General features: G+C 71.1%; 49 protein-coding genes, 1 tRNA gene and 1 pseudogene (1 of these 51 running past the window's edge). 10 read left to right on the top strand and 41 right to left on the bottom strand.

Going from position 1 to position 57,671, the window contains the following annotated elements:
* From AB0N90_RS36225 to AB0N90_RS36270, 10 genes are all read right to left on the bottom strand, one after another.
* On the bottom strand, positions 1-1,508 hold a 1,508-nt coding region (locus AB0N90_RS36225; RefSeq protein ID WP_365203571.1), incomplete at its 3' end, for a 2-oxoacid:acceptor oxidoreductase subunit alpha.
* The gene (locus AB0N90_RS36230) at positions 1,505-2,356 is read right to left on the bottom strand and encodes a lactoylglutathione lyase (RefSeq protein WP_365203573.1); all 852 of its coding nucleotides are present in this window, start codon (positions 2,354-2,356) and stop codon (positions 1,505-1,507) included. The genes AB0N90_RS36225 and AB0N90_RS36230, both read right to left, overlap by 4 nt.
* Before the next feature lie 4 nt (positions 2,357-2,360).
* Positions 2,361-3,701, bottom strand: coding sequence for a hypothetical protein (locus AB0N90_RS36235; RefSeq protein WP_365203575.1), 1,341 nt, complete (start codon positions 3,699-3,701; stop codon positions 2,361-2,363).
* Positions 3,698-4,783 (bottom strand): FAD-binding oxidoreductase, encoded by a 1,086-nt coding sequence (locus AB0N90_RS36240; RefSeq protein ID WP_365203577.1) that lies wholly within the window; start codon positions 4,781-4,783, stop codon positions 3,698-3,700. Before AB0N90_RS36240 ends, AB0N90_RS36235 begins: the two co-directional genes overlap by 4 nt.
* Positions 4,780-6,111 (bottom strand): SidA/IucD/PvdA family monooxygenase, encoded by a 1,332-nt coding sequence (locus AB0N90_RS36245; protein ID WP_365203579.1) that lies wholly within the window; start codon positions 6,109-6,111, stop codon positions 4,780-4,782. Before AB0N90_RS36245 ends, AB0N90_RS36240 begins: the two co-directional genes overlap by 4 nt.
* A 65-nt stretch (positions 6,112-6,176) precedes the next feature.
* Complete coding sequence (gene panD, locus AB0N90_RS36250; protein ID WP_037663093.1) at positions 6,177-6,545, bottom strand: aspartate 1-decarboxylase; 369 nt, start codon at positions 6,543-6,545, stop codon at positions 6,177-6,179.
* Positions 6,546-6,614: 69 nt separating this feature from the next.
* A complete protein-coding gene (locus AB0N90_RS36255) occupies positions 6,615-8,216 on the bottom strand; it encodes a class I tRNA ligase family protein (RefSeq protein ID WP_365203581.1) in 1,602 nt (533 codons plus the stop codon).
* Positions 8,216-8,569, bottom strand: a complete 354-nt coding sequence (locus AB0N90_RS36260) for a cupin domain-containing protein (protein ID WP_037663089.1) — start codon at positions 8,567-8,569, stop codon at positions 8,216-8,218. Before AB0N90_RS36260 ends, AB0N90_RS36255 begins: the two co-directional genes overlap by 1 nt.
* A 41-nt stretch (positions 8,570-8,610) precedes the next feature.
* Positions 8,611-9,825, bottom strand: coding sequence for an FAD-dependent monooxygenase (locus AB0N90_RS36265; RefSeq protein WP_365203582.1), 1,215 nt, complete (start codon positions 9,823-9,825; stop codon positions 8,611-8,613).
* A gap of 740 nt (positions 9,826-10,565) precedes the next feature.
* Entirely contained in the window at positions 10,566-11,183 is a 618-nt protein-coding gene (locus tag AB0N90_RS36270) for a TetR family transcriptional regulator (protein WP_361683763.1), read from the bottom strand.
* A 414-nt stretch (positions 11,184-11,597) separates the two neighbouring features.
* On the opposite strand from AB0N90_RS36270, the gene AB0N90_RS36275 reads away from it, so the two are divergent.
* Complete coding sequence (locus AB0N90_RS36275; protein ID WP_365203584.1) at positions 11,598-12,842, top strand: transposase; 1,245 nt, start codon at positions 11,598-11,600, stop codon at positions 12,840-12,842.
* 233 nt (positions 12,843-13,075) lie between these two features.
* Here the strand turns inward: AB0N90_RS36275 and AB0N90_RS36280 are convergent, their stop codons facing one another.
* Complete coding sequence (locus AB0N90_RS36280; RefSeq protein ID WP_361683759.1) at positions 13,076-13,849, bottom strand: glucose 1-dehydrogenase; 774 nt, start codon at positions 13,847-13,849, stop codon at positions 13,076-13,078.
* A 66-nt stretch (positions 13,850-13,915) separates the two neighbouring features.
* Positions 13,916-14,551, bottom strand: a complete 636-nt coding sequence (locus AB0N90_RS36285; protein ID WP_361683757.1) for a ScbR family autoregulator-binding transcription factor — start codon at positions 14,549-14,551, stop codon at positions 13,916-13,918.
* Between the two features lie 124 nt (positions 14,552-14,675).
* On the opposite strand from AB0N90_RS36285, the gene AB0N90_RS36290 reads away from it, so the two are divergent.
* Positions 14,676-15,608: a ScbA/BarX family gamma-butyrolactone biosynthesis protein gene (locus AB0N90_RS36290; RefSeq protein WP_365203587.1), complete on the top strand. Its 933-nt coding sequence runs from the start codon at positions 14,676-14,678 to the stop codon at positions 15,606-15,608.
* 83 nt (positions 15,609-15,691) lie between these two features.
* Here the strand turns inward: AB0N90_RS36290 and AB0N90_RS36295 are convergent.
* From AB0N90_RS36295 to bldG, 11 genes are all read right to left on the bottom strand, one after another.
* A tRNA-Thr gene (locus AB0N90_RS36295) sits at positions 15,692-15,765 on the bottom strand.
* A gap of 301 nt (positions 15,766-16,066) precedes the next feature.
* Complete coding sequence (locus tag AB0N90_RS36300; RefSeq protein ID WP_365203588.1) at positions 16,067-17,692, bottom strand: alpha/beta hydrolase; 1,626 nt, start codon at positions 17,690-17,692, stop codon at positions 16,067-16,069.
* 100 nt (positions 17,693-17,792) lie between these two features.
* A complete protein-coding gene (locus AB0N90_RS36305) occupies positions 17,793-18,998 on the bottom strand; it encodes a DNA polymerase III subunit delta' (RefSeq protein ID WP_361683745.1) in 1,206 nt (401 codons plus the stop codon).
* Between the two features lie 146 nt (positions 18,999-19,144).
* Entirely contained in the window at positions 19,145-22,408 is a 3,264-nt protein-coding gene (gene tmk / locus AB0N90_RS36310; protein WP_365203590.1) for a dTMP kinase, read from the bottom strand.
* Between the two features lie 138 nt (positions 22,409-22,546).
* Positions 22,547-25,381 carry a type I DNA topoisomerase gene (gene topA / locus AB0N90_RS36315; protein WP_365203591.1) on the bottom strand — a complete coding sequence of 945 codons (2,835 nt, stop codon included), beginning with the start codon at positions 25,379-25,381 and terminating at the stop codon, positions 22,547-22,549.
* A gap of 268 nt (positions 25,382-25,649) precedes the next feature.
* Complete coding sequence (locus AB0N90_RS36320) at positions 25,650-25,847, bottom strand: hypothetical protein (RefSeq protein WP_361683740.1); 198 nt, start codon at positions 25,845-25,847, stop codon at positions 25,650-25,652.
* A gap of 761 nt (positions 25,848-26,608) precedes the next feature.
* Complete coding sequence (locus AB0N90_RS36325) at positions 26,609-28,129, bottom strand: class I SAM-dependent methyltransferase (RefSeq protein ID WP_365203593.1); 1,521 nt, start codon at positions 28,127-28,129, stop codon at positions 26,609-26,611.
* Positions 28,130-28,197: 68 nt separating this feature from the next.
* Positions 28,198-28,833: a small secreted protein gene (locus AB0N90_RS36330; protein ID WP_365203596.1), complete on the bottom strand. Its 636-nt coding sequence runs from the start codon at positions 28,831-28,833 to the stop codon at positions 28,198-28,200.
* 192 nt (positions 28,834-29,025) lie between these two features.
* Positions 29,026-31,434 (bottom strand): sodium-translocating pyrophosphatase, encoded by a 2,409-nt coding sequence (locus AB0N90_RS36335; protein ID WP_365203598.1) that lies wholly within the window; start codon positions 31,432-31,434, stop codon positions 29,026-29,028.
* A gap of 321 nt (positions 31,435-31,755) precedes the next feature.
* The gene (locus AB0N90_RS36340; RefSeq protein ID WP_182776316.1) at positions 31,756-32,193 is read right to left on the bottom strand and encodes an ATP-binding protein; all 438 of its coding nucleotides are present in this window, start codon (positions 32,191-32,193) and stop codon (positions 31,756-31,758) included.
* Between the two features lie 207 nt (positions 32,194-32,400).
* Positions 32,401-32,742: an anti-sigma factor antagonist BldG gene (bldG, locus tag AB0N90_RS36345; protein WP_010986038.1), complete on the bottom strand. Its 342-nt coding sequence runs from the start codon at positions 32,740-32,742 to the stop codon at positions 32,401-32,403.
* 81 nt (positions 32,743-32,823) lie between these two features.
* Here bldG and AB0N90_RS36350 point away from each other — a divergent pair, with 81 nt between their 5' ends.
* A complete protein-coding gene (locus AB0N90_RS36350) occupies positions 32,824-35,361 on the top strand; it encodes a DEAD/DEAH box helicase (protein ID WP_365203600.1) in 2,538 nt (845 codons plus the stop codon).
* 273 nt (positions 35,362-35,634) lie between these two features.
* On the opposite strand, the gene AB0N90_RS36355 is transcribed toward AB0N90_RS36350, so the two are convergent.
* Genes AB0N90_RS36355 through AB0N90_RS36365 form a run of 3 tightly spaced genes read right to left on the bottom strand, consistent with a single transcriptional unit; the run spans position 35,635 to position 36,603 of the window.
* A complete protein-coding gene (locus AB0N90_RS36355) occupies positions 35,635-36,159 on the bottom strand; it encodes an Rv3654c family TadE-like protein (RefSeq protein WP_365203602.1) in 525 nt (174 codons plus the stop codon).
* Complete coding sequence (locus AB0N90_RS36360) at positions 36,156-36,530, bottom strand: TadE family type IV pilus minor pilin (protein WP_365203605.1); 375 nt, start codon at positions 36,528-36,530, stop codon at positions 36,156-36,158. Before AB0N90_RS36360 ends, AB0N90_RS36355 begins: the two co-directional genes overlap by 4 nt.
* On the bottom strand, positions 36,517-36,603 hold the full coding sequence (locus AB0N90_RS36365; protein ID WP_365203638.1) for a DUF4244 domain-containing protein: 87 nt from the start codon (positions 36,601-36,603) through the stop codon (positions 36,517-36,519). The genes AB0N90_RS36360 and AB0N90_RS36365 overlap by 14 nt, the downstream gene beginning before the upstream one ends.
* Positions 36,604-36,982: 379 nt before the next feature.
* Here AB0N90_RS36365 and AB0N90_RS36370 point away from each other — a divergent pair, with 379 nt between their 5' ends.
* The gene (locus tag AB0N90_RS36370; RefSeq protein WP_365203607.1) at positions 36,983-37,234 is read left to right on the top strand and encodes a hypothetical protein; all 252 of its coding nucleotides are present in this window, start codon (positions 36,983-36,985) and stop codon (positions 37,232-37,234) included.
* Positions 37,235-37,309: 75 nt separating this feature from the next.
* Here the strand turns inward: AB0N90_RS36370 and AB0N90_RS36375 are convergent, their stop codons facing one another.
* The 5 genes from AB0N90_RS36375 to AB0N90_RS36395 all read right to left on the bottom strand — a co-directional run bounded on the left by AB0N90_RS36375 (position 37,310) and on the right by AB0N90_RS36395 (position 42,269).
* Positions 37,310-38,572 (bottom strand): MFS transporter, encoded by a 1,263-nt coding sequence (locus AB0N90_RS36375; RefSeq protein ID WP_365203609.1) that lies wholly within the window; start codon positions 38,570-38,572, stop codon positions 37,310-37,312.
* 20 nt (positions 38,573-38,592) lie between these two features.
* Positions 38,593-38,985, bottom strand: coding sequence for a GNAT family N-acetyltransferase (locus tag AB0N90_RS36380; protein ID WP_365203611.1), 393 nt, complete (start codon positions 38,983-38,985; stop codon positions 38,593-38,595).
* Between the two features lie 3 nt (positions 38,986-38,988).
* The gene (locus tag AB0N90_RS36385; protein ID WP_365203612.1) at positions 38,989-40,389 is read right to left on the bottom strand and encodes a PqqD family peptide modification chaperone; all 1,401 of its coding nucleotides are present in this window, start codon (positions 40,387-40,389) and stop codon (positions 38,989-38,991) included.
* A 57-nt stretch (positions 40,390-40,446) separates the two neighbouring features.
* Positions 40,447-41,478 carry a glutathione S-transferase family protein gene (locus AB0N90_RS36390; RefSeq protein WP_365203614.1) on the bottom strand — a complete coding sequence of 344 codons (1,032 nt, stop codon included), beginning with the start codon at positions 41,476-41,478 and terminating at the stop codon, positions 40,447-40,449.
* 659 nt (positions 41,479-42,137) lie between these two features.
* Complete coding sequence (locus AB0N90_RS36395) at positions 42,138-42,269, bottom strand: hypothetical protein (RefSeq protein ID WP_365203642.1); 132 nt, start codon at positions 42,267-42,269, stop codon at positions 42,138-42,140.
* On the opposite strand from AB0N90_RS36395, the pseudogene AB0N90_RS36400 reads away from it, so the two are divergent.
* The 4 genes and pseudogenes from AB0N90_RS36400 to AB0N90_RS36415 all read left to right on the top strand — a co-directional run.
* Positions 42,268-42,450 (top strand): annotated as a pseudogene (locus AB0N90_RS36400) (hypothetical protein); the annotation flags it as partial. The gene AB0N90_RS36395 and the pseudogene AB0N90_RS36400 overlap by 2 nt on opposite strands.
* Positions 42,451-42,703: 253 nt before the next feature.
* Positions 42,704-43,543: a hypothetical protein gene (locus AB0N90_RS36405; protein ID WP_365203616.1), complete on the top strand. Its 840-nt coding sequence runs from the start codon at positions 42,704-42,706 to the stop codon at positions 43,541-43,543.
* The gene (locus tag AB0N90_RS36410) at positions 43,543-44,520 is read left to right on the top strand and encodes a hypothetical protein (RefSeq protein ID WP_365203618.1); all 978 of its coding nucleotides are present in this window, start codon (positions 43,543-43,545) and stop codon (positions 44,518-44,520) included. Before AB0N90_RS36405 ends, AB0N90_RS36410 begins: the two co-directional genes overlap by 1 nt.
* On the top strand, positions 44,517-45,086 hold the full coding sequence (locus tag AB0N90_RS36415; protein WP_365203619.1) for a hypothetical protein: 570 nt from the start codon (positions 44,517-44,519) through the stop codon (positions 45,084-45,086). Before AB0N90_RS36410 ends, AB0N90_RS36415 begins: the two co-directional genes overlap by 4 nt.
* 56 nt (positions 45,087-45,142) lie before the next feature.
* Here the strand turns inward: AB0N90_RS36415 and AB0N90_RS36420 are convergent, their stop codons facing one another.
* The 8 genes from AB0N90_RS36420 to ssd all read right to left on the bottom strand — a co-directional run bounded on the left by AB0N90_RS36420 (position 45,143) and on the right by ssd (position 53,837).
* Positions 45,143-45,712, bottom strand: coding sequence for a DUF6262 family protein (locus AB0N90_RS36420; protein WP_365203622.1), 570 nt, complete (start codon positions 45,710-45,712; stop codon positions 45,143-45,145).
* Entirely contained in the window at positions 45,709-48,240 is a 2,532-nt protein-coding gene (locus AB0N90_RS36425) for a tyrosine-type recombinase/integrase (protein WP_365203624.1), read from the bottom strand. The genes AB0N90_RS36420 and AB0N90_RS36425 overlap by 4 nt, the downstream gene beginning before the upstream one ends.
* A complete protein-coding gene (locus tag AB0N90_RS36430; RefSeq protein ID WP_365203640.1) occupies positions 48,237-49,283 on the bottom strand; it encodes a tyrosine-type recombinase/integrase in 1,047 nt (348 codons plus the stop codon). The genes AB0N90_RS36425 and AB0N90_RS36430 overlap by 4 nt, the downstream gene beginning before the upstream one ends.
* A 196-nt stretch (positions 49,284-49,479) precedes the next feature.
* Complete coding sequence (locus AB0N90_RS36435; RefSeq protein ID WP_365203626.1) at positions 49,480-49,680, bottom strand: DUF4244 domain-containing protein; 201 nt, start codon at positions 49,678-49,680, stop codon at positions 49,480-49,482.
* A gap of 13 nt (positions 49,681-49,693) precedes the next feature.
* On the bottom strand, positions 49,694-50,470 hold the full coding sequence (locus tag AB0N90_RS36440) for a type II secretion system F family protein (protein ID WP_365203628.1): 777 nt from the start codon (positions 50,468-50,470) through the stop codon (positions 49,694-49,696).
* A gap of 16 nt (positions 50,471-50,486) precedes the next feature.
* Entirely contained in the window at positions 50,487-51,350 is an 864-nt protein-coding gene (locus AB0N90_RS36445; RefSeq protein ID WP_365203630.1) for a type II secretion system F family protein, read from the bottom strand.
* Positions 51,343-52,743: a TadA family conjugal transfer-associated ATPase gene (locus AB0N90_RS36450; RefSeq protein WP_365203632.1), complete on the bottom strand. Its 1,401-nt coding sequence runs from the start codon at positions 52,741-52,743 to the stop codon at positions 51,343-51,345. The genes AB0N90_RS36445 and AB0N90_RS36450 overlap by 8 nt, the downstream gene beginning before the upstream one ends.
* Positions 52,740-53,837, bottom strand: coding sequence for a septum site-determining protein Ssd (ssd, locus tag AB0N90_RS36455; protein WP_365203634.1), 1,098 nt, complete (start codon positions 53,835-53,837; stop codon positions 52,740-52,742). Before ssd ends, AB0N90_RS36450 begins: the two co-directional genes overlap by 4 nt.
* A 616-nt stretch (positions 53,838-54,453) precedes the next feature.
* On the opposite strand from ssd, the gene AB0N90_RS36460 reads away from it, so the two are divergent.
* Positions 54,454-55,284 (top strand): HAD family hydrolase, encoded by an 831-nt coding sequence (locus AB0N90_RS36460; protein WP_128791060.1) that lies wholly within the window; start codon positions 54,454-54,456, stop codon positions 55,282-55,284.
* A gap of 426 nt (positions 55,285-55,710) precedes the next feature.
* Here the strand turns inward: AB0N90_RS36460 and AB0N90_RS36465 are convergent, their stop codons facing one another.
* Complete coding sequence (locus tag AB0N90_RS36465; RefSeq protein ID WP_361683720.1) at positions 55,711-56,526, bottom strand: oxidoreductase; 816 nt, start codon at positions 56,524-56,526, stop codon at positions 55,711-55,713.
* 101 nt (positions 56,527-56,627) lie between these two features.
* Here AB0N90_RS36465 and AB0N90_RS36470 point away from each other — a divergent pair, with 101 nt between their 5' ends.
* A complete protein-coding gene (locus AB0N90_RS36470; RefSeq protein ID WP_361683718.1) occupies positions 56,628-57,638 on the top strand; it encodes an ATP-binding protein in 1,011 nt (336 codons plus the stop codon).
* A 31-nt stretch (positions 57,639-57,669) separates the two neighbouring features.
* Here AB0N90_RS36470 and AB0N90_RS36475 read toward each other — a convergent pair whose 3' ends face one another.
* Positions 57,670-57,671: a 2-nt sliver of a hypothetical protein gene (locus AB0N90_RS36475; RefSeq protein ID WP_361683716.1), read on the bottom strand. 1,270 nt of this gene lie beyond the right edge of the window; only 2 of the gene's 1,272 nt are visible here; its start codon lies off the right edge, out of view; its stop codon straddles the right edge of the window (only 2 of its three bases are visible, at positions 57,670-57,671).

Raw genomic sequence — 57,671 nt, forward strand, 5'->3', positions numbered from 1 at the left:
ATCTTGGCCTGCCGGGTACGGACCATGAAGTCGTGGTTGGCCGGGTCGTAGGAGATGTTGCCCGTGCCGTCCTGCTTCTCGATGCCACCGATCCGATGCTCCAGACCGGGAGTACCCGGCACCGCCCACGGCCGGGCCAGGGTCTCCGGATCGCGTTTGTACGGCCAGAACACCTCGGTACCGTCCGGTGTGACGTGATTGGGGCCCATCGCGAACACCACATGCAGTTCGGGCAGTTCCTCGGAGTCCGGGATGCGCCAAGGCTCCGACCCGTTCGCCAGGGAGCCGTCCGACAGGAGGAACACCGGGGTGCGGTATGCCAGGGCGATGCGGGCCGCTTCCAGGGCCGCGTCGAAGCAGTCGGCCGGGGTCTTCGGCGCGACGATCGGCACCGGCGCCTCCCCGTTGCGCCCGTACATCGCCTGGAGCAGGTCCGCCTGCTCGGTCTTGGTCGGCAGACCGGTGGACGGGCCACCCCGCTGGATGTCCACCACCAGCAGCGGCAGCTCCAGGGAGACCGCCAGGCCGATCGTCTCCGACTTCAGTGCCACGCCGGGCCCGGAGGTGGTCGTCACGGCGAGCGAACCGCCGAAGGCCGCGCCCAGCGCCGCGCCGATGCCCGCGATCTCGTCCTCCGCCTGGAAGGTCCGCACCCCGAAGTTCTTGTGCCTGCTCAGCTCGTGCAGGATGTCCGACGCCGGCGTGATGGGGTACGACCCCAGGTAGAGCGGCAGTCCGGCCTGCCGGCCTGCGGCGATCAGGCCGTAGGCGAGGGCCAGGTTCCCGGAGATGTTGCGGTAGGTGCCGGTGGGGAAGGCACGGGTCGCGGGGGCGACCTCGTAGGAGACCGCGAAGTCCTCCGTGGTCTCACCGAAGTTCCAGCCCGCCCGGAAGGCGGCCACGTTCGCCGCCGCGATCTGCGGCTTCTTCGCGAACTTCTGCCGCAGGAAGGCCTCGGTCCCGTCCGTCGGCCGGTGGTACATCCACGACAGCAGCCCGAGCGCGAACATGTTCTTGCTGCGCTCGGCCTCCTTGCGGGCCAGGCCGAACTCCTTCAGCGCCTCGATCGTCAGGGTCGTCAGGGGCACCGGATGCACCCGGTAGCCGTCCAGCGAACCATCCTCCAGCGGCGAGGTGGCGTAGCCGACCTTGGCCATGGCCCGCTTCGCGAACTCGTCGGTGTTCACGATGATCTCGCCGCCGTGCGGCACGTCCCCGATGTTCGCCTTCAGGGCCGCCGGGTTCATCGCGACCAGGACGTTCGGCGCGTCGCCCGGGGTGAGGATGTCGTGGTCGGCGAAGTGCAGCTGGAAGGACGAGACGCCCGGCAGGGTCCCGGCGGGGGCCCGGATCTCGGCCGGGAAGTTCGGCAGGGTCGACAGGTCGTTGCCGAAGGACGCCGTCTCGGCCGTGAACCGGTCGCCCGTGAGCTGCATGCCGTCACCGGAGTCGCCCGCGAAGCGGATGATCACCCGGTCCAGACGCCGGACCTCGTGTTCGGTGGTCATGAGGCATCGGTTCCAGCGGTGCTCCGCACGGCGGCCGCAGCCCTGGACGGCAGGCCGATCGCGCTGTCCCAGACCTCGGCGACGGAGCCGTCGTCGAGCTGCACGAGCCGGTGGCCGCAGGGGTGAGCGCCCGGGACGTCCTGCGGTGCGGAGGTCACCAGCGCCAGCCGGACATGGGGGGCGCGGGTGAATTCCGGGCCGTCCGTGCCGACGAGGAGCAGGTTCCCGACGGTTGCCAGTTCGATCGCGTCGGGGGTGTCCAGCCGGAGCCGGGTGTCGCAGGGGATGCCGAGCGCCGTCTCGTAGAGCCGGAGCAGGGAGTCGAACATGCTGCGGCTCACCGCCTTGCGCAGGAGCAGCCGCACACCGGGACGCCCGGTCTCCCGGGGTTCCGGGGGACATGGCTGTTCGCCCGGGTTGGGCCGGTGCTCGACGAGTTCGGCGATCGCGCCGTCGGGAAACCGCACGCGGGCGCGGCTGCCCGGGAGAATCCTCTCCGGGGGTTCCAGGACGGTGGCGCCCACCTGGTTCAGGCGGCTCAGCGCGCCGTCGAGCGAGGGCACGATCACGGAGTAGGCCGTCTGGCGCTGAATCGCGGTGAAGGGCCGTGCGCTGGCGATCAGCAGCATGTTCCCGACCGCCGCGAGCTCCAGGCCGCCGAAGTCGGGAATCGGCATCCGCAGGTCCGCGGGGGTCCCGGTGAGTCGTTCGTAGGAGCGGATGCGGTCGTCGAGGACGGCGACATCGATGAGGGACCGGGCCAGCAGGCGCGGCCGGGCCAGCAGGGCGGAGTCGGGCGTGGTGCGGAACCAGCGGTCCGGCAACGCGGCCATGGGAACAGCGGACATCGCGTCAGGGCTCCTTCACATGATGCGGCGTGGGGGCGCCCCACCAGCGCTGGACAGTGAGCCCCCAGGACGCCAGTTCCTCGTGGACGAGGCGCCGCAGGGACGAGGCGTCGCCGAAGTGGTCGGGGATGCCGGTCACGGTCACGGTCAGCCGCTCGCCGGTCCGCAGCAGGCAGAGCGAGGCGCGCAGGCGGGCCCGGTCCGGCAGCACACCGGGCACGTTCATGGTGCGGACGGCGATGCCGGCGGCCTGCCGTCCGGCGAACCGGGCGATGCCGTCGGGGGCTCGGCCGAAGTTGGACGCGACGACGGTGGTCTGCTGTGCGCCGGGGTTCTTGAGCCGATGGGCGTGCCGCGCCGGGAGCAGGTGCCACAGGGGTTCCGGGACGAGGGTGGCGCTGTGTTCCCCCGTGCTCCGGAGCAGGTCCTTCGTCGCCCTGCGGGTCCCCCGGAGGCTGCCGCGCCGGGCGGGGCCGCCGGGCACCGTCAGCGGCACCACGACCAGGGCGTTGGCCCGTGCGTCGTGGGCGGATCGCCGCAGGCTCACCGGAATGCCGACGTCGAACGATCCGGACGGGCCGTCGGCCGCCGCCGACCGTACGAGATTGGCGGCGATCTCGATGAAGAGGCTGTTGGTCGTCCCGCCGAACCGGTCCGCCTGCCGCTGCCACAGGGCCGCGTCCGTCTCGAAGATCGCCGAGGTGAAGAAGCGCGGTTGTGCCGAGGGGGCGGGAGGCGTCGGGGGCGGGGGCCGCAGCGCGGACCTGATCTGCGCGCGCCGGGCCGGGCTCGCCAGGGTCGTCGGGAGCCAGTGCGCGGCGGCCAGGCCGCCCTGCAGCGTCTGCCGCGCCAGGTCGGCGAGGTCGTCGAGCACGCGGGGAGCGGCGGGCGTCCGGTGGACCTCGTGCCCGCCGGACCCGATGGCGTCGAAGATGCCGAGCCCGTCGCAGCGGAAGTGCGGCACCGTCAGGGAGACGAGGGTGCCTTCGCCGTACGGGGCCGCGGCCAGCCGCCACAGAGCGGCGTCCCCGGGCCCCAGGGGCGCCTTGACCTGGGCGTCGATCCAGTCGGTCAGGGTGGCGTCGGTCAGCGGCGTCGACGTGGTGCACAGGGCTTCCGCATTGCCGGCGCGCACCCAGCTGCGCCGTGCGCCGGGCACCCGCGCGGGCCGGGCCCGGCGGCTCAGCCGGCCCTGGTCGAGGCTCTCCCAGGCGGCTTGCAGGGCGGAGCCGGGCACCGGGTCCGCGAAGGTCCACAGCACTTGGACGACACGGGTGGAGCCCAGCGTGTCGGCGGTGCGGTGGAGCATCTCGTCGGTGGGGTTCAGGCGCACGGTGGCCGTCATCGGGCAGCCTCTTCCTGAAGGCACGCGGCGGCGAGCTCGCCGATCGCGGGGGCCAGTTTGAATCCGCCGCCGTTCCAGCCGGTCGCGGTGACCAGGCCGTCGAGTCCGGTCCGGGCGCAGACCTCGCCGTCGCCCTCCGGTGCCATCGCGTCGTACGCGGTGACACCGCCCGCGGCCGGGGCGGTGGCCAGGTGCGGGTAGCGGTGGCGGACCACCGCGCGGACGCGCTCCTGCTCCTCGGGTGACACATCCGGCCGTACGGTCTCGGGCACGTCGGTCTTTTGCGACGAGACCCCCGCCAGCACCAGCGCGTCCGAACCCCATGGACGCAGCCAGGCGCCCGTGGTGCGGTCCACGAGGGTGGGAAGCGAGCTGAGTCCGGCGGGTTCGGCCACCCGGAACAGGCAGTAGCTGACGGCTCGGGTGCGCAGCGGCAGGTGGACACCGGCGGTCTCGGCCAGGGCGGTGCTGCCCGCGCCCGCGGCCAGCAGGACGGCCCGGGCGGACACGGGTCCGACGGTGGTGCGGACGCCGGTCGCGCGGGAGTTGGAGGTGAGCAGATGGGTGGCGCGGGCCCGGATCAGCAGGAGCCGGGGGCCCGCGTCGCGCGCCATGGCCTGGGCCATCGGTCCGACCGGGAGCCAGCCCGCGTTCGGTTCGTACACCGCGGCCAGCTCGTCGGGCACGTTCAGGGCCGGGAAGCGGGTGGCGAGGTCCGCCGCGGTCAGGATCTCCGCCTTGTGGCCGCCCGCGTCGAGGTCCGCGACCGCCTCGGAGGCCCGGGGGAGATCGCTGTGCGCGACAAGGCTCAGGCTGCCCTGGCGGCACACCGCGGGCCAGGTCCCCCGGTGGCCCCGCCGGAGATAGCGGTCGAGCCCGGCGGCGGCGCGCCGCCGGCGGGCGGGGGACAGGTCGAAGGCGCGGACCAGCCCGCCGGAGGCGCCCGTGGCGCCTCCGGCGATGCCTGCCATGTCGATGACGGCGACGGTGAGACCGCGGGCGGTCAGCCGTTCGGCTGTGGCCAGCCCGATGATCCCGCCGCCGACGACGGCGACGTCGGCGGTGATGGCGGACCGGGTCACGGCGCGGTCCCGGCGGCCAGCAGCTCCTCGCGCCCGCGGGTGTCGTGCCGCAGGATCGAGTCCACGATGTCGGTCGCCCGTACGGAGAGCATGGCCAGCGCACCGGCGTCACCCATGCCGTGGCTCGCCTCGCAGAGCCCGTTGAGGTAGACCTTGAGCGGTCGCGAGGTACCGGCCTCGGACTTCAGCTCGATCGAGTAGTCCCGGGCGACCACGGGGGTGCCGTCCTCGTCGAGCGGAAGACGGTGGGCGATGCCTTCCAGGAGCGGGTGGTACGGCTCGTCGCCGGGCTCGCCGCCGAAGTCCCGGAAGCCGGTGGCCAGGATGACGACGTCGGTGTCGAGGATCTCCTCGGTGAGGTGGTTGATGTCGCGCAGGACCATGCGGTGCCCCTGGCCGTGCGGCCTGCTGATGACGGCTTCACGGAAGGGCTTCATCACGAGCCGGTCGGAACCCGTGAGGTCGTACTCGCGCTGCACGCCGACCAGTCGGTCGATGACGTCCTGGTCGCAGGCCGCGTAGTTGATGGACCGCAGCTCGTTGCGCAGCCGGCGCTTCTTGGCGCTGGGCAGCGAGTGGAAGTAGTCCACGAACTCGGGCAGGAACACCTGCCGGCTGTAGGGGCTGGTGTCCTTGAGCCGGAACCCGATGCTGCGGTGGACGGCGGTCACCTGGCGCACGTTCGGGCGGCCGAGCAGATCGAGGATGATCTCGATGGCGCTCTGGCTGGCCCCGACGACCGCGACCCGGATCGGCTTGTCCTTGAAGCGCTCCATGGAGGTGAGGTAGCGGGTGGAGTGGAAGACGCTCTCCCCCAGCCCCTTCTGGAACACGTAGGGGATCCGGGGGGACCGGCCGGTGCCCACGGAGACGCTCCGGGCGAGGTAGCGGCCGCCGTCGTCGGTCTCGACGCAGAACAGCTCGCTTCCGTCGTCGCCCTCGACGAGCGAGAGGTGCGCGGCCGACCGGCCGTAGTCCACCTGGTCGCGGAAGGCCTCGGCGACCCAGGCGAGATAGCCCGAATACTCCCTGCGCAGCGGGAACTTGGCGTTGAGGTGCAGATAGCCCGTCAAGTCCCCCTGTGCGGCAAGGTACTTGACGAAGGTGTGCGGGCTGTCCGGGTTGCGTTGCATGGCCAGGTCGCGGAAGGGGTTGTTCTGGATGTCGGCGCCCGGCAGGAGTTGTTCTTGCTGCCACTGGAACCCGGCGGACCGCTCGATGAAGTGGGCCAGGCCGGTGCGGCCGCGCTCTTCGAGCGCGACCGCCAGGGAGAGGTTCGCGGGCCCGAACCCCACTCCCAGTACCGGGTGGATCTCATGGGTTGTCACGGTTCACGCATCCTCGACTTGTCGTGCATGCAGGAACGTTGTTTCAGAACGGGCGGGCTCAGGGTTCACGCGCCGAGAAGCGCCGTCTCGGTGATCGTGTTGGTCTCGTCGACGTGGACCACACGGGACTTGTGGTCGGCGACCTCGTCCGGGGTCAGCTGCGCGTAGCTGATGATGATGACCTTGTCGCCGGTCTCCACGAGGCGGGCGGCGGCACCGTTGACGATGACCTGGTTGGCGGCCGGCTCGCCGAGGATGGTGTACGTCTCGAACCGGGCGCCGTTGTTGATGTTGACGACGTGCACCAGCTCGTGGACGCCGATGCCGGCGGCGTCGAGCAGCTCCGGCGAGATGGTGATGGACCCGACGTAGTTCAGGTTGCTGTCGGTGACGGTGGCACGGTGGATCTTCGCGTTCATGAAGGTGCGCAGCATGGCGGGTCTCCTCGGAAGGTAATGGGTTTCGTCGTGCGGAAGTGGCGCGCGGGACGGCTCACCCGCGGATCACGGGGCGGCGGTGAGCGGGGCGGCCGGGACGGTCAGGCCGCGGAAGGAGTTCTCCGGTGTGACGGCGAGGTCGGCGAGCAGGGGGGCCTTGCCGACGGTGGAGGGACCGGCGAAGGCGGCGGAGATGTGCTCGGCGAGGTCCGGGGTGATGGGCCAGGCCAGGGTGCGCAGGGCCCACAGGAACCGCAGCGCGCCACAGACGTCGCCCGCGTCGTCGAGCTGGATCCGGGCGCAGCGCAGCGCCAGCACCTCCAGGTGCAGGGCCACGGCCTCGGCCGCCCTGCGGACGCTGAAGTTCTCCAGCCGGTAGGCGTCCTCGAAGCGCCGCCGGGATGCCTCAAGGGCCGCGTCCCACCAGGGTGAGGGCGTCGCGTCGACATGACGGCCGGTCAGGGCGCCGAGCCCCTCGGCGATCGTGGCGAGCGGGGTGTCGAAGCGTGCCGCGATGGTGTCGGCGGCGATGGGTTCGCTGAATTCCGCGCGCTGCAGTTCGGGGCTGGTCAGGGCGAGGACGAACCGCGCCCGGTCCCGGCCGACGGACTCCAGGTAGTCACGCGCCCAGCGCACGTCCCCCTTGCTGGTGGAGAACTTGCGTCCCTCCAGCATGTAGTACTGGTTGGTAAGCGTGCGCGTCCTGGGCAGGTGCACCGGCATGCCGTGCCGGGCCGCGAGCAGCGCCAGCGTCACATAGACGAAGGCGTTGTAGAAGCCGTTGTCGATGCCGATGAACTGGACGAGTTCGTCGCACTCTCCCCCTGTGTCCAGGCGGGCCTGCTGCATCCAGTAGAGGTGTCCGACGTAGATCTCCGGCCAGGCGTTGATGGCCTGCGGCTGGATGCCGGGGCCGTCCCATTCCACCGTGATGCCCCAGGTGGTGGGGTAGGTGAGCGGGATGTAGGGAAGCCGCCCGGCGAGCGTGTCGGCCACGACCTTGGCCAGGTCCGGGCGCAGCTGCACATCGGTGGTCCGGTACCAATTGGTGATCAAGGACCGGTGGCGTTCGAGGTCCAGGACCCAGATGGAGACGGTGCGCCGCGGCAGGGCCGAGGCCGTCTCGGACACGGGCAGCAGGGCGCCGGGCAGGTTGTAGAGGCCGCATGCCTCGCACACACCGGCCCTGGCGTGGGCCAGGCAGGTGGGGCAGAGCCCGGTGACGAACGCCTCGGCCTTGTACTCCCCGCTGTCGGGGTCGTAGGGCAGCTCCACCTCGCGCAGGTCGAACGCGCCGTGCTCCCACAGGCGGGTGAAGAAGGAGCGGACGAAGGCGGTGTAGTCGTCGTCGGGCCGTTCGAACAGGTCGACGTCGACTCCGGCCAGCTCCAGCGACTTCGTCACGCTGTCCAGAGCGTCCTGGATGAGCGCCTCCGGCGTGACACCGAGCCGTTCCGCGGTGGTGACGACATAGGTCTGGTTGTCGTCGGTGCTGGTGGCGAAGGCGACGTCGTGCCCGAGGACCTTCTGGGACCGGGCGCATACGTCACTGTTGAGGACCGGTCCGGCGAGGTGGCCCAGGTGCAGGTCACCGTTGGGGGTGGGGGGCGAGAAAGTGACGTTGACGCGGCGCGGGGCAGGCGTGTCGGCGCCCGGGTGGTCGGCCATCACGCGTCCTCACCGTGCCCGGCGGGCTGCAGCCAGTAGATGCTCACGAACGTCAGCGGGTCGGCCTCGCTGGTGTTCGTGACCTCGTGGTCGGTGCCGTGCGGGATGTAGACGACGTCGCCCGGGGTGATCGGGCGCTCCTCGGTACCGACGCGCAGGTGGCCCTGCCCGCTGATGAAGATGAAGGTCTCGTCGGTGGCGTGGCCGTGGGGCGTGCTGGACTCGGTCGGCCGGATCGAGCACAGGGTGCTGTTCCACGGCGGCGCGACGACCCCGTCCCAGGGGTAGAGCTCGCGGATGTCGCAGCCGTTCTTCCGGATCAGGGTGTCGTCGGCTTCGGTCTTCACATGCACGGTGGAAGTCCCTTCGATGGATGCGTCGGGGCCGGCGCGGGCTAGCCGAGGGCGAGCAGGCGCTGGATGGTGCCGGGGTGGAAGGATTCGTCGGGGACGCCGAACGCCCCCTGGAACGTGGCGAGTCGGGAGCCGGCCAGCACCGGGTCGGTGGGCCACGCCTTGGCGTAGGCCTTGCGGCGGGCGGCTCCTTCAGGGGTGAAGGTCATGTTCATCGCGGTCCGGACCGCGCCCGAGACGCGCAGACGACGCATCCGCTCCTCGCGTTCGTCCACGTACGGCTTGAGGATCTGCGGGGACCACGCGCCGCTGGAGCGCAGCGCGTCCCGCACCAGGCGCGCGTCCCGGAGCGCGATGGACAGCCCCTGGCCGACCACGGGATCGGTCCAGCCGGCCGCGTCGCCGATCAGTACCGCGCCGGGGACGACGGGGCCGTCCGTCCAGGCGTCGTTCATCGGATAGAAGGCGCAGGACTCCGACGGGCTGGCCGTGGCGAACATCTCGCTGTGCGGGATGCAGTCGAGCTGGAAGGCCTTGAGGAAGTCGGCCTGGCGGGTCGGGCCGGCGAAACGGCCCTTCTGCGCGACGTCGTGCAGCAGATACAGCCGGGCCTTGGCGCCCGCGCGCGGGAAGACGAAGTAGAGCAGATCCTTCTCGGTGCCGATCGAGGTGACGTTGGCGGGCCACTCGTGCAGGTCTTCCACGAGCATGCCGCCGCCCAGCGAGTTCGGCGGGGTCTGGGTCAGGGAGATGCCGAGTTGGCGCCGCACCGTGGAGGTACGGCCGTCCGCTCCCACGACGAGGCGGCAGGGGACCTCGTACTCGATGTCGTTGTACTCGTAGCGCACGCTCGGGTGCGGCCCCCCGGTCACCGTGACATCGCCGATTCCCCGTACGACCGTGGCCCCGGCCTCGGCGGCGGCGGTGGCGAGCGCCTCACATGCCTCGGGGTGGCCGACGTCGAGCACACCGCGGATGCCGGGAAGCATCTCGTCCAGGTGGAGGGCGTTGGCCCGGGCGGTCTCGGGGTCGACGATCTCGTCGAATCCGATGAAGCGGTCGATATAGGTGCCGCCGGCGTCGAGCAACTGCCGCTCCAGGCCGAGACGAAGGAGTTCGACCACGCCCCAGCAGTTGATGACCTCGCCGCGCACCTTGTCCCGGTACACGGTCTGGCGTTCCAGGAGCAGTACGTCGTAGCCGTCCCCCGCGAGTGCCGCTGCCAGCGAGGATCCGGCTATACCTCCCCCGATCACCACTGCGTCCCTACGCTCAGCTGTCGCCATGAAGCCCTCCACAGAAGCCTTTTCAAGGCATTGCCGTATGGACCGCCCCGGAAATGGGCAGCCGGAATTCTGAGCTGGTCGAATCGTTAGAGTTGCCGCAGGCCGTAAATGCGGCAGGGCGAGACAGGGAACTGCTCCAGAAATTCCCGGGCCCCCGCCCGGACGAGCGGGGCGCGGCTGCCGGCAGCCTAGGTGGCGGGCGCCGTCCGACGGCGGCCATCAGCAAAACCCGGCCGCTCCAACTCTCTGTGCGGGCACCGCCGATCACTGCCGGGAGGATCTTGGGGACCCATAGCGATCGCGGCCGCCTGCGCGGAGATCACACCGGCCAGTTCCGTCTCCACCACAGGTCCGCCCCTTGGATGTGTGTCGGTTGCGCATTCCACGATCCGGGTCCGCGCCGGGGGCGGCAATGCCGACTCGCGAAAATCGTGACTCGATTCGCGCAAAGATGCGAATGACATCATCGTCGGAAACGGGCGGGCGGGCCCGGTCGATTTTCTGATCACCGGGCCCTTTCGGGGCGGCCGGCGAGCGAGTGACGGCAACGGGGCCGGTGGGCGGCGTCGCCCCGGAGAGGCGACGCCGAAGACGCTCATGCACCGGGGGGCGGCCCTGGGGGGATCTGCCTCACCGCGGGCCACGGACAGGTCACCTTGGTGTGAGTGATCGTCACCCGGTCCAGCGAGCCATGCGGCGAACCGGCCGCCTCATGAAGGCCTGCGGCTGGAGGGAGCGCAGATGCCTCGCTCGATGATGTTCCACATCTGTCTGATCTCCTCGACGGCGCCCGGCTCGCGCGGCTCCTCGTCGCCCTGCGCGGACCCCGCGCGCGCCCGGTACTCGGCGCCGAGAACCAGGGATCGGGACAACGTGGCCAGATCCTCCGGGCGGACGGCCGCGTGCAGTTGCCCGTCACGGTAAGCCTGTCCGAAAAGATCCTGCACGGCGGCGATCCAGGACGTGGTCCAGGCGAGGTCGTGGTCCGGCCGCTCGCGGCTGAGCCGTGCCGCGGAGCGCACCGCCGGCTCCTCCTCCAACAGCCGGGCCAGTTCGAGCGTCACATCGATGGCCCGGTGCAGCGCGGGCGCCGGTCCCGCCGACAAACCCTCCAGGGCGGCCCGGGTGATGGCCTGGCCCTGCACCTGCACGGCGGAGGCCAGTTCGTCCTTGGTCGCGAAATGGAACGACAGAGCGCCCATGGTGATACCGGCGGCCCGGCAGACCCTGTTCAGCGCGGTGCCGTCATACCCGCGCCGATCGAACTCGGACGCTGCGGCACTCACCAGGGCTTGCCGGGTGCGTACCGCGCGCAACTGCCTTGTCATGCATGTCTCCCAACAGAGCGTCCCCCTCCGGAGGTAGCAGCGGGGTGGCAGGCCGCGCCTCGCGTACGGCACGCGCCGTGAACGCCGAACGCGCCGCCTCGTCCATCCCTGGCCCGACCCGGCGGCGGAGCGCCACGCGGCCCTCCACAGGAGCAGGGTCACGTGCCACCTCCTCCCACAGGGCGCCGCCGAGGGGCCGATCTGGTTGCCCAGCGGTCGTGGCGGCCAGTGTGACTCCGCAGGTCAGCGTCGACAAGTCCGTCGATCACGGGTTGACCGGTTCGCACAGAGCCGACCCCTCTACTACGGCACGGGCACCGGGCCGACGGGTTGGCTGATTCCTCTCGATAAAAAAATAGCAACTCCTATTATTCTTCCGATCATCGACCTCTGGAGCCGCACCCGGGAGCCCTCATGATCAATGTCATGTACGGCACAGGCCGCCTGTCCACCCTGGAAGCCGGGCAACGAGTTGCCGAATTCGCCGACCAGCTCTTCACACACCTGCCGCGGGCGGACCAGCGCCGCTGGGCCGCGGCGTACCTGACGGGGCTCCTGGCCGTCTCGGGGAGGAAGTCCATGCGCAGCATGGCTGCCGCGATCACCGACTCCCCCACCGCCTCCCAGTCCTTGCACCGCTTCGTCAACGCCAGCCCCTGGGAGTGGCAGCCCGTCCGCGACGAGCTGAGGCGCTGGGTGGCGGCGCGGACGCGCCCCAAGGCGTGGACCGTCGGCATCGCCGTGGTCCCCAAGCGGGGGGACCAGTCGTGCGGGGTGCACCGCAGGTTCGTCCCGGACCTGGGCCGCACCATCAACTGCCAGGTCGGCATGGGGCAGTTCCTGGCGACCGGCCGCAGCCAGGTCCCCGTCGACTGGCGCCTGCATCTGCCGAGCGAATGGAGCGAGGACCGGTTACGCCGCCGTACCCGCATACCCGAGGCCGTCCAGCCCCTGCCGACCTGGGCGCAGATGCTCGACCTGGCCGACGCCCTGGCCGCGGACGGGTCCCCGGCACTGCCGCTGGTGGCCGACCTCCGCGACTGCCCGGAACCCGATCGGCTGCTTCACGGTCTGCGGCAGCGTGGGCACGATTTCGCCCTCACCGTTCCCGGCACCCTACCGATACTGCCCTCCATGACGGCCCACCCCTCCGGCTCCGGCATGGACCCGGCCGTCTCACCGGTCAGCGCGCGCCGGTTCCTGGAGACGGAAGGCGAACTGCTGCGTTCGGTCATCGGGACGAGTCACCTTCGCCCTTCGCGCCCCACTCGCGTGGTCACCGGGCTGATCCGCCTGCCCCGCGGCCCTCAACCGCAGCGCTTCTACCGGCTGTTCGCCGAAGTCCCCCGCGAGGGCGAGCGGCCCACCGCGGCATGGCTCACCACCCTGGTCCACCTGTCGATGGAGGAGCTCCTGGAGTTGGCCTCGCTGCCGGGCACCACACCGCGGGCGCTGCGCCGGCTGGAAGGCAGTTTCGGGTTCCAGGACTTCGAGGGGCGCTCCTACCCCGGCTGGCACCGGCATGTGACGCTGGTGTCGGCGGCCTGCTGCTACCAGGAGCTGTCGGACATCGATCCGACCGGCCTGTCCGGCACCGTCTCCGCCTCCGCCGCACCTCTGCTCCGGGCCCCGCGGCGCGCGGCGGGGCTCCGCGTCTGAGCTCCAGCCGCTTCGCCCGTCCGGTCCCGTGGCGCAGGAGACCACGGAAAGCCTCACCACGGGACCCCAGGACCACGGGACCACGGGACCACAAGGCGGCAAGGCGGCAAGGCGGCAAGGCGGCAAGGCGGCAAGGCCACCGGACCACGGCCCTCCCGGCCGCACTCCCGTCGTGCACGCGCGGCAGGCGGCCCACCGGGGCCGCGCCGCACCGGCATCCCACCCGCCACCGCTCACACCGCGCTCCACCCGCCGTCCACGGCGATCGCCCCGCCGGTGACGAAGGACGCCCGATCGCTGCACAGCCAGAGCGCGGCCTGCGCCACCTCGTCCGGGTCCGCCAGCCGCTTCTGCACCGCGCGCCTGGTCAACTCCCGCTCCACCTCAGGCGCTCCGGCCAGGTACGGCTCCAGCTGAGCCGTGCGGGTGGCGCCCACCATCAGCGCGTTCACCCGGATCCCGGCGGCCCCGTATTCGGCCGCGGCAGCCCGTGTGAGGCCGAGGACCGCGTGCTTGGCCGCGATGTAGGGGGCCGTGGCGCCCGTCGCCGAACACCCGGCGACGCTGGAGGTGTTGACGATCGTGCCACCGCCGCTCTGCCCCAGCATGACCGGGATCTGCCGGCGCATGCAGTTCCAGACGCCCCGCACGTTGACATCCATCACCATGTCGTAGGCGTCCTCGTCGAGTTCGTGCAGGGCGGCACCGAACGTCCCCGACCCGGCGTTGTTGAAGGCGGCGTCCAGCCCTCCGAACTCCTCGACCGCCCGGGTGACAGCAGCCCCCACGTCCGCGGGACTGCGCACGTCCCCCGGCACGGCCACCGCCCTCCCCTGCCCGCCCCGGATCGCCTCGGCCAGCTCCTCAAGCCGGTCCTTGCGCCGGGCCATCAGTACGACGGCCGCGCCCTCGTCGGCGAAGAGCCTCGCGGCGGCGGCCCCGATGCCGCTCGACGCTCCCGTGATCATGACCGTTCGACCCTGTAACGCTCGCGATACATGCGGCATGGGCAGATTTAACGCCATCCATGGGGGACACGACAGCCTTTAGACGGCGATCAAGCCTGATTCCCGTCAATCGTCAATCATCGGAGAATCACCCTCACGCCGCCGCAGTGCCTCCATGACACGGCCCGCGCACTCCTCGGTGGCGATCAACGGCAGCAGGAGGGACCACATCTGCCGTATACGGTCCGGAAGGTCCCGCCGCCCGCTGTCGAGCTGGGAGTTCATCTGCGCCCCCGTGCTGGCGTTGACCATCAGCTGCGCCAAGGTCAGCACGTCCACCTCAGGCCGCAACTCACCGTTCTCATGGGCCTCGTGAAGGAACGGAAGGATCACCCCCGCCCACTGGCGGTAGGAATCGCCCTCCTCGCTGCGGACGAAGTACTCCTGGTCCATCACCAGTCGGGCGCCCGCCAGCAGTAAAGGGTCCTGCGTGAGCCGCTTCGCCCACGCCAGGGTGATGTCGACAGCGCCCTGGAGACCGGCCGCCGCAGGTGACATCACCAGCTCCGGCTGGGCCCGGACTATCTCGCGGGCGAGGTGCTCCTTCGATTCGAAGTGGAAGTAGAGCGCCCCCAGCGTGAGGTTCGCCCTACGGGTGATCTTGCTGACGCTCGCCCCCGCGAAGCCCAGTTCGGCGAAGACCTCGGCGCCTGCCCGCAGGATGGCCGCCCGCGTCCGGGCGCTCCGTTCTTGTTGAGCCATAGACCTGTCCTCATACTCTCTCGACAAATAAATATAGTCATCATTATGTTGGTCGCAGAACCCCTTGCACCACTGCCTTTGGCACATGCCGCCGCCTGACTCGCGCCGTTCCAGGGGGAACATCATGAACGTGACAACTGGCTCGATCACGACCCTCAAGGGCGTCCAGCACGTCTCTGCGACCCTCACCCGCAAAACCGTACCCGGCCAGGTGTTCTTGTCGGGATGGCGCAGCCACGATGACGGGATCTCACACACCGTCATCGCCCACTGGCCCACGCGCCACCCCCTCTACGCGCCGCACGCGGAGCGCTACAACCCCCTGCTCTTCTCCGAGACGATCAGACAGTCCCTCGCCCTGTTGTCCCACGTCGCCCACGAGGTCCCCCTGGACTTCCGCCTGGGGTGGGAGTCCTACGACAGTTCCATCGTCCCGGCGGCGCTGAGCGCCCGGACGCCGCCGGCCGACGTACACCTGACGATCACTCACACCAAGGTGACCCGCCGCCGACTCGGCTCCACCCACCTCGCCGCCCAGATCACCGCCATGCGCGACGAGCAGCCTCTCGGCATCGCCCGGGTCCGCTACATCGCCCATCCCCCGGCGATCTACAGCAGGCTCCGCGGAGAGTACGCGGACGCACAGGCCGCCACCGCACGTGCCCTGCCCCTGGGCCCCGCTCTCGACGAAGCCGTCCGCGGCGGCGAGACCTCGCTGGAGAACGCCGTCCTGAGCCCGCTCGGGGAGCCGTACCGCTGGCAGCTGCGGGTGGACCCCGCCAACCGCTCCTTCTTCGACCACGCCCACGACCACATACCGGGGCTGCTCCTCCTGGAGGCCGCCGCCCAGGCGGTCCGCGCCATGTCCGGCACCGCCCGGATCGCCCTCATGGAGTTCGACGCCAGCTTCGTCCGCTACGTCGAACTGGACGCCCCCTGCTGGATCGAGGCCACCCCCCTGCGCCGCAACAGGGCCGGCATGGTCAGCACGGACGTCACCGGGGAGCAGAACGGCAGACAGGTCTTCTCCATACATGTCACCGCCGAACCCACCTGAAGCCGAGGCGGATGACACCCCAGAGCCGCCTGCGAAATGAACAAAGGCCCAGGTCAGATGCAATCTGACCTGGGCCTCACCTGAGCCGCTTTCGGGATTCGAACCCGAGACCTACGCATTACGAGTGCGTTGCTCTGGCCATCTGAGCTAAAGCGGCATGTTGCGTGCACCTAGGGTGCGGTCGGCAACGTCGGTAAGTCTACACAGTCTCCGGGGGTGCTTCGTACCGGCCCCGGGCCGAGGAGATCCGGGGCCGGACGGGGGCTGGGGCCTCCCTTTCGGATCTTGTCGGGGGCACGGGGTCTGGCGCGCACTCCCCCACTGCTTCAAGGGCGTGGGGGGACTCCCCCCCAGCGCGCGGACTCACTCCTCCGCCTTGCAGCTGCACGCACCAGACCCCGCTCGGGTCAGCCGAGAGGGGCCGTTGTCCGCGGTCGGCCTGATCCGAAAGAGAGGCCCTAGGAGCAGCGTTTGCCCGGGGAGGGCGGGGTGCCGTGGAGGAGGTAGGTGTCGATGGCGGAGTCGATGCAGGTGCTGCCGCGCAGGAAGGCGGTGTGGCCGTCGCCTGCGTAGGTCAGGAGGTGGCCGGAGGAGAGCTGGTGGGCCAGGGACTGGGCCCAGCGGTAGGGGGTGGCCGGGTCCCGGGTGGTGCCGACGACCACGATCGGCGCCGCGCCCTTCGCCGTGATGCGGTGCGGCTCGCCCGTGGCCCGCACCGGCCAGTACGCGCAGTTCAGCGACTGCCAGGCCAGGCCCTCGCCGAAGACCGGTGACGCCTTCTCGAACGCGGACTGCGCCTGCCGCAGCTGGTCGACGCCGGTGAAGGCGGGCGGCAGGTCCAGGCAGTTCACGGCGTTGTTGGCCATCATCAGATTGCTGTAGTGGCCGCTGGCGTCCCGCTCGTAGTAGCTGTCGGAGAGGGCGAGCAGCGCCGCGCCGTCGCCCTTCATCGCCGAGGTCAGCGCCGCGCGCAGCTGGCTCCAGGCGCCCTCGTCGTACATCGCCGCGATCACGCCGGTGGTGGCCAGCGCCTCGCCCAGCTTGCGGCCGTCGCGGTCGCCCGTCGCCACCGGATGGCCGTCCAGCTTGCGGAAGAAGGCCCTGAGGTGGTCGGCGGCCTGCGTCGGCGTCGTACCCCTGCCCCCGAGCGGGCAGTCGGTGCGGCGCAGGCAGTCCTGGGTGAACGCCTGGAACGCCGTCTCGAAGCCCTGGGCCTGCTCCAGGTTCACCGTGCGGGAGTCCAGCGAGGGGTCCAGCGCGCCGTCCAGGACCACCCGGCCCACCCGGCTCGGGAAGAGGCCGGCGTAGGTCGCCCCGAGGAAGGTGCCGTACGACGCCCCGACATAGTTCAGCTTCGCGTCGCCCAGCGCCGCGCGCAGGATGTCCGTGTCCCGGGCCACCTCGACCGTGGAGACATGCCGCAGCAGCCGCGCCGAGTGCTCCCCGCAGGCCTGCGCGAACTTCTCGTCCGCCGCGACCGCCGCGTTCTGCTCCGCCCGGTCGTCGGGGGTCACGTCGGTCTGCGTGTACGCGTCCATCCGGCGGTCGTCGAGGCACTCGACGGGCTCGCTGCGGGCGACGCCGCGCGGGTCCATCGCCACCATGTCGTAGCGGGCGCGGACCTCGGCGGGGTAGCCCAGACCGGCGTACTGCTGGAGGTAGCCCACCGCCGAGCCGCCGGGGCCGCCCGGGTTGACCACCAGGGAGCCGAGCGGCTTGCCCTTGCCGGTGGCGGCCTTGCGGGTCACCGCGAGCCGTACGTCGCCCGCGCCCGGCCGGTCGTAGTCCAGCGGCGCCTTCAGCGTGGCGCACTGGAAGCCGGAAGCGCCGCAGTCGCGCCAGGTCAGCCGCTGTGTGTAGTACGGCGCCAGCGCGGCCGGAATCGCGCGCGGCAGCGGGGCCAGGACGGGGGCGTTCGCCGCGTCGGTCCGTGCCGACGCGGCCGCGGACGGCTTGATCGAGCTGCTGCCAGGAGAGCACGCGGACACGAGGAGCGCCGCGGTCATCAGGGCGACGGCCGTGAACCGGGCGCGGGCCGCGGGGCGTCCGTCGCGCGGCCGGGAGGGGGAGGACCTGGTCTGCATCAGGCGAGCGTAACGCTGGGCGACGCGGCGGACGCGGGGAGTTGGGATTGTCGCCCCGTACGGGGGACGGGGCGGGGCAGGGGGATCGGGAGGGGCATCGTCAGCCCGCCCGCAGCGCCATCGTCATCGCCTCCACCGCAAGGAGCGGGGCCACATTGCGGTCCAGGGCGTCGCGGCACGCGGCGATCGCCTCGATGCGGCGCAGGGTGGACTCCGGGGAGCCGGCGCGGGCCAGCCGGTCCAGGGCGTCCTGCGCGTCGGTGTTGGCGATCGCCACCCGGGAGCCGAGCTGGAGGGCGAGGACATCGCGGTAGAAGGTGGTGAGGTCGCCGAGGGCGACGTCCAGGCTGTCGCGCTGGGTACGGGTCCGGCGGCGCTTCTGCATGTCCTCCAGGTCCTTCATCACGCCCGCCGTGCCGCGCGGCAGCCGGCCGCCCTGGGCGGCGCCGAGCGCCGCCTTCATCTCCTCGGACTCCTTGCCGTCCATCTCCTCGGCGAGCTGCTTGGCGTCCTCGGCGGCCGCGTCGACCAGTTCCTGGGCGGCCCGCAGGCAGGCGCCGACCTCGTCCAGGCGCAGCGGGAGCTTCAGGACGGCGGCGCGGCGCTCGCGGGCGGCCGGGTCGGTGGCCAGGCGCCGGGCGCGGTCCACATGCCCCTGGGTGGCGCGGGCGGCGTCGGCGGCGGCCTGGGGGTCCACGCCGTCGCGTCGTACGAGCATGTCGGCGACCGCGTCCACGGACGGGGTGCGCAGGTTCAGATGGCGGCAGCGGGAGCGGATGGTCGGCAGGACGTCCTCGATGGAGGGGGCGCACAGCAGCCAGACCGTGCGGGGGGCGGGCTCCTCGACGGCCTTGAGCACGGCGTTCGCCGACTTCTCGTTCAGCCGCTCGGCGTCCTCGACCAGGATGATCTGCCAGCGGCCGTTCGCCGGCGCGGTGAACGACTTGCGGACCGTGTCCCGCATGTCCTTCACCAGGATCTCGGCGCCGACCGCGGCGACCGCGGTGACGTCCGCGTGGGTGCCGAGCAGCGCGGTGTGGCAGCCGTCGCAGAAGCCGCAGCCGGGGGCGCCGCCGAGGGCCCGGTCGGGGCTCACGCACTGGAGGGCCGCGGCGAAGGCCCGCGCCGCCTGGTCGCGGCCCGCGCCGGGCGGCCCGGTGAACAGCCATGCGTGCGTCATCCGGGACGTCTCCGGCAGCGGCTCGTCCGCCGCCGCGGCGGTGACCAGGGCGTCGGCGTCCCGGGCGGCGGCGCCCAGCACCGCGCTCACCTTCTCCTGCCCGACGAGGTCGTCCCACACGCTCATGGGTCACGCCGCCCTTCCGTCACACTCCGCGTTCCGACCTCCATTGTGCGGGTGGGGTCTGACAACCGGGACCACGCCGGGAACGCCGGACGGCGCCCGTCTCCTGCCGCAGCAGGACGCGAGCGCCGTCTCGAAGGGGTACGGGTTCAGCCCCGGCGGCCCCTGCGGGGCTCGTCCTCGTCGTCGTACGACCCCAGCAACTCGTCCGCCAGCGACGGCAGGTCGTCCAGCGGGGTCTCCTCGGCCCAGTCGGGGCGCGGGCGGCGCCGGGCGGTGCCCCCGGTGCCGGGCTGGGGCATCTCGCGGGTGCGGTCCTCGGAGCCGTCGGGGCCCGCGGTCCGCTCGTCGCGGAAGAAGCCGCGCGGCATCCGGTCGGCCGGGGCGTCGTCGCGCACGGGCGGCAGTACGGCCGTCTCGTCCACGCCCACCTGCGGCAGTACGGCGGTCTCCTCGGCGGCGCTCGCGGGCACCTGCGGCAGCACCGCCGTCTCGTCCGCGGCGCCCGGCACGGCCGGCGGCTGGGGCAGCTCGGCGGTCGTCTCGGCCTCGGAGGGCGCGGGACGGGCGTCCCGGCCTGAGGGCCGCTCGTCCTCGTCCGGCGAGACGACCGGCGTGGGCACCGTCTCCTCCGTGCCGGGGCCGGGCGACACCATCGGAGTGGCGACCGTGGCCGCGTCCGAGGTCACGCCGGGGGCCTTCGGCTGGGGGCTGCCAGGCCTGCGGGCCGCCACATCGGCGGCCGCCGCGGCCTCGGCGGCCTGGCGGCGGGCCTCCTCGGCACGGAGCAGGGCGCTCTCCGCCTTGCGCTGCGCCTCCAGGCGCCGGGCCGCCTCCTCGGCACGCTCCTTGGCCTGCCGGGCCTCCTCCTCGGCGCGGATCCGGGCCTGCCGGGCCTCCTCCTCCGCGCGCAGCCGGGCCTCTTCCTCGGCCTGCTTGCGACGGCGCTCCTCCTCGGCCTTGCGACGCGCTTCCTCCTCGGCGCGGGCCTTCTCCTCGGCGAGCAGCCGCTGCCGCTCCTCCTCGGCGCGCCGGGCCGCCTCGGCCGCCCGCTGCCGGGCCTCCTCGGCCTGCCGCTCGGCCTCGCGGCGCTGCGCCTCCTCCAGCTCGCGGCGCTTGCGCTCCTCCTCCTCGGCACGCAGCCGGGCCAGCTCCTCCTGGCGCTCACGCTCCAGGCGCTCCTCCTCGGCCTTGCGCGCGGCCTCTTCCTCGGCCTTGCGGCGGGCCTCCTCCTCGGCCTTCCTACGCGCCTCCTCCCGGGCCTCGATCTCGGCCTGGGACAGCGGCAGCACGATGTCGAGGCGGTGCCGGATCACGGTGGTGACGGCCTCGGGCTCCTGCCCGGCGTCGACCACCAGATAGCGGCCGGGGTCGGAGGCGGCCAGGGTGAGGAAACCGGAGCGCACGCGCGCGTGGAACTCCGCGGGCTCCGACTCCAGCCGGTCCGGGGCCTCGGTGAACCGCTCGCGGGCGGCCTCCGGGGCGACGTCCAGCAGCACGGTCAGGTGCGGCACCAGGCCGTCGGTCGCCCAGCGGTTGATGCGGGCGATCTCGGTCGGGGACAGATCGCGGCCGGCGCCCTGGTAGGCGACGGAGGAGTCGATGTAGCGGTCGGAGATCACCACCGCGCCGCGCTCCAGGGCGGGGCGTACGACGGTGTCGACGTGTTCGGCGCGGTCGGCGGCGTACAGCAGCGCCTCCGCGCGGTGGGACAGGCCGGCCGAGGAGACGTCCAGCAGGATCGAGCGCAGCCGCTTGCCCACCGGGGTGGCCCCCGGCTCGCGGGTGAGCACGACCTCGTGGCCCTTGCCGCGGATCCACTCGGCGAGGGCCTCGGCCTGGGTGGACTTGCCGGCGCCGTCGCCGCCCTCCAGGGCGATGAAGAAGCCGTTCACGGCCTGCGCCTCGACCGGGTCGTCGCCGCCGAGCAGCGCGTCCTTGAGGTCCTGGCGCAGCGGGATGCCGGAGCGGTCGTCGACCTTGGCGAGCACCAGCGCGGCCACCGGCAGCAGCAGCGCGCCGATCAGCATCAGCGTGAACGAGGCGCCGCCGTGTGCGAACACGAAGCGGCCGTTCTCCAGCCGGTGCCGGCCGATCAGCCCGGCGATCACCGGGGCGATCACCGCACCCAGCGCTATGAAGACGCGGACGACGGCCTGGAGGTGCTCGGTGACCCGCGCCCGGCGGTAGTCCTCGGTCTCCTGGTCGAGCAGGGCGTGCCCGGTGTTGGCGGCGACGCCCGCGCCCAGGCCCGCCAGGGTGACGATCAGCAGCACCGTGGTGACGTCCGGGACCAGCCCGGCGGCCAGCAGCGCGATGCCGGTGAAGGCGATCGCCAGGGCCAGCAGCCGGCGGCGGGACAGCGAGGGCAGCACCGCGGGGGCCGTACGGATGCCGGCCGCGACGCCACCGGTGAGGCCGAGCACCAGCAGGCCGAACAGGACCGGGCCGCCGCCCAGGTCGGTCGCGTGCAGCACGCACACGGAGACGGCGGCGGCGATGGCCCCGGCCACGGCGGCGCAGGCGAGGACGAGCAGCGGGATCGCGCCCGTGCGCCCCTTGTCGACACCGGCGCCGGTGCGCGGGCGGCGCAGGCCCTCCAGCGGGGACCGGGGGCGCGGGGTGCGCGTGCCGGGCAGCTCCAGGAAGGTCAGCAGGGAGAGGGAGGCGGCGAACAGGCCCGCCGCCACATACGACGCGAGGGCCGCGTGGTGCTGGTCGAACCAGGGCAGGCCGGTGCCCAGCAGGTTGTTGAGCAGGGCGGCGACGACCAGGGCTGCGGCGGCCAGCGGTACGGCGAGGAAGGCGGTGCGCAGCGCGAGGCGGCGCAGGGCGTCCATGTGGTCCGGCAGCGGCCTGACGGTCGCGCCCTCCGGCGGCGGGGCGGGCAGCAGGGCCGGGGCCGCGCCCTCGCGGCACACCGTCCACAGCCGCTCGGCGACGCCGGTGACGAAGGCGGTGACCAGCAGCACGGCGGGTGCGTCCGCCGGGGTCCAGTCGATCCACAGGGGGGCCACGATCAGCAGCGCGGCGCGCAGGCCGTCGGCGCCGACCATGGTCCAGCGGCGGTCGAGCGGGCCCTCCTGGGCGGTGAGGGTCGTCAGCGGTCCGAGCAGGACCGCGCCGAAGAGCAGTGCGGCGAGGCCGCGGGCCGCGAAGACCGTCGCGACCGCGAACGCCACGCCTCGGTAGCCGCCGCCGAACGATCCCTGGGTGATCGCCGCCTGGAGGACGAGGACGACCAGGACGAGGAGGGCGAGGGTGTCGCCGACACCGCTCACCAGCTGTGCGCTCCACAGGCGCCGCACTTGCGGTCGGCGCAACAGGGAACGCACGGCGCGTTCGCGGGAGTCCGCGACCAGGGCGTCGTCCGGTGCTGGAGTGTGGGCCGTTGGCTGCTCGGCTCGCGTCATGCGTTCAGCCTATCCGCAGCCACCGACACCACACCCCGCACTCCTGGCATGTGCACGCCCCGACACCAAAGTGATGCCGGGGCGTGTGCGGGGCGAAACGAGACGCCTGGGGTCTCGGCCCGGTGAGCCGAGTCGGGCTCAGTCCTGCGAACCGGAAGCCGTCGACTTGGTCGCCGTCGCCTTCTTGGCGGTCGTCTTCTTCGCCGTCGTCTTCTTCGCGGCGCTCGCCGTCGTCTTCTTGGCCGCCGTCTTCTTGGCGGCGGTCTTCTTCGCCGGGGCGGTCTTCTTGGCCGGCGCCTTCTTGGCGGTCTTCTTGGCCGGGGCCTTCGCGCGCTTCTCGGCAAGAAGTTCGAAGCCGCGCTCCGGGGTGATCTCCTCGACGCTGTCGCCGGAGCGCAGGGTCGCGTTGGTCTCGCCGTCGGTGACGTACGGCCCGAAGCGGCCGTCCTTGACCACGACCGGCTTCTTGGAGACCGGGTCCTCGCCCAGCTCCTTCAGCGGCGGCTTGGCGGCGGCCCGCCCGCGCTGCTTCGGCTGGGCGTAGATCGCCAGGGCCTCTTCCAGCGTGATGGTGAAGAGCTGGTCCTCGGACTGGAGCGAGCGCGAGTCCGTGCCCTTCTTCAGATACGGCCCGTAGCGGCCGTTCTGGGCGGTGATCTCCTGGCCCTCGGTGTCCGCGCCGACGACACGCGGCAGGGACATCAGCTTCAGCGCGTCGTCCAGCGTCACCGTGTCCAGCGTCATGGACTTGAAGAGGGAGGCGGTGCGCGGCTTGACCGCGTTCTTGCCGGTCTTCGGGGTGCCCTCGGGAAGGATCTCGGTGACGTACGGGCCGTAGCGGCCCTTCTTGGCGACGATCTGGTGGCCGCTGACCGGGTCGGTGCCCAGCTCGACATCGCCGCTGGGCTCGGCCAGCAGCTTCTCGGCCAGCTCGACGGTCAGCTCGTCCGGCGCCAGGTCGTCGGGGATGTCGGCGCGCTGGTGCTGCTCGGTGTCCTTCTCGCCGCGCTCGATGTACGGCCCGTAGCGGCCGACCCGCAGCACGATGCCGTTGTCCACCGGGAACGAGGACACCTCGCGGGCGTCGATCGCGCCCAGGTCGGTGACGAGTTCCTTGAGGCCGCCGAGGTGGTCCCCGTCGCCGTTGCCCGCGTCGGCGGCGGCGCCGCTGATGGTGCCCTCGCCGAAGTAGAAGCGCTTCAGCCACGGCACGGCCTGGGCCTCGCCGCGGGCGATGCGGTCGAGGTCGTCCTCCATCTTGGCGGTGAAGTCGTAGTCGACCAGCCGGCCGAAGTGCTTCTCCAGAAGGTTTACGACGGCGAAGGACAGGAAGGACGGCACGAGCGCCGTGCCCTTCTTGAAGACATAGCCGCGGTCGAGGATCGTGCCGATGATCGACGCATAGGTCGACGGGCGGCCGATCTCGCGCTCTTCCAGCTCCTTGACCAGGGAGGCCTCGGTGTAGCGGGCCGGGGGCTTGGTGGCGTGGCCGTCGACCGTGATCTCCTCGGCGGACAGCGCGTCGCCCTCGGCGACCTGCGGCAGCCGGCGCTCGCGGTCGTCCAGCTCGGCGTTCGGGTCGTCGGCGCCCTCGACGTACGCCTTGAGGAAGCCGTGGAAGGTGATCGTCTTGCCGGAGGCGCTGAACTCCACGTCCCGGCCGTCGGCGGCGGTGCCGCCGATCTTCACGGTCACGCTGTTGCCGGTCGCGTCCTTCATCTGGGAGGCGACGGTCCGCTTCCAGATCAGCTCGTACAGCTTGAACTGGTCGCCGGTCAGACCGGTCTCCGCGGGGGTGCGGAAACGATCACCCGAGGGACGGATCGCCTCGTGCGCCTCCTGCGCGTTCTTCACCTTCACCGCGTACGTACGCGGCTGCGGGGGCAGGTAGTCGGCGCCGTACAGCTGCGTGACCTGGGCGCGGGCGGCCGCGATGGCGGTCTCGCTCAGCGTCGTGGAGTCCGTACGCATGTACGTGATGTAGCCGTTCTCGTACAGCTTCTGGGCGATCTGCATGGTCGCCTTGGCGCCGTAGCCGAGCTTGCGGCTGGCCTCCTGCTGGAGCGTCGTCGTACGGAACGGCGCGTACGGCGAGCGGCGGTACGGCTTCGACTCCACCGAGCGCACGGCGAAGCGGGTGTTCTCCAGGGCGGCGGCCAGCGCGCGGGCGGTGGCCTCGTCCAGGTGGAGGGTGTTCGCGGTCTTCAGCTGCCCCACGGAGTCGAAGTCGCGGCCCTGCGCGACACGCCGTCCGTCGACGGACTGCAGGCGCGCGACCAGCGACGACGGGTCGGAGGAGTCGCCCGCGCGGCCGGTGCCGAAGGTGCCGGTGAGGTCCCAGTACTCGGCGGAGCGGAAGGCGATGCGCTCGCGTTCCCGCTCGACCACGAGCCGGGTGGCGACGGACTGGACACGGCCGGCCGACAGCCGGGGCATGACCTTCTTCCACAGGACCGGCGAGACCTCGTAGCCGTAGAGGCGGTCGAGGATGCGGCGGGTCTCCTGGGCGTCGACCAGCTTCTGGTTGAGCTGGCGCGGGTTGGCGACGGCCTCGCGGATCGCGTCCTTGGTGATCTCGTGGAAGACCATCCGCTTGACGGGGATCTTCGGCTTGAGGACCTCCTGGAGGTGCCAGGCGATGGCCTCGCCCTCGCGGTCCTCATCGGTGGCCAGGAAGAGTTCGTCGGACTCCTTCAGCAGGTCCTTGAGCTTCTTGACCTGTGCCTTCTTGTCCGCGTTGACCACGTAGACCGGCTGGAAGTCATGCTCGACGTCCACGCCGAGGCGGCGCACCTCGCCGGTGTACTTCTCGGGCACCTCGGCGGCGCCGTTGGGGAGGTCACGGATGTGCCCGACGCTCGCTTCGACTACGTAGCCGGGGCCGAGGTAGCCCTTGATCGTCTTCGCCTTGGCAGGCGACTCGACGATGACGAGTCGGCGGCCGCCCTGTGCGGTCTCGCTGGTCGGGGACAACTTCGCTCTTCTCTCCGGTCGACGCTGTGGCCTCCCCAGGCCTTGGTCCCGGGGTCGCGGCGTACTGCTGGCACGTGTGGCGCTGCGGAGTGTGACGGTACATCCCGCCCCCGTGTCAAACGGGAAAAGCCCACAACGGCCACTCGAACGGTAACCCGACTACCGGCATTCCTGCCGCCCGGAGTGCCGGGTACCCCGTCCGGGTCTGTCCGGAGCGTGACGCTCCTCTTACTCTCGGGGCACACCGGGAAGCGGGTGCCCGCCGACGTCAGAGGCGCGTGAGGCAGTAGCCGCCGAGGGCCAGCGCGAGGGTTCCGGCCACGCTCGCGAGGGTGGCCGATGCGACCCGGTTCACATCGAGGGCCACCGCCTCACCGCGCCGCAGCCGCACCCCGGTCCACACCAGCAGAGCCCCTCCGAACAGGACAAACACCACTCCCACGAAAGCCGCCGGCCCCCGCTCCATCCCCGACCCACCCCTTCCGACTCCACCCAGCGCGTGGACCCTGACACGCGGGGGCGACGACCGGGCGACATCGGGGTGAACAGGGGGTCGCCGGAACGACGCCCAAGGGGGCGGCGAAGCCCGAGTACGGCTCCCCCGCCCCGGGCCAGATATTTTTCCGGCCGTTTTGCAATCGACGGGGCGGCCGGGAGTGCCAGGGGCATGGTCCGGGGGTGGGGGTGGGGTGAAGGTGTCGTGTCGCGGGCGGGGCCTCGGGTGACGGCGATCCGCGTCCGCGGGCGACCGAGCCGAGGATGCGCACGGAGGCGCGACCGAGCCGGAGTGCGCGCCCCGCGTACGGCGGCGTCCTGCCGACGACGAGGCCGAGCCTTGGGGCGTCGGCCGGGCCGAGGGCGGGCGCGTGCCGGGGACGACGGTCCGCGCCCGTCCACCCAGATTCCGCGCCCACGCCCCGAGGAGTACGGCGGTGAGCCCCCGGCCCGTGTCGCCACCCCGGTGACCCTGCGCCGGGCCGCCCACCGTTCGGTCCTGGACGGGGTGCCGGAGACGGTGCTGGAGGCGGTGCTGGAGCCGGGGCAGACCGAGCGCCATCCGGGCGGCTCCCCGCAGGCGGACGCTGACGACGGCCCTCGCGGGCACCGGACGGCGCGGGCACCCGCGCGTCCGAACCCGCCGCCGATCACCAACCGCGCCGGCCCCACCGGGACACCCCCGGGCGCCCGGCCGACACGGTCCCCGGCGGCCCGCGCGGAGCCGCCCTCTCAGACCACCGGCTCCAGGAACCCCTGTTCCACCAGGAGGCGGATCTGGGCCGGGGTCTGGTCGCGGAGGCGCACGGAGTCCTCGCCCATCAGCTGGGCGATGGCGTCCAGGATGCGGCCGGCGCTCAGGGTGCCGTCGCAGACGCCCGCGAAGCCCGCGCCGACCGTGTCCACCTTGGTGGCGCGCCGCATGCCGCGGTGCTGGCGGAGCACGACGTGCTCGGGGTCCTCCGCGCCGGGCAGCCCGACCTGTTCCTGCACCACCTCGCCGACCAGCCTGAAGTGATGGGCGAGCAGCGCCGCGTCGTCGTGCTCGCGGAGGTAGTCGAGGCGTTCGAAGTGCGCCCGGACGGTGTCCCCGAGGGGCTGCTCGACCGGGTGCGGCCACTCCTCCACCGTGAGGGACGGCTCGGCCGCGTCCGTCCTGCGCAGGGTGATCCAGCCGAAGCCGATCGCCTTGACCTTGCGCGCCTCGAACTCGTCGAGCCAGGCGTCGTACCGCGCCTGGTACTCCGCCGGATCCCCGCGGTGGTCCCCGGCGTCCCGCAGCCACAACTCGGCGTACTGCGTGACGTCCTGCACCTCGCGCTGCACGATCCAGGCGTCGCACCCGCGCGGCACCCACGACCTGAGCCGGTCCTGCCAGTCCTCCCCCGCCACGTGCTGCCAGTTGGCGAGGAACTGCGCGAACCCGCCCTCGGTCAGGCGTTCTCCCGCCTGCTGGACGAGCGAGCGGCACAGGTCGTCCCCGCCCATGCCGCCGTCGCGGTAGGTGAGCCGGGCGCCGGGCGAGATCACGAACGGCGGGTTGGAGACGATCAAGTCGAACTTCTCGTCGTCACGCACCGGTTCGAACAGCGAGCCCTCGCGCAGCTCGGCGGCGGGCGCGCCGGAGAGCGCCAGCGTGAGCGCCGTGATGTGCAGCGCGCGGGGGTTGAGGTCGGTCGCCGTCACGCGCGTGGCGTGCCGGGAGGCGTGCAGCGCCTGGATGCCCGAGCCGGTGCCGAGATCCAGGGCGGCGGCGACCGGCGTGCGCACGGTGATCCCGGCGAGCGTGGTGGACGCGCCCCCGACCCCCAGCACGACGCCCTCGGCCCGCTGCCCGATACCGCCCGCGCCGCCGACCGCGCAGCCCAGGTCGGACACGATGAACCAGTCCTCGCCGCCGGGACCGCCGTACGGCCGTACATCCACCGTGGCGGCCACCTCGTCGCCGCCCACCCGCACCAGCCACCCGGTCTCGACCGCCTCCTCGACGGGGAGCACGGCGGCCACCCGCGCGCGGGGCACGGGCTGCTGCAGCAGGAAGAGCCGTACGAGGGTCTCCAGCGGCGTGTCGCCACGGGTCGCCCGCAGCGCGGGCACGGTCTCGCTGCGGGCCAGCGCCGTGTACGCGGGCGCGCCGAGCAGTTCGAGCAGCCCGTCGGCGGTGAAGGAGGCGGCCAGCAGCGCGTCCCGCAGCCGCGCGGCGGCCTCGGGACGGTCGGCGACGGGCAGGGGGGCGGGTCCGGAGTCAGTCACGGTCCCATTGTGTCCCGCGCGGACCGAGGGGGCGGCGCACACAACCGCCCCCACCCCCCAGTCGTGGATCAGCCCGCCGTGGCGGCCACGGAGGGCGAGGACGACGCCGAGGAGGCGACCTTCTTGCAGCTGGGCTGCTGGGCGATGGCGTCCTGCACCTCGCCCTGCTGGAGGGCCTTCAGCGACTCGGTGCCGCTCTGGTGCTTCTTCTCCAGCTCGGTCATCTGCGTGGCGACGTCGTGCAGCCCGGAGGCGAACTTCGCCTGGTCCTTGGTGTCCAGGTCGTCGACCTGCTTCTTCAGATCGGCGTAGGAGGTCGAGAGGCTGTTGAAGCTCTTGACGACATCGCCGAGCCGCTTGGCACCGCCGGAGACCCCGGGAGGCGCGCCGGCCTCGTTGACCGCGGTCGCGATCGCCTTGTAGCCGTCGGCCATGTCCTGGAAGGCCTTGGAGTCGGTCTTCTGGAGCGTCTCGGGCTTGGCCGTGTCGGCGGCCGTCGTGGAGATCGCCGCGTTCGCCGCCTTGATCTTCGCGTCCTGCGCGGGCACGGCGTCGCACACCGACTTGGCCCAGGAGACGAGCTTGGGGTCGGGCCCCTTGGGGGCGCTGTTGCTGCTGCATCCCGACAGCGCAGCCACCGCCAGTACCGCACCGCCGGACAGTGCGGCCGCGAGCTTCTTGTTCACCGGATTGGTCCCTTCCATGGCTCTCGGGCCCCGGACCCTACACGGCGGACGCACGCCCTCCGCACACCGATCGCTCCCTAAGTACCTTTTATTACTTTTTGCGCGAGAGAAGGCTCACGACGGGGCCGTACCCGCGCACACGAACGGGCGGGCGGCGCGTCCTTCGCACGCGCCGCCCGCCCGCCCTTTGCGCAGGCCGTCTGCCGAAACCTACGAAACCACCGCCGCGTCGGCCGAGTTGGCGACCCGTTCGGTGCTCTCCTCCTCGTCGCCGACGGCGATGCCGCGCCGCTTGGAGATGTACACGGCCGTGCCGATCACCAGCAGCGCGAGGACCGCGACCCCGATCCGTACGCCGAGGTTCTTGTCATGGCCGTAGGAGAACTTGATCACCGCGGGCGCGATGAGCAGCGAGACCAGGTTCATGACCTTCAGCAGCGGGTTGATCGCCGGCCCCGCGGTGTCCTTGAAGGGGTCGCCGACCGTGTCGCCGATCACCGTGGCGGCGTGGGCCTCGCTGCCCTTGCCGCCGTGGTGGCCGTCCTCCACCAGCTTCTTGGCGTTGTCCCAGGCGCCGCCGGAATTGGCGAGGAACACCGCCATCAGCGTGCCCGCGCCGATCGCGCCGGCGAGGTAGGAGCCGAGCGAGCCGACGCCGAGCGTGAACCCGACGAAGATCGGCGCCATCACCGCGAGCAAGCCGGGCGTGGCCAGCTCCCGCAGGGCGTCCTTGGTGCAGATGTCGACGACCTTGCCGTACTCGGGCGTCTCCGTGTAGTCCATGATCCCGGGCTTCTCACGGAACTGCCGGCGCACCTCGAACACCACCGCGCCCGCCGACCGCGACACGGCGTTGATGGCCAGCCCGGAGAAGAGGAAGACGACCGCGGCGCCCGCGATGAGGCCGACCAGGTTGTTGGGCTGCGAGATGTCCAGGGACAGGCTCAGCGGCGCGCCGGGCCCGCTGAGCTTCTCCCCGACGTCCTGCACATTGGTGGTGATCGCGTCGCGGTACGACCCGAAGAGCGCCGACGCCGCGAGCACCGCGGTGGCGATCGCGATGCCCTTGGTGATCGCCTTGGTGGTGTTGCCGACCGCGTCCAGGTTGGTGAGCACCTGCGCACCCGCGCCCTCGACGTCGCCGGACATCTCGGCGATGCCCTGGGCGTTGTCGGAGACCGGCCCGAAGGTGTCCATGGCGACGATCACACCGACCGTGGTCAGCAGGCCGGTGCCGGCCAGCGCGACCGCGAACAGCGCGAGCATGATCGACGTACCGCCGAGCAGGAACGCGCCGTACACACTGAGCGCGATGAGCAGCGCGGTGTAGACGGCGGACTCCAGGCCGAGCGAGATGCCGGACAGGACGACGGTGGCCGGTCCGGTCAGGGAGGTCTTGCCGATGTCGCGGACCGGGCGCCGGTTGGTCTCGGTGAAGTAGCCGGTCAGCTGCTGGATGACGGCCGCGAGCAGGATGCCGATGGCCACCGCGACCAGGGCGAGGACCCGGGGATCGCCGTCCTTGGCCTTGATCGCCGCGTCCGTCACTCCGCTGAGGCCGGCGTAGCTCGACGGCAGATAGACGAAGACGGCGACGGCGACCAGCGCGAGGGAGATCACCGCGGAGATGAAGAAGCCACGGTTGATCGCGGTCATGCCGCTGCGGTCGGTGCGCCGGGGGACGACCGCGAAGATGCCGATCATCGCGGTGATCACACCGATGGCCGGCACCAGCAGCGGGAAGGCGAGCCCGGAGTCGCCGAAGGCGACCTTGCCGAGGATCAGCGCGGCCACCAGGGTGACGGCGTACGACTCGAAGAGGTCGGCCGCCATGCCCGCGCAGTCGCCGACGTTGTCGCCCACGTTGTCGGCGATCGTGGCGGCGTTGCGCGGGTCGTCCTCCGGGATGCCCTGCTCGACCTTGCCGACCAGGTCGGCGCCGACGTCGGCGGCCTTGGTGAAGATGCCGCCGCCGACCCGCATGAACATGGCGATCAGGGCGGCGCCGAGGCCGAAGCCCTCCAGGACCTTCGGCGCGTCGGCGGCATAGACGAGCACCACACAGGAGGCGCCCAGCAGGCCGAGGCCCACCGTGAACATGCCGACGACACCGCCCGTGCGAAATGCGATCTTCATCGCGGTGTGCGAGACGGTGGTGAGATCTTTTTCGGGTTCGCCCTCGCCCGGGGTGGCTTCCCGGGCCGCGGCGGCGACCCGCACATTGCTTCGTACCGCGAGCCACATGCCGATATAACCGGTGGCGGCCGAGAACACCGCGCCGATCAGGAAGAACACCGATCGCCCGGCACGCTGATTCCAGTCGTCCGCGGGCAGCAGCAGAAGCAGGAAGAAGACGACGACGGCGAATACGCCGAGCGTGCGCAACTGCCGGGCGAGATACGCCTTGGCGCCTTCCTGTACCGCTTCGGCGATCTTCTTCATGCTGTCGGTGCCCTCGCCCGCGGCGAGCACCTGGCGCACCAGGATCCCCGCGACCACCAGCGCGGCGAGGGCTACCGCCGCGATGACGGCCACGATGACCCTGTTGCCGTTGGTGAGCACCGCGGCCGCGAGGTATGTGGGGTGGTCCAACTCAGAGGGGTAAGAAAGCCCCGCCATTCGTCCTCCTTGACGCTTGGGCTGAGCTCAAGATGTGGACGGATTGTAGGTACCCCTGAGTGATGTCAAAAGAGCACGGTAAACAGAATTGGCCTGCACGCTCCGGTCGGCGAACCCGAAAGAGGTAATGCCTCAAAAGCATTGACGGACACCGTCGGTCCCATTGAACCTTGATCGAATGATACGGCTATTGATCGTGAATTACTTCACGAATTCCGGAGAGCGCCCGAGAGGCAGTCGGAAATGATCTGCCCAAAATACGATCAGGGCCCTGCCGGAGCAGGGCCCTGATCGTACGTTTCGGGTCTTCGGGCGGCGCTGTCAGCCGACGGTGACCGCGGGCGGGGCGGCGGGCCAGGTCATGCGGATCAGTCCGCCGTTCTCCCCGGTGGTGACCTCGACGTCGTCCACGAGGCCGCTGATGACCGCGAGGCCCATCTCGTCCTCCTCGGCCTCCACGTCCGCGTCCGCCGCGGCGCCCCCGGACACCCGCTCGGCCGGAACCGTGTGCGGGGCTTCGTCGCCGACCTCGATGGAGAACTGCTTCTCCTCCTCGATCAGCGCCACCTTCACCGGCGCGTCGATGCCGCCGACCTGGTGGAGCCCCACGGCACGGGAGCACGCCTCGCCCACGGCGAGCCGCACCTCGTCCAGCACGGCCTCGTCCACCCCGGCCCTGCGTGCCACCGCGGCCGCCACCAGCCGGGCGGTCCTGACGTGCTCGGGCAGCGCGCTGAAGCGGAGTTCGACGGTGGCCATGCATCCCCCTCACGACTACGGGACTGCGGTCGGGCGGGCTCGCCGGGCCCGCCCCTCATGAACTTCGTTACCCGGATCCGCCCGGGCACACCCGACACGGCCCCCCATGGGGTGCGAGACGGGGTACGACGGCCGGAAACAGGCACGAGTGACCCACCGGCGACCCCACCGCGGGCAGGGGCCGGCGGCAGGGTCGGTCGGACAGGGTCAGTCGGTGGCCGCCACCGCTTCCTCGACCGAGGTGTGGATCGGGAACACCTTGGTGAGGCCGGTGATACGGAAGATCTTGAGAATGCGCTCCTGGTTGCAGACCAGGCGCAGCGAGCCCTCATGGGCACGCACTCGCTTCAGGCCGCCGACCAGCACGCCGAGTCCGGTGGAGTCGAGGAAGTCCACGCCCTCCATGTCGACGACAAGATGGAAATTGCCGTCGTTCACCAGCTCGACCAGCTGCTCGCGCAGCTTTGGCGCGGTGTATACATCGATTTCGCCACCGACCTCGACGACCGTACGATCGCCGACGGTACGGGTCGACAGGGACAGGTCCACGGATCCTCCAGCACCTTGCTATCGAGCGGTCGCCCCTCGGGCACCTCGGCTTACGGCCCTCGGGACGCAACGCCAGCCGCGATGGCATTCAATCACTTACCGGCCTGCGTGCACGACGCCTTGGCTCCATTGTCCGTCACGCCAGTGACACACTCGGTGCCGATGGCCAAGAATCACCGATCCGATCGACCCGTGCCGGACCCGGCGTCCCGCCCGTCCCCGGGCGCTGTCCTGGGCAGACTCGCCTCCGGTCCGAGCCGGGCTGCGCGCATCACTCATACGGAGCACTTGCCCCCGCGCACCGGCCGCCATGCCATCTGGCCTGACCGGATTCGGTCCGAGGTGATCGCGGCCGTCCAGGAACACGGCATCGAGCATCCCTGGGCGCACCAGGCGCTGGCCGCCGAGCACGCCCTGGACGGCGATTCGGTGGTCGTCGCCACCGGCACCGCCTCCGGCAAGTCCCTCGCCTATCTCGTCCCCGTGCTGTCCACCCTTCTGGAGGGTTCCCGGGCGCCGAACGGCCGAGGGGCCACCGCGCTGTACCTCTCCCCCACCAAGGCGCTCGCGGCGGACCAGTGCCGGTCGGTGAAGGAACTTTCACAACCGCTGGGCACCGCGGTCCGCCCGGCCGTGTACGACGGCGACACCCCGTACGAGGAACGCGAGTGGGTACGCCAGTACGCCAACTACGTCCTCACCAACCCCGACATGCTGCACCGCGGGATATTGCCCTCCCATCCGCGCTGGTCCGCCTTCCTGAAGTCGCTGCAGTACGTCGTCATCGACGAGTGCCACACCTACCGGGGCGTCTTCGGCTCGCATGTCGCCCAGGTGCTGCGCCGGCTGCGCCGCGTCTGCGCCCGCTACGGCTCCTCCCCGGTCTTCCTGCTGGCCTCCGCGACCGCCGCCGAGCCCGCCGTCGCCGCCCGGCGGCTGACCGGCCTGCCGGTGGTGGAGGTCGCCGACGACGCCTCCCCGCGCGGCGAGCTGGTCTTCGCCCTGTGGGAGCCCCCGCTCACCGAGCTGCACGGCGAGAAGGGCGCGCCCGTACGGCGCACCGCCACCGCCGAGACCGCCGATCTGCTGACCGATCTGACCGTGCAGGGCGTGCGCTCGGTCGCCTTCGTACGCTCCCGGCGCGGCGCCGAGCTGATCTCGGTGATCGCCCAGGAGAAACTGGCCGAGGTCGACCGCTCCCTGGTCCGGCGCGTCGCGGCCTATCGCGGCGGCTACCTCCCCGAGGAGCGCCGCGCCCTGGAACGCGATCTGCACTCCGGGCAGCTGCTCGGGCTCGCCGCCACCACGGCCCTGGAGCTGGGCGTGGACGTCTCCGGCCTGGACGCGGTGGTGATCTGCGGCTACCCGGGCACCAGGGCCTCCCTGTGGCAGCAGGCGGGCCGTGCGGGCCGCTCCGGGCAGGGTGCCCTCGCGGTCCTCGTCGCCCGGGACGATCCGCTGGACACCTTCCTCGTCCACCACCCGGAGGCCCTGTTCGACCGGCCGGTGGAGTCGACCGTCCTCGACCCCGACAACCCCTACGTGCTCGCCCCGCACCTGTGCGCCGCCGCCGCGGAACTCCCGCTGACCGAGGCGGACCTCGAACTGTTCGGTCCCGGCTGCGCGGACGTGCTGCCGCAGCTGGAGGCCGCGAAGCTGCTGCGCCGGCGGACCCGGGCCTGGCACTGGACCCGCCGGGAGCGGGCCGCCGACCTCACCGACATCCGCGGCGGGGGCGGGCGGCCGGTGCAGATCGTGGAGGAGGGCACGGGGCGCCTGCTCGGCACGGTCGACGAGGCCGCCGCGCACGCCACCGTCCACGAGGGCGCGGTCCACCTCCACCAGGGCCGCACCTATCTGGTGCGCTCCCTCGACCTCGCCGACTCGGTCGCCCTGGTCGAACAGGCCGACCCGCCGTACTCGACTATCGCCCGCGACACCACCACCATCTCCGTCCTGGAGACCGACACCGAGATCCCCTGGGGCGCGGGCCGCCTCTGCTACGGCTCCGTCGAGGTCACCAACCAGGTGGTCTCCTTCCTGCGCCGACGCCTGATCACCGGCGAGGTGCTGGGCGAGACCAAGCTCGACCTGCCTCCTCGTACGCTGCGCACCCGCGCGGTGTGGTGGACGGTCACCGAGGACCAGCTGGACGAGGCCCGGATCACCCCGGAGATCCTCGGCGGCTCCCTGCACGCCGCCGAGCACGCCTCCATCGGCATGCTGCCGCTCTTCGCGACCTGCGACCGCTGGGACATCGGCGGCGTCTCCGTCCCGCTGCATCCCGACACCCTCCTTCCGACGGTCTTCGTGTACGACGGCCACCCCGGCGGCGCGGGCTTCGCCGAGCGCGCCTTCCACACCGCCCGCGCCTGGCTCACCGCGACCCGCGAGGCCATCGCCTCCTGCGAGTGCGACGCCGGCTGCCCCTCCTGCATCCAGTCCCCCAAGTGCGGCAACGGCAACGACCCCCTCCACAAACGCGGCGCGGTCCGCCTCCTGACAACCCTGCTGCGCGAAGCCCCGCAACCACCGGAGGAGGGCCCCGGGGCGGACGAAGACGCGGATGCCCTGCCGGAGGAAACGACCTCGGCCCCGGACCGTGGACCGGCGGTCTGACCGACGGGGAGCGGAGGCGGGCGAGGGGTGGGGACGGGCGAGGAGCGAGGGGTGGCCCCCCGGCGGCTGTTGCGGGGCCTGCCGGTCCTCGGCTCGGCGGATCCCCCGGCCACCGGGGCCCTGGGCCTGCCCTCGGCGAGCAGGCATGCACCCGGCACCCGCGGCACCCGCGTCACCGGCCCCCGGAGCGGCGTGTGGCGACGGGCCGGGTGCCTGTACAAGGCGAGCCGTGGAGCGCTCCGCCCGGCGCCCACGCCACCGTCACCGTCACCGTCACCGGCTCCCCAGATCGGCATACGACGTGCCAGGTATCGGCGCCGCGGGAGGCGGCGGGGCGAAAGTGAGGGCCGGTAGGGAGGCCGGGCCCGCTCTGGAGGGGATCTCGGCCGTGAAGGGGCCGCTGCCCGAGGCCGCTGTCACGTCCGCGATCTCGCCCTCCACCGCACAGCGCACCAACCGAACCTCCTGGGCCGACGCCACGCGGCGGGCCAGGGCGCAGGCCGCCTCGCCGCCCTGCGCCCAGTGGTCCGCGGCCGCGAGCGCCGCCAGGTCCGCGCCGCCCGCCGCCCGGTGCCGGACGGTGACGGCGTGCCCGAGCGCCAGCACCGCGCCGAACACCACACAGAGCACCGCGATCGCCCCGAGACTCCAGACCGTGGCGGAACCCCGGTCGGAGCCGCACCGGCCCGCCGTCCGGCGAGCCGGAACCCGAGACGGAGTCCTGCCACGAGCACGAGCCGGCGCCCGGACCGAGCCGCTGACCCGCCACCGCGCGGCCCGCACACCCTGCCGCCTCACGGCCCCGCACCCTTCTCGCCGACCGTCTCCTCCGCCAACGCCACCGCCTCCTCACGGAGTTCGAACGGCAGGCCGCTGAGCACCGGCGGTCTCGCCACCACCGTGACCCGGACCTGGTCGCCCTCTCGTCCGACCGCCACCCGGGCCCCGCTCGGCGCCGCCTGACGGGTCACCGACAGCACCGTGGCGGGCGGGTCCTGGCGGGCGGCGGCCCGGGCGCCCACGCGGGCCGCGTCCACGCACCGGATCTGCGCCGCCGCCATGAGCAACGCCCACACCAGCGCCATCGTGAATGCCACCAGCACGCACAGCGCCATGGCCGCCTCCGCCGTCACGAAGCCCCCGTCCGAGCCCCGTTCACATCCGCGCACTGAGGGCCTTCTTCACGATGGACTGAAGCTCGGCCCGGACCTCGCCGCTGGTGACGACCTCGTAGAGCAGCAAGGCGAAGCCGACGGCCGTGTTCGTTATCTAGTGCTGTCAAGCGAAAGTGCAGGTACATCAGCCAGTAGCTGTTCTGGCAAGTAAGGCAAGTTCCTCGGCGACCGTCTCCTCCAGACGGGGTGCAGGCGGTAACCCTGGTCTGCGATACACGTTGGGTGTGTCGTGCCACAGACTGCGTCCAGCTCCAGCGCTGTCCTGGTCAGCGAGCCTCCGCGGCTGCCTTTCCTCTTGACTCACAGTCAAGGTGAGGCGGCGCATGCGTTGTTGAGCTACGTGGTCTCGCTGAACCTGCCCGGCCCTGACGCGCAGCTCGTGGCGGCGGTGGTGGGGCTGGATTCCCGGTCACCTGGCGGACGACGCCGACCCTGAGCACGCCAAGGTGATCAAGCTCTTCGCGACCTGGCACGTCCTGTCTGGGCTGCAGACCCGAGCCGATCGGAGCCACATCACACCCAGCATCTGCCGCTTTGCCAGTGAACAGATCAAGTACGCGACCGCCTTCTTGCAATGGCTCGACGGGCGGAACACCACCCTCGCGTCATGCGGCCAGGTCGACATTGACGCCTGGTTCGCCGAGAACACCGAGCACGCCCGCACCCGTGGTGTCCGACGTCGGGGGCGGCGCCGATGAACAGGCGGCCTGCATGCGCCCCGGGGCTGACCGAACAGGTCTGACAGGAGCGGGGGCGTTTGTACGGTGTCGGCTTCAGCGGGTGGGTCGCCCCGTGGTGGGTGTCTCGCCGAGCGCGGGTTCCGATTCCTGCGAGGTGACCATCGCCACCAGGGCGGGTCGTTGCCCGGCACGGCGAACGGCGGTAGGTACAAGTGCTCCGGTTAGAAGGAAGCCGAGGCCGGCCACCAGCCAGCCCGCCGCACCGAGTCCCGTCATCAGCAGTGTCACCGCCCCCGGGCCGACCAGCTTGGCGGCCGTCCCTCCCATCGAGAATGTCGCCTGGTACTGGCCTTGCATCTGCTCCGGAGCGAGATCGAAGGAGAGCGTCCAGGAAGCGGAGGACTGGAGGATCTCACCCGCCACGTGGAGCAGTGCCCCGATGCACAAGCAGGCGGTGGCGAACGCGGCGGCTCCTCTCGATGACAGGGCGATCAGGCCGCAGGCCGCGGCTAGGAAGGCGGAGCTCGCGAGAGCTGCCGACCCGGCCCGCGCCACGGTGTGGATCAGCTTGGAGATCCGCGCCTGAAAGATGATCACGAGCGCCGAATTGGTGATCACCAGGCCTGAGATGAGCCACAGTGGAGCGGTGGTGTAGCGCGCAATCCACAGCGGCAGGCCGATCTCCAGGATCGCGAAGTGGATCTGGAGGATCCCGTCCAGGGCGCTCACCCCCAGATACAGCGGATCGCGCAGCGAGACGAGCCCGGGTCCGCGCCCCCCGGTGGTTTTGGCGGGGACTCTCCGAGCTGCCATGGTCGGGGTTCGCAGAACGCAGCAGGCAGCGATGAGGAAAGAAGCGCCGTTCCCGACCACGACGAGCACCAGCCACCCCTTGTCCGGGGCTGCCATGACGGCCCCACCGAGGACCGCGCCCACGGCCGTGCCCATGTTGGCGGTGGTGCGCAGGCGGGCGCGCACGGCGACCCGGCGGTCTGGTGCGACCGCCAGCGCGATGAACCCGCCACGTGCCCCCCGGCTGCCGGCTGCTGCGGCTCCGGAGAGCATCACCAGTAGGACGAACGGGAGGACACTGTGCGCGCCCAGCATGGTCAGGGCGAAGATGCCTTCGGCCGTGTAGTAGGTGGTGAGGGTCTTGCGCGGGGTGAATCGATCGGCCGCGTACCCCAGAGGAGTCGCACAGAGCAGTGCGGCCACGGCGGAGGCGGTGAATCCTAGGCCGATCCATCGCGGAGAGAGCCCGACGACGCGCAGGAAGTAGACGGAACCACCGGTGAAGAAGAGTCCGTTGCCGACCGAGTCGGCGAGCATCGCCCGGCGCAGCCACTTCTCGACCATGGTGACGACCTGCCTCCGGACTATTCGGCGAGTGAGAGCTTCATAATCAGATTGTCGCCGGTGCGAAAACCCATGGACGCGTAATAACCCTCCAGGGACGGGTGAGCCACCAGTTGGATCGATCGCATCCCGAGCCGCTGGCCGGACTCGATGGCCGTTCGGACGACCAGCTTGCCCAGCCCGCCCCGGTGGGCCGAGGGGTGCACCATCACATCGACCAGGAACCCGTACAGTGTGTCGCCGACCACCCTGCCATGCGCCAGCAGGCCACTCGTTCCAACTCGGTGGGTGACGCTCACCATTGACATTCCGAGGGCTGTCGCGCAGGCTTCGCGATCGAGCTCCCGCCAGCCCACTGCGCGTCTCAGGGACAGGTATTCATCGACGGAGGGAATGTCCAGTTCGGTTGTCATCAGTCAGGGCTTCCGGGTTAGCTGGAGGAGCGGAAGCGCCATGCCGTCGGATTCCGGGCTCATGAACTTCGGCAGGTGGCAACCGCCTTTGCAGGCGTCAATCACCGCACAGCCGGCACAGGTCGAGCGAGGCGCTACCGCTTCGGTGACGGCCTTCGTCATCCGCGCCCAGCCTTGGCTGAGGCCGTCCTCAGTTTCGCCGAAGTACACGTTGGAGTGTGGGCAGTTCCGTAGCTTGCCATCGAACGACACGGACCCCCAGATGATGCCGGACTCACAGTGGCCGGACAGCTGGCTGAAGCGCAGCGCGAGGGTCGGGTCCTCGGCGCTCAACGGGAGGTCGTCGTCGGAGGTGCAGAGCTTCTGGCCGCACGGCCAGGACACCGTCAAGTCGGGGCATTCGGTCCTGACGAGCTCATCGATCTCGCGCATCAGCGGTAGGTTCACCGTGACCGGAACGCCGAACTTGTCGTCATCCTTGCCGGTGGGCACGTAGCGCATGACACCCACGTTGCGTACACCGATGGAGTGGACGTCCTTCATCACGCCGAGGACGCCGGACACGTTCTCCTTCACGAGGGTCATCTCGGCCACCACGTCAATGCCAGCGTGGAGTAACAGGCGCATGGCGTTCGTGGCCCGGTCGTACGCCAGCTTGTGTCCAGCAAGACTGTTCTGGGTCTCCCGGTCGCCGTGGAGTGACACCAGTGCGCACCGCACGTTGGACCGGGCCAGGCGCTCCGCCACCGCTTCATCGATGAAGTGGCCGTTGGTGAAAAGCACTTGGTACAGACCCAGGCGGCCGCCGTACTCAAAGATCTCCAGCGCGTCGGGGTGCAGCAGGGTCTCCCCACCGGAGTACCTGACGATGTAGCAGCCCTTGGCCGCGCACTCATCGAGGATCTGCTTGACCCGGTCGAACGGTAGGTGCTTGGTGGGCAGTTCGCGGATCTTCCGCCGGACGTCTCGGTCGCTCAGGTTCGGGTCGATTTTCCACACGTTATAACAGAAGCCGCAGTTCCAGTTGCACAGCGAGGTTAGTTCGATCTCCATGCGCAGCGGGAAATCCAGGACCATCCCCCGGCCCTTGTCTATGCCACCGGTGTGGATCCGGGTGTCGGTGGACTCCAGCCGGTCCAGTGCAAGGGCGCCGAAGAACTCGACGGCGTCCGAGCGGACGATCGACTCCGCAACGCTGTAACGCTTCGACAGGATGTCAACGATCTCCTCGACCGCACTGCCCGTGGCGGCGAGATGGAATATCTCCTGGGCGGTCCTGTTCCCGAGCAGGTGGTACTGCCCGGTCCGCGAATTGAAAAGGAGGTTCAGGTCCTCCCGGTAGCGGTACCTGGATGCGATTTCCGCCGCGTCGGGCACGGGTGTTTCACTGAAGCTTCCATCCACTTTTCCGGCTCCTTCGAAAAGGATACTCCGACTGTCCGAGACGAGATTTCAACGAGCTCAGAACGGACTCTCCGAGAAGTCGATCGCAGTGTCGAATACATTCGATGGGTGCAGCGAGCTGAACAGGTCCGCAATCTGCTCCAGCGCTACTTCCCGAGGAATTCCGGAAAGCTTGCTATAGGAACTCGCGATCTCGTCCTGACCCACCCCCTGCCGGGCAAGCGAGAATATCGTCCTGGCCGACTGGTTGGAGAGTTCGTGGTACATGTCCGTCTGCCAGTTGTTGATGATCGTGGCGTTCTCGTGCACGCGATAGTGCGCGGCGATCCAGGCCGGGCTGCCAGGGGGGTGCGATGCGATCTCGCGGTAGGGCTGCCGCGCCTCGTCGAGGTGCCGGGCGACCGAAGGCCTGGTGAGAATCCGGTCGAAGTACTCGCGCACTCGCCGCGGCAGCGGCTCGGCCACCAGTTCCCATCGGGTGATCTGCTGCACGATGGGCGCCAGCATGGCGTCGGCCAGGCTGAAGTCTCCAAAGAGAAAGAGCCCGGAGGACTCTTCGAGGCACCATGCGACGTTCTCGGCGATCCACTCGGCTTGCTCGCGGGAGTGGCGTGAGGGCTCGCCTGGGAGGCGGGTGCGGAGCGATTTGGCGTACGACGCGTCGTGCAACAGGGGGCCGAGGTCCGCGTGAACGTGCAGCGCGAAGTTACGAATGTCCGTGCGGACCCTCGTCTGGCCGCCGAGGAGTCGCGGCGAATTCTGATACTCCTCCTCCAAGTACTCGGCGATTGCAATGGCGTCCGAGGCCACCGCGCCGGTGCGGTCGTCGATGAGGGTGGGCACGCGGGAGAGGCGGCCAGCCAGGCTGGCGTCCCAGCGACCGGTGTGCTCGATCCGTCGGATCCGCTCGGCGGGTGCACTACACCCGCCGCCGGCTTCGCGGTAGCTCATCGACGGCTCGTACTCCATGGGCCAGTCGAGCTCAATGACCAGTTCGTCGAAGTCCAGACACTTCTCGGCGAGGATGATTCTTCCGCGCATGGACCAGGAGGAGAAGTGCCGGTCACCTGTCAGGAGAACTAGAGACATTTCCTTGCCTCCGATGGTGCGGAATCGGGCGCCGCCGGCGGTTGATTTCCGCCGACGGCTATCCCGAAGTTACACAGATTAGTCGCACTGACTGGTGCGCAGCTTGGCGGAACGCACCGCCGGCGCCTCGTACTCGCCGGACTCGTTCTGGGTGTTCACGGTGTCAGCCATGATCGCCTCCTGAATAGATCCGTACCCGCCGCGGATCGGGCGGCTCCAGGGAACTTAGAGGACGCCCTACGGCGGGTCAATGGCACCCGCAGGTATTTCCATAGATAAAATGGTCGAGTGTTCAACTGTTACCGGAAGTGAACAGCCTTGCCGAGCAGCGCTCACGAACGACCGTTCAACCGCCACCGAACGCCTTCCCCCTCCCCGGCCACGCGCGCAACTGGCTGCTGCCTGCGCCGCCACGCTCCGAGGCTGCCGGACGGCTGGATCGAGCACACCAGCATGGCGGAGGCCAGGCCGCGTTCGCCCTGCCCGCGGCCTGAGCCTCGCGTACGCCGGGCCCGGGCAGGCCGGTGAACGGAGGGGCAAAGCCCCGCCCGGGCCCTGTGTGCGGCCGTGATGCTGGCCGCCATGACAAGCACTGTGGGCAGACGAGAACCCCAGAACTCCCCCAGATATTGGGGTGTTGCGCTTCCCCGCGGCTCCCGCTACGCAGGGAAGCCCGGATCGCGCAGATTCGCCATAGTGGGATCGGCCTTGATCTGCTTTGCGCTCCGCACCGCACCGAGCGCTGCGGCCGGCAGCTCGTCCGGCCACTCCTCGGGCTCGACCATGGTCAAGCCCGGCTCGGAACTGAAGCAGGAGTTGGAAGGCAGTGCCCGCAAGGCGCGGCTCCTGGACCAGTGCGTCCCTGCGGAGACTGTGCGGGTGGTGACGGATGGGAGGGTCGTCGTAGATATCGCCTGTGAGGTCGCGGCTGCTGCGGGCTGGCCCGGGTGGCACTCCGTGACCGGACCGTGATCGAGTCGGCAGGCCGGGTTCTCGCCTGACAGGCTCTGCAAGAACGGAACGGGCCTGGGTTATCCAGGACAGCGCGTGAGGCGCCACATCCCCGGCACGGGTGAAACTCAGCCCTGACTTGACGGCCCAACCGCGCTGATCAGCGCCGGTGAGCGTCAACGCGGCACATCTCAAAGCACCACGGAAGATCAAACGGTACGCGTCCATCTGACTACTGTGTGCGCTCGTCTTATCGGTTCAGTGAGGAATCCGTATGAGCTACACAGACCAGGACGTGCACGAAGGGCGCCGACTGATGGACGACGGCCGGGAGAACCGGCTGGTGATCGGCGACAAGCTGCTGTCCGTCACGGCGGCGGGACAGGACAGCGCCTTCGACCGGTACTGCGACGAGATCAGCCTGAACCCGCGGACCGCCCGCCAGTACCGTCACACCGCCCGCATGTGCACCCCGCCGGTGCGGCAGCTCGTGGCCGACAGCGGCGTCCACGTCAGCTACAGCGCGCTTCGCGAGGGGGCCCGCCTGGCGCCGTCCGGCAAGCCGTACGACGAGGGCTACGGCACCCTCCGCTCGCTGCTGGAGCAGGCGCGTGAGACGGGCGCGGGCCGTGTCAGCGTGCCCCAGTACCGTCGTGCCCTGGGGACGGAGCCGGCCTTGCAGGACCTGCTGGACCCCTCCAACGGCACAACCCTGGCCGACTATCTCGGCTCCCTGCCGCCCCAGGAGCGTGACCAGGCTCTTCGCGACCTGGTGGAGAAGAAGGCGGAGGTGCACGACGCCCTCAAGCGGGTCATGGACGAAAAGCGCCGCCGGGACCGCGAGACCCGCGGCCCGGGGTGCAATGGAGGCAGGCCCGACAAGGCCGCGGCCGTGGCCCGCGACCTGGTGCGGCTCAGCGACCAAGGGGCCGCCTTCATGAGCCGCTACCCACCCTCCGCCTCGCTGGCCTTCACCGAAGAACAGAAGGTCGCCTGCAAGCAAGTCCTGGGGACCCTGGACGTCCTCGCCACCTGGATCAGGGTCAGGGTCCTCGACGACGAGCCGGCCGCTGCTGACAGCCGGGCCGAGACCCGCGACCTGGTGGGTGTGTGATGGAGCCGGCCGCAGACGACGGCGAAGACCGCCTCAACGCTGACATCGAAGAGTTCGCCACCCACGACCGCAAAGGCGGCTGGGCCCGGGCACTGCTGATCGCCCGCCGCGTCAATCCACGCGAGGGACAGGGCGAACGTACGGACGAACAACCTTGGTTCGGCCGAACCAGAGTCTTCCGCCGCATCAGCGCACGGGAGTTCGCCCGACGGTCGAACACCACCCACAAACGCGTCATGGCCTTTCACGAGGCATGGAAGCGGGCGGCTGCGGACGGCGTTGTTCCGCCGGTCCACGACCTCACGCCCGGCGTCCACGTCGACCTGCCGGATGAGGATGAGGTGCCGTTCTTCGGGGAGCACGGCTACTACCGCAGCTACGAGGCCCGTATGAACAACGGCGAGCGGCGGCAGGCGATCGAGCAGGAGGCCGAACGGGCGGGCATCAAGCCGGGCTCCCCGGTCTACGTAGCTCAGCAGCCGAAGGCTCTGAAGACCGCGATCCTGGCCGATCCCACCACTCGTGCCGTCGCCCTGGAAGCGTTGGAGGAGTTCGAGCGTCGTGAGACACGAGCGGACCTCGAAGACCGTGCTGCAGCCCGCCAGGCGGCCGAGGAAAGCGACCGCGAGTTCGACGCCGCGGAAGCACACGCCGACCAGGAGGCCCGGGACCCGGAAGCCCTCGAAGTCGAGCGGGCGGTCCGCACCACATCGCGGGAACAACCCGACCCGGATGTGGCCCTGCAGGTCTTCACCGAGATGACCGAGGTCCGCCTCGCCACGCTGCGGGCACTGTCGCTGCTGCAACGCCACCAGGTGCAGTTCACCAACGACCGCAGCCGGGCCATCGCCGACCTGTGCACCGCGTCAGAGGCGGCCATCGCCTTCATCCGCGACCTGGCCGGCGGCCCGTACACAGCACTGAACGACGACGCTCTGCAGGCGTTCCTGGACGAGAGTGAGAAGAAGCTTCGGTGAGCCCCAAACGCGACAACGACACCCCCTCCCGGCTGGAGCAGGACGCCATCGACGTCCTACTGTGGCTCGGGCCCAACGCGGGCCGTGAACTGTCCTACGCGGACATCTCCCGCGGTACCGGCATTCCTGAGCGTCGCCTGCGGCGTGCGGTGCCGAAGGCCCGCGCTGCTGCCCACGAACTCGGGCACCGGCTGGAGCAGTTCATGCCGTCGCGCGACCCGCTCAAGCGCGGTGCGAGGGTGACCCGGTTCCACAAGTCCGGCCAGGGCGACGAGTTCGGCGCCCGGGATGCGTTGCTCGCCTGCCGCAAGGCGGTGGCCTACATGGGCGACATGCACCGGGCCTGCTCGTTCGAGGCCCATAACCCCAACAGCCTTGATCGTGAGGCGTTCGGGCAGATGGCGGATGCGGCCGAAGGCGGCATCCGGACCTTCAGCGGTGTGGAGAGGCTGGGCAGCAAGGTCGTCCAGAACCAGGGGACCATGCGCCGCCAGGCCGAGCGGATCGCGGACCTGGAGGCCCAGATCGCCGAGCTGACCTCGGGCCCCTCCGCCGCCTCGGCCTGACCTTCCCCGATGTGCCCGGCGGCGACAGCCGCCGGGCCGCCCCGTTTCGCGCCGGGTCAGGTGCGGTTGATCCGCTTGAACATCTCCTTGCCCGCGGTCCGTGCGGCGGCCAGATCGTCCTCGGCCTCGGTGAGCCTGCGCTTGAGCTCATCGCGTTCGGCGCGTATCTCGTCGCGTTCCAGAGCGGTCCGTTCCACGGCCGCCAGAAGCTCGTTGACCCGCGCGGTCAGTTCCTTGGTCCCGGCCTGGTCGAGCTGGGCGCCCAGCGAGCGCTGGACGGCCTTCTTGAGGCGGTCGCGTTCCTCACGCAGGGCCTTGTTCTCCTCGCGGACCAGGGCCAGGTCGGTGGCCAGGCTCGCCGCGGAGGCGTCCCGGCCGGCCTGCTTCGTGCGGCGGTCGGCCCTGGCCTGGCTCTTCATGGCGGCCTCGATGTGCTCGCGCACCCCTTCGGCGTAGACGAGCCACCTGGACACGCCGGCGGTGCGGGCGACGGCGAGGAAGGTGACCGTCTCGCCCTTGGCCTTCATCGCGTCCACCGTGGCCAGCACCGTGGCCCGCTTGGTCTTGCTGTCCTTCTTGCGGGTCTCGCGCAGCACGTCGCCGGGGGTGCGTTTCGCCTCGCTCACGCCGTGCTCCCGCCCCGCTGGCCGGGGAAGCCGGGCATGGGCAGCGACACCGTGCCGTGCCCCTGGACGGCCCGCACCTTGCGCAGGACGGCCGATGCCTGATCGACCTCGTCCCGCTCGTCCTGTCCCATGGTCTCCATCAGCTTCCGCAGCGTCTCGACGGTCCCCTTGAAGGCCGTGATCTGGTCGTCCAGGTTCCTCACCACGAACTCGTCCGCCTCCATCATGACCGCCATCTCCTTGTCGGCCTTCAGCGAGCGGATGTGGTCCTCGATGACGGGCAGATAGGACGGGTCCGGCCGGTAGAAGGGGCAGGCGGCGCACTGGAAACGGATCGGACACGCCTTTCCGCCCGCCTTGACGTTGGACGGTTCGGTACAGTTGCCGAACGGTACCGCCACCGAGCGGGCCTCGTACGCGGTCGCCGAGGCCATCGGCGCCGACTTGCCCCTGCGGTCCACGGTGTGCAGGCGCATCACGTTGACCGCCTCCCGCTTCCGCTTGTGACTGATCCGGTAGTACCGCTGAGTGGTTTGCATGGATTTGTGGTCCATCAGCTCGCGCAGCACCTCGATACGCACCCCGGCGTCCGCGTAGCGCTGGCAGAACGAGTGACGGAAGGCGTACGGGTAGATCAGCGAGCGGTCGAACGGCACCCGGTCGCCGTTGCGGTCGAACTCCTCGGACAGCAGGACGGGGACGCTGTCGGCCCACTTGCGGATCACCGCCGCGATCTGCTCGGACCCCAGGTGACGGATCTTGCCGTTCTCACCGGCCGGCGGGAACAGGAACCCTTCACTGCCCGTGGGCAGGTCGAGCGTGTCGCGCACGGCCCGCCAGGTGCGGATGGTCTCCACGGTGTCGCGCTCAAGTTCCAGGCGCCGGTTCAGGCGCCGTCCCTTGCGGTTGTCCCAGATCAACAGCCATTCACCATCGGCGTGTTCGAGGCAGTCCGTCCGCAGTTCGGCGATCTCATAGGGGCGCCGGCCGGTGTCGCGCAGCAGCTCGTAGACCGCGCGGGCCATCGCCTGGACCTGCTCGGGCGTCATCTTCCCGTGCGTCATGCCCTGGCCCAGCAGGTCCACGTGAGTGTCGAGTTGGGCGATGACCGACTCGGGCAGGGCCTTGCCGACATCGTCCTCATCGACCTCCTCGGTCTTGATGACGTGGCTGGAGTGCCGCGCGAAGCTCGCGGACATGCCGTCCAGGTGTCCCGCGGCCCGGTTGTAGTCGAGGATCTTGAAGAAGAACGACAGCAGGGCCCCGCGCTGTTTGCTCGACATGGCCCCGCCGTCCAGCTTGGGCAGCACCCGGAAGGTGTCGACCACGGCGTTCATGTCGGCGAACACCAGCTTCGCCGGGTCCATGCCGCCTCCGGGCCGGGCTTCCAGGGCCCGGGAGACCGCCGTGCACACTCGCAGCCCGCGTCTGGCCTCGGTGGTGTTCGGCTTCGTCTCGGCGATGAAGGTGACCAGGATCTGCCGCAGCCACGGCTGGCGGATGTCCGTCACGTCCAGGCCGAGCGGCCGTTGGGTGGTGCCCCCGCGCAGGCTCTTGACGCCGAGTTCGGACAGGTCCAGCACGTCCCTGCTGGTCGGGTCGACGCCCTCGAAGCGGTCGAACGCCGAGCGCAGGACGCGGTGCGTCTCCCGAACCAGCGCGTCCACGTTGGTCTGCGTCCCGCTCGGCAACCGCCCGGTCTCGGCGGTGGCGATGGAGTCGACCCGCTCCGCGAGGTGCGCGACCGCCTGGCGGACGGCCACGGGGTCGATCTTCTGGCCGCGTTCGTCGCGCTGCTGCAGCGCGTACAGCATCTCCAGGCGGGCCACCGGGTGCAGAGGGGTCAGAGAGAACTGGTGGACGTTCAGGAACGGTGCCTGGCGGTCCAGCCATGCCGAGGTCGGCGCGGACCGCCGTCCCCGGGTGGTGGCGGTGGCCTTCTTCCAGCGGTTGTGGTGTATGCCGCACAGCCCCCAGGTGGCCCGCGCGTCGTAGCGGCAGCCCGCAACACGGCAGGCGGGCGCCGGCGGGTACGGCGTCTGCCGCTCGATCCATGCCTCCAGTCCGGAGTCGGGGTCGCGCTGCAGGTCCCTGTGCCGAAGTGTGCCGTGTGCGTTGCACAGGCCCCACAGGACCGAGTCCCTCGGGCACCCCGCAACGCGGCAGTCGGCCCGTTCACCGGAGATCACCCGGTTACGGTCCGGCACGTGCGCGGCCTTGAACTCCTTCAGCCCCAGACTGCTGTCCCGGTGGGCCTTCTCGCAGGTGGCACACAGGCCCCGCCGGGTGCGGGTAAGTGCGTCGCAGGCGGCCACATCACACCGGTAGACGGCTGTGCCCGCGTGGTCGACGTCACCGGTGAACAGGCGGGCGTCATCGTCCCATTCGCCGGGCCGCCAGCCGGACTCGATCCGCTCGCGCAGCCACGCGGGCCACTCGGTAAGGACCTTCGGCGGCAGACCGTCAGCCTCCTGGTCGGCGTCCCGCCCAGGGCGGTGAAGCGGGACGACGTTGCCGGACACCGTCACTGACGGGCTTCCTTCCGCTTGGCGGCCACCAGCTTGACGGCATCGCGTTTGTCCTGGTCGGTTGCGTGGGTGTACGGGTCCATCGACTGCGGCGACTGATGTCCGGCCATGTTCTGGGCCACATCCCGCGGCACCCCCGAACGCAGCCACCGGGTGATCGCCGAGTGCCGCAGCATGTGGGGGCGGGCACGAAAGCCAGCGCGGGCCGCGAGCCGCTTGAACAGCTCATACGTGCTCGGGTACTTCATCGGCTCGCCGAGCGGGGCGCGGAACAGGTTCACGAACACCATGTCGCAGGCCTCGGCCTCCGTAACCGCGTCGCGCTCATAGCGGTAGGCGGCGTACAGCTCCACGGTGTCGGCCTCCACCGGAATCCACCGCGGATAGTGCGACTTGGCATAGGCATTGTTGCTGTTCAGGCGGCGCCGTACATGCACGTGCGGACCGGCGACCCGGCAGCCCAGCAGGGCCGAGTCGGGCAGGAAGTGCATGTCCTCGCGCCGCAGCCCCAGGCCCTCGCCGATGCGCATGCCGGTGACCGCCAGCAGGGCCACCAGGAACCGGTCGCGGGCGTGCGTCGTGCAGCCGAGGACCTTCTCGATCTGGTCATCGGACAGCCACTCGTAACCCGGCACCGCGACGCGGTACTTGATCCGTCGGGCCTGGATCGTACGGTGCTGGCCGTCCTCGCCCGGATCGAACCCGGACGGGGCATAGTGCAGGAACTTCGGCTGCACGAGCTGGCTCACCACACTCGCCGGCACCCAGCCCTGAAGCGCGGACCACGTCAGGAACTCCCCGACCGACCCCATGATCTTGTTCGCCGTGCCCTTGTCCCTGAAACGCGGCTCAGGGTTCGGACGGCGCCCCCTCGGCGGCAGCGGCTCATCGACCAACCACCGCATCATCGCCATCAGTTGAGCCAGGGAAGGGCGCGTCCAGTCGACCGCGTTCTCAGTGCAGTACGACAGATACAGGGCGATCCGACCCGCGTACGTCCGCTGCGTGTTGTAGGCCCGGTCGTTGCTCTTGAGCCCTGCCAGCCAGGCACACGCCTCGATGTGCAGCTCGAAGGCTTCGTTGACGACGACCCAGTACGTGGAACCGTCCCCCGATATGGCTCGCTCGGCTCGGTAGTGCCGGCACAGGACAGCGGACGTAACCAACTTGCCTTACACCCCTTGGATACCGTTAAGGCAAGTACAGAAGTTCCTACTTGCCTTACATGCCTGACGCTATTCAGAAACCCAAGATAACGATGATCCCCATCGCGTACTCGGAGGTCACCATTCCGGAGTCCCGACGGCATGCCCTCCGCACCCCGGCCAGCGCTTCGACGATCTTCTTCTTCATCTCAACTCCCATGACTTCTGGCTTAGTTCGCATGTCTTCCATCCTCTTTCCGCCTGCTTTTCCGTTCTTCTTTTCCGTTTTGGGCATCCGTCGCCTTTCCTCACCTCCCCGCCATCACCCCGCCCGCCAGCCCGATCACCACGGGCAGCACTCCGATCGCGACGAAGGCGGGCAGGAAGCACAGGCCCACCGGCGCGGAGATCAGTACGGCCGCCCGCCGGGCCCGTGCCGTCGCGGTGCGGCCCCATTCCGCGCGGGTGTCCGAGGCGATGCGGGCCACCGGAGCGGCGGCGGGCAGTCCCGACTCGCCGGCCCGCTCCAGCAGCCGCGCCAAGGCGCCCGCACCCGGCAGCGCGGCCAGTCCGCGCCACGCGTCCGCCGGGGTGCCCCCGAGCCGTATCTCCGCCGCGCCCCGCGCCAGCGCCTGTCCGACGGGTCCGCCCAGTGCCTCCCCCACCGCCTGTGCGGCGGCCACGGGTCCGGCACCGGCCGCGATGCAGGCCGCCAGCAGGTCGGCGGCGAGCGGCAGTTGACGCGCGGCCTCGGCGGTGTCGACGGCCGCCGCCCCGCCCGCCGCCCGGCTCACCCGCAGGCGCCAGAGCACGGCGCCGGCACCGAGCCCGAGCAGCGCCCCGACGATCCCGCCGGCCAGCACCCACACCCCACCCGCCGCGCCCACGGGCGGCAGCCATCGCCGTATCGCGCCCATGACCGCCGACGGCGCTTTCTCCGGCCCGGACTTCGGCCCCAGCAGTCCGGCCGCCCGCTGCCGCGCCCGGCGTCCCCGCCGGACCGACACCGCAAGCCGGCCGCCCCAGCCGAGCGCCACCGCCACGGCCACGGCCGTCCCCAGCCTGTGCACAACATCCCCGCTCACGTCCTCACCCCTCCGTTCATGTCCCCGCCCCCGCTCCCCGCACGATCCGCGCCGACCACCACAGCCCGGCCGTCTCGAACACCGCGCCGATCAGCAGGCAGCCCAGGCCGGGGCCGCTGTGCAGGAGGACCCGGAGCGGGTGGGCGCCCATGGCCGCGCCGAGGAGGAGACCGAGGGCGGGGAGGGCGGCGAGCAGGACGGCGGTGGCCCTCGCACCGGCCAGCTGGGCACGCAGGTCGGCGCGTTGGTCCCGTTCGGCGCGCAGGGCGCCGTCCAGCCGGTCGAGGCCGGCCGCGAGGCCCGCGCCCTGGTCGACGGCCACCCGCCAGCACGCGGCCAGCCCGAGCAGCCCCTCGGCGCCCGGCTGCCGGGCCGCCGTGGCGAGGGCGCCGGGCACATCCCCGCCGAAGCGGGCCGCCGCGACCACGGCCGCCTGTGCCTCGCCGAGCCCGCCCGAGTCCTGTGCGGCCCGCAGCAGCGCCTCGCCCGGCTGCCGTCCGGCCCGCACCTCACCGGCGAACGCCCCGCACAGGGTGATCACCTGGTCCACCCGCCGCTCCCGGGCGCGTCTCACCTCCCCGGCCTGCCGCACCCGGCGCAGCACGGGCACCCCGGCCGCCCCCGCGACGACCGGAATCACCGAGCCGCCCAGCAGCGCGAGCAGCAGCCCCGCGGCCAGGGCCCACCACTCGGCCCCCCAGCGGTCACGCAATCGCCGTAACACCGAGGCGAGTTGATCCTGGGCCGACGGCCCGGCCCCGGGCCCGCCGCCCCCGGCCAGCAGCAGCCGCGCCCGCCGCGCCCCGTGGTGCCGCTCGCACAGCAGCCACCCCAGCGCGGCCAGGCAGATCAGCGCGGCCCCCATCGACATCTCACCCATCACCTTCGCCACCTCCGAACCCACGACCACCGCCATCCCCGAACCCACCACCTCGGCCTACCTCGAACCCGCCACCTCCGCCGCCCCCGGACCCACCACCGCCGCCATCCCCGAACCCGCCACCTCCGTCACCCCCGGACCCATCACCCCGGCCGTCCCCGAACCCGTCACCTTCGTCACCGCCCCGTCCACCGGCTTCGCCACCACCACCGGTCCCGTCCGTGAACTCGCCCGGCCCACCCAGCAGTCGGGCGAGCCGCTCCCACCCCTCCTGGCGGACGAACGCCCGCTCCCCCCACCGCAGCGCGGGCACCGTCCGCACCAGGCCCATGGCGTCCCGCTCCAGGACGTGCACCTCCGCGATCCGGCGCCGGCCGGAGCGGTCCCGCACCAGGTGGAGCACCACGGACAGGGCGGCCGCCAACTGGCTGTGCAGCGCGGCGCGGTCGAGGCCCGCGGCCGTGGCCAGCGCCTCCAGGCGGGCCGGGACGTCCCCTGCGGTGTTGGCGTGGACCGTGCAGCAGCCGCCCTCATGGCCCGTGTTGAGCGCGGCGAGCAGATGGACGACCTCGGGTCCGCGCACCTCTCCGACGACCAGCCGGTCCGGCCGCATCCGCAGGGCCTGGCGCACCAGGTCCTGAAGGGTGACCAGGCCCGCGCCCTCCTGGTTCGCGGGCCGGGTCTCCAGCCGGACGACATGCGGATGGTCGGGTCTCAGCTCGGCGGAGTCCTCGGCGAGCACGATCCGCTCGGCGGCGCCGACCAGGCCCAGCAGGCCGCTGAGAAGCGTTGTCTTGCCGCTGCCGGTGCCACCGCTGACCAGGAAGGACAGCCGGGCGGCCAGCAGGGCGGCGAGGATCCGGTCGCCACCGGGCGGGACCGTGCCGGCCGCCACCAGTTCGGCGAGGGTGAAGGCCCGGGGCCGTACCACCCGCAGGGCCAGGCAGGTGCAGCCGACGGCGACCGGGGGCAGCACGGCATGCAGCCGGGTGCCGTCGGGAAGCCGGGCGTCCGCCCATGGCCGGGCGTCGTCCAGCCGGCGTCCGGCCACCGCGGCCAGCCGCTGCGCGAGGCGTCGTACCGCCGCCGCGTCGGGGAAGGTCACCGGCGTCAGCTCCAGGCCGCCGCCCCGGTCCACCCACACCCGGTCGGGCGCGGAGACCAGCACGTCGGTGACCTCGGGGTCGGCGAGCAGCGGCTCCAGGGGCCCGCTGCCGACGAGTTCGGATCTCAGCCGCTCGGCCACCCCGAGGATCTCGGCGTCCCCGAGCACCCGCCCCTGTGCGCGCAGCGCCTGCGCGACCCGTGCCGGGGTGGGTTCGGCACCGCTCTCGGCGAGCCGCCGGCGCACCCCGTCGAGCAGGGCGGCCTGGCCGGGCGTCTCGAAGCTCATCGCGCGCCCCCGGACTCCACCAGCGCCCGCTCCCAGAACCCGGTGCAGAACCGGGCCAGTGGGCCGCGCCCGCTCGCGCCCGGCGGTCTCCCGCCGCTCCTCGGCCGCAGCAGCCCGGGTTCCACCGGCACCTCCCCCGCGAGCGGCAGGCCGAGCAGGCGGGCCACCTCGCGGTCGTCGAGACCGGGTGCGTACGGACCGCGCACCGCGATCCGCAGATCGCGGACGGCCATGCCGACGGCGGCGGCGATCCGGCCGGCCGCGGCGACCGCCCGCAGCTCGGCGGGGACGACGAGGAGGGCCAGGTCGAGCTGGGCGAGGACCTCGCCGACCCCTTCGTCCAGGCGGCGGGGCAGATCGACCACGACGGTGCCGCCGCGGCGCCGGGCGGCGGCGAGCACCGCGCGCACGGCCTGGGGCGGCACGGCGACGCAGTCGCCCCGGTCCCAGCTGAGCACCCGCAGGGAGTGCAGCGCGGGCAGCGACTCCTCCAGGGCGCCGCCGCCGACCCGGCCCCGGGAGGCGGCGAAGGCCGGCCAGCGCAGGCCCTCGGCGCCCTCGCCGCCGAGCAGCACATCGAGCCCGCCGCCGAGCGGATCGGCGTCCACCAGCAGGGTGCGCAGCCCCTCGCGGGCGGCGGTGACGGCCAGCGCGCAGGCCAGGGTGGAGGCGCCGGCCCCGCCCCGGCCGCCGATCACACCGACGGTGAGGGCCGGGCGGCCGACCCCCTCGGCGACATCGGCGATCCGGTCGACCAGCCACTGCTCGCCCTCGGGGAGGATCAGGACATGGTCGGCGCCGATCTCCATGCCGCGCCGCCACACGTCCGGGTCGTCCTGGTCGCGGCCGATCAGCACCACCTGGCGCCGGCGCGCGGCCCCGAGCAGCCGATGGGCGGCGTCGTCCCCGACCAGCACGAGCGGGGCCGCCGCCCAGGTGTCCCCCTGGTCGGGAACGCCGTGGTGCACCTCGGGGGTCGCGCCCGCGGCCGCGCACAGCCGCAGCAGATCGTCCAGGAGCGCGGCGTCCTCGGTGACGATGAGCGGACTGCCGCCGCAGGCGGGTGGCGGGTCATGGGTGATGGTTCCGGACACGGTGTTCCCCCTTCGCCGCGCGGCCCCCTGGCCACGCGATTTCCCGACATCTGGAGAACCGGTGGACGGCTTCCATATGAACGGCGACATGAACGACGACATGAACGACGAGATGAAGGCCGACCGGAATCGGCCATACGCCTCCCGCGAACGGAACCGGCCGTGAACTCGCCGCGGCGGGAGTGCGTGGGAAACACGGTGCGGCGATCCGCGAAATAATGTGGATCTTGGTGGAAAACCGTGGACAACTCAGGCCCTGTGAATAACTCCGTCACCCGTACCGGTGACGCCGGTACCGACCCCTGTGCGGCATCCACAGCGCAGCCCTACGATTACCCGCAGTAACGAATCATGGGCGCGCGGAAGCGACGGTCACGACGCACAGGCGCCGGCCGCTCGGCCGTACGAGGGAAGGAAAGAGGCGGGAAAACCCGTCCGGACATGCGACGACCCCCGCCGGGGGGGAGAGCGGGGGTCGTCCCCACGGCCGACTCGGGGGGGGGAGGAGCCGGACCGGGTTAGCACGGTCGCGAACGATCCGTGACTTCCATGGTGTACCCGAGAGCCTTCTCAGGCAAACCCACGCGCCCCACCTTACGCCGAATGGTGGGCGCCTATGCTCAGGGACGTGGAAAACCACTCCTTGCCTCGCGCGGCGGCCTTCTTCGACCTGGACAAGACGGTCATTGCGAAGTCCAGCACACTCACCTTCAGCAAGTCCTTCTACCAAGGCGGGCTGATCAACCGCAGGGCCGCGTTGCGCACCGCCTATGCCCAGTTCGTGTTCCTGGCCGGCGGTCTGGACCATGACCAGATGGAGCGCATGCGCGCCTATCTCTCGGACATGGTCCGGGGCTGGAACCAGCAGCAGGTGCGGGAGATCGTCGCCGAGACCCTGCACGACCTGATCGATCCGATCATCTACGACGAGGCCGCCTCGCTCATCGAGGAGCACCACACGGCCGGCCGGGATGTGGTGATCGTGTCCACCTCGGGCGCCGAGGTGGTCGAGCCGGTCGGTGAACTCCTGGGCGCGGACCGGGTGGTGGCCACCCGCATGGTCGTCGGCGAGGACGGCTGCTTCACCGGCGAGGTGGAGTACTACGCCTACGGTCCGACCAAGGCGGAGGCGATCAGGGAACTGGCCGTCTCCGAGGGCTACGACCTCGACCGCTGCTTCGCCTACAGCGACTCGGCGACCGATCTGCCGATGCTCCAGGCGGTCGGGCACCCGCACGCCGTCAACCCGGACCGGGCGCTGCGCCGCGAGGCCGTCGCGCGCAACTGGCCGGTGCTGGAGTTCCGGCGCCCCGTCCCGCTCAAGAAGCGGCTGCCCACCCTGTCCGTACCGCCGCGCCCCGCGCTGGTCGCGGCGGCGGCCGTGGGAGCGGCCGCGGCGACGGCCGGACTCGTCTGGTACGCCAACCGCCGTCGCGGCACCGCCTGACGGGCCCCGCCCGGCGCCCGCACGCACCACCGCACGCCCGCACCACCGGACGCCCGCCACCCGCCACCAAGGCCCGTTTCACCCCCTTCGCCCCTGCTCGCGCCGGAAAGTAAAGAAGTGCGAGCAGGGGTTCCGCTTGTCCCCACCGCGCGGTACAAAGAAAGCAGCGGCCCGCGCGACCATGGACATCCGAGAGGATCCCCAGTCACTACGCATTTGGCCCACGGACCACTGCATGAACACCGGGCACCCACGCGACGTCGACCCGTCGAATACGGGCCAGCCGCACCAGGTACGGGCAAAGTCCCCGTCCTGATGGGCGAGTTATCGAGGACGCTTGGTAACCCGGTGCTCATGCCAGCGGCGGTACGAGAACTCGTACCGCCGCATCTCTGTCCGCACCCCGGTGCGAAACCTCGAAGGACCTCAGGCCGCGCCGCGCTGAAGCGCCTCGCACACCGCCGTCGACTCCCGCGCCCCGAACTCGACCGCGCGACCGCAGTGCGCGATCCACGCCGCCATGCCCTCGGGAGTGCCCGAGACATAGCCCTCCAGTGCCGCCAGGTACTCCGCGCGCCCCTGCTCCGCGTGGCCGACCTCGGCCGGGCAGACCGCCTTCGGGTCCAGGCCGCTGCCGATCAGCACAATCCGCTCGGCGGCGCGCGCGACCAGCCCGTTGTGCGAGGTGAAGGGGCGCAGCGCGAGCAGCTCGCCGTGCACCACGGCCGCCGTCACCAGGGCCGGGGCGGAGCTGCCCGCGATGATCAGGTCCGCGAGGCCGTCCAGCCGCCCGGACACCTCCCGCGCGTCCGGCAGCGGCAGCTCGATCAGCGGCTCGTCCACCGCCTCACCGGCCTGGCGCGGCCGGCCGACCCGGCTCTCGTCGCTCGCCGCGGCCACCAGGTGCAGCCGGGCCAGCACCCGCAGCGGTGACTGCCGCCAGATGGACAGCAGTTGGCCCGCCTCGGCCGTCAGCCGCAGGGCCGCGCCCATGACCCGCGCGTCGTCGTCGGTGCCGAAGTCGGTGCGCCGTCGTACCTCCTCCAGCGCCCAGTCGGCGCCGGACAGCGCCGCCGAGCCGCGGGCGGCGCGCAGGGCCGCCTCGGAGGTGACCGCGTTGCTGCGGCGGCGCATGATCCGGTGCCCGTAGACCCGGTCCACGGCCTTGCGCACGGACTCCACGGACTCGGCCACGCCGGGCAGTGCGCCCAGGGCCGCGAGCGGATCGGCTGTCGTACTCATGAGTACGACAGTACGCACCCGATCGGCAGACCCCTCGAAGGAGTGGTCTTCTTCACTCAACCATGCCACCTACAGCTATCGCACAACTACGCTTGGTGAACATGAAAATTGCTTTCGTCGGGAAGGGCGGGAGCGGCAAGACCACGCTCTCCTCCCTTTTCATCCGCCACCTCGCCGCGTCCGGGGCCGCCGCCGTCGCGATCGACGCGGACATCAACCAGCACCTCGGCCCCGCGCTCGGCCTGGACGAGGCCGAGGCCGCCGCGCTGCCCGCCATGGGCGAGCGGCTGCCGCTGATCAAGGACTATCTGCGCGGCAGCAACCCGCGCATCGCCTCCGCCGCCACCATGATCAAGACGACCCCGCCGGGGCAGGGTTCGCGGCTGGTGCGGGTGCGCGAGCCCAACCCGGTCTACGACGCCTGCGCGCGTCCGGTGGAGCTCGACGGCGGCGCCGTCCGTCTGATGGTCACCGGCCCCTTCACCGACGCCGATCTCGGTGTCGCCTGCTACCACTCCAAGACCGGAGCGGTGGAGCTGTTTCTGAACCACCTGGTCGACGGCCCCGACGAGTACGTGGTGGTCGACATGACCGCGGGCTCGGACTCCTTCGCCTCCGGCATGTTCACCCGCTTCGACATGACGTTCCTCGTCGCCGAGCCGACCCGCAAGGGGGTCTCCGTCTACCGCCAGTACAAGGAGTACGCCCGGGACTTCGGCGTCGCCCTGAAGGTCGTCGGCAACAAGATCCAGGAGCAGGACGACATCGACTTCCTGCGCGCGGAGGTCGGGGACGACCTGCTGGTCACGGTCGGGCGCTCGGACTGGGTACGGGCCATGGAGAAGGGCCGCCCGCCGCGGTTCGACCTCCTGGAGGAGGCCAACGCCCGTGCGCTCGCGACCCTTCGGGCCACCGCCGACGCCACGTACGAGCGGCGGGACCGGGAGCGCTACATGCGCCAGATGGTGCACTTCCATCTGAAGAACGCCGAGTCGTGGGGCAATGAGCGCACCGGGGCCGACCTGGCGGCGCAGATCGACCCCGGCTTCGTGCTCGGCGAGGGCGTCGAGCACGAAGCCGGGGTCGAGGCGGGCGTGTCGACGCCCGCCTGACAACTACGGCCCGACGACTCCCGCCCGGTGTCT

The organism is Streptomyces sp. NPDC093018 (genome assembly GCF_040684035.1).
In the GTDB taxonomy this organism is placed as follows: domain Bacteria; phylum Actinomycetota; class Actinomycetes; order Streptomycetales; family Streptomycetaceae; genus Streptomyces; species Streptomyces murinus.

What these genes read in the sequence shown, in the direction of transcription:
- AB0N90_RS36410 (WP_365203618.1), top strand. Translation starts at nt 43,543, where the DNA reads ATGGAGCCGGCCGCAGACGACGGCGAAGACCGCCTCAACGCTGACATC.
- AB0N90_RS36465 (WP_361683720.1), bottom strand. Translation starts at nt 56,526, where the DNA reads ATGAGTACGACAGCCGATCCGCTCGCGGCCCTGGGCGCACTGCCCGGC.
- tmk (WP_365203590.1), bottom strand. Translation starts at nt 22,408, where the DNA reads ATGACGCGAGCCGAGCAGCCAACGGCCCACACTCCAGCACCGGACGAC.
- AB0N90_RS36450 (WP_365203632.1), bottom strand. Translation starts at nt 52,743, where the DNA reads ATGAGCTTCGAGACGCCCGGCCAGGCCGCCCTGCTCGACGGGGTGCGC.
- AB0N90_RS36460 (WP_128791060.1), top strand. Translation starts at nt 54,454, where the DNA reads ATGCTCAGGGACGTGGAAAACCACTCCTTGCCTCGCGCGGCGGCCTTC.
- AB0N90_RS36255 (WP_365203581.1), bottom strand. Translation starts at nt 8,216, where the DNA reads ATGGCCGACCACCCGGGCGCCGACACGCCTGCCCCGCGCCGCGTCAAC.
- AB0N90_RS36340 (WP_182776316.1), bottom strand. Translation starts at nt 32,193, where the DNA reads ATGGCCACCGTCGAACTCCGCTTCAGCGCGCTGCCCGAGCACGTCAGG.
- AB0N90_RS36350 (WP_365203600.1), top strand. Translation starts at nt 32,824, where the DNA reads ATGGCATTCAATCACTTACCGGCCTGCGTGCACGACGCCTTGGCTCCA.
- AB0N90_RS36285 (WP_361683757.1), bottom strand. Translation starts at nt 14,551, where the DNA reads ATGGCTCAACAAGAACGGAGCGCCCGGACGCGGGCGGCCATCCTGCGG.
- AB0N90_RS36320 (WP_361683740.1), bottom strand. Translation starts at nt 25,847, where the DNA reads ATGGAGCGGGGGCCGGCGGCTTTCGTGGGAGTGGTGTTTGTCCTGTTC.
- AB0N90_RS36270 (WP_361683763.1), bottom strand. Translation starts at nt 11,183, where the DNA reads ATGACAAGGCAGTTGCGCGCGGTACGCACCCGGCAAGCCCTGGTGAGT.
- AB0N90_RS36230 (WP_365203573.1), bottom strand. Translation starts at nt 2,356, where the DNA reads ATGTCCGCTGTTCCCATGGCCGCGTTGCCGGACCGCTGGTTCCGCACC.
- AB0N90_RS36470 (WP_361683718.1), top strand. Translation starts at nt 56,628, where the DNA reads ATGAAAATTGCTTTCGTCGGGAAGGGCGGGAGCGGCAAGACCACGCTC.
- AB0N90_RS36275 (WP_365203584.1), top strand. Translation starts at nt 11,598, where the DNA reads ATGATCAATGTCATGTACGGCACAGGCCGCCTGTCCACCCTGGAAGCC.
- AB0N90_RS36280 (WP_361683759.1), bottom strand. Translation starts at nt 13,849, where the DNA reads ATGCCGCATGTATCGCGAGCGTTACAGGGTCGAACGGTCATGATCACG.
- AB0N90_RS36335 (WP_365203598.1), bottom strand. Translation starts at nt 31,434, where the DNA reads ATGGCGGGGCTTTCTTACCCCTCTGAGTTGGACCACCCCACATACCTC.
- AB0N90_RS36380 (WP_365203611.1), bottom strand. Translation starts at nt 38,985, where the DNA reads ATGACAACCGAACTGGACATTCCCTCCGTCGATGAATACCTGTCCCTG.
- AB0N90_RS36300 (WP_365203588.1), bottom strand. Translation starts at nt 17,692, where the DNA reads ATGCAGACCAGGTCCTCCCCCTCCCGGCCGCGCGACGGACGCCCCGCG.
- AB0N90_RS36390 (WP_365203614.1), bottom strand. Translation starts at nt 41,478, where the DNA reads ATGTCTCTAGTTCTCCTGACAGGTGACCGGCACTTCTCCTCCTGGTCC.
- panD (WP_037663093.1), bottom strand. Translation starts at nt 6,545, where the DNA reads ATGCTGCGCACCTTCATGAACGCGAAGATCCACCGTGCCACCGTCACC.
- AB0N90_RS36330 (WP_365203596.1), bottom strand. Translation starts at nt 28,833, where the DNA reads ATGGAAGGGACCAATCCGGTGAACAAGAAGCTCGCGGCCGCACTGTCC.
- AB0N90_RS36405 (WP_365203616.1), top strand. Translation starts at nt 42,704, where the DNA reads ATGAGCTACACAGACCAGGACGTGCACGAAGGGCGCCGACTGATGGAC.
- AB0N90_RS36235 (WP_365203575.1), bottom strand. Translation starts at nt 3,701, where the DNA reads ATGACGGCCACCGTGCGCCTGAACCCCACCGACGAGATGCTCCACCGC.
- AB0N90_RS36435 (WP_365203626.1), bottom strand. Translation starts at nt 49,680, where the DNA reads ATGCCCAAAACGGAAAAGAAGAACGGAAAAGCAGGCGGAAAGAGGATG.
- AB0N90_RS36375 (WP_365203609.1), bottom strand. Translation starts at nt 38,572, where the DNA reads ATGGTCGAGAAGTGGCTGCGCCGGGCGATGCTCGCCGACTCGGTCGGC.
- AB0N90_RS36305 (WP_361683745.1), bottom strand. Translation starts at nt 18,998, where the DNA reads ATGAGCGTGTGGGACGACCTCGTCGGGCAGGAGAAGGTGAGCGCGGTG.
- AB0N90_RS36290 (WP_365203587.1), top strand. Translation starts at nt 14,676, where the DNA reads ATGAACGTGACAACTGGCTCGATCACGACCCTCAAGGGCGTCCAGCAC.
- AB0N90_RS36445 (WP_365203630.1), bottom strand. Translation starts at nt 51,350, where the DNA reads ATGGGTGAGATGTCGATGGGGGCCGCGCTGATCTGCCTGGCCGCGCTG.